The sequence below is a fragment of the Bacillus sp. CD3-5 genome (assembly GCF_006349665.1).
GTDB classification, from domain to species: Bacteria; Bacillota; Bacilli; order Bacillales; family Bacillaceae_G; genus Bacillus_A; species Bacillus_A paranthracis.
Genome location: NZ_VEPX01000001.1, coordinates 1 through 57,671, shown reverse-complemented (window position 1 = coordinate 57,671; position 57,671 = coordinate 1). Strand labels below are relative to the sequence as shown.

49 protein-coding genes, 5 pseudogenes and 1 riboswitch (1 of these 55 running past the window's edge) are annotated in these 57,671 nt (G+C 33.1%); of the genes and pseudogenes, 19 read left to right on the top strand and 35 right to left on the bottom strand.

Annotated features, from left to right (window positions below; translation table 11 throughout):
- On the bottom strand, positions 1-316 hold the start of the coding sequence (locus FH036_RS00270; protein ID WP_139895133.1) for an endonuclease MutS2. Its footprint begins 1,586 nt before the window's first position; the window shows 316 of its 1,902 coding nt (coding positions 1-316); its start codon is at positions 314-316; the stop codon falls past the left edge of the window.
- A gap of 536 nt (positions 317-852) precedes the next feature.
- On the opposite strand from FH036_RS00270, the gene FH036_RS00265 reads away from it, so the two are divergent.
- Together FH036_RS00265 and pepF are read left to right on the top strand one after the other, a co-directional pair.
- Entirely contained in the window at positions 853-1,644 is a 792-nt protein-coding gene (locus tag FH036_RS00265; protein ID WP_000129179.1) for an arylamine N-acetyltransferase family protein, read from the top strand.
- A gap of 116 nt (positions 1,645-1,760) precedes the next feature.
- The gene (pepF, locus tag FH036_RS00260; protein ID WP_139895132.1) at positions 1,761-3,548 is read left to right on the top strand and encodes an oligoendopeptidase F; all 1,788 of its coding nucleotides are present in this window, start codon (positions 1,761-1,763) and stop codon (positions 3,546-3,548) included.
- 48 nt (positions 3,549-3,596) lie between these two features.
- Here the strand turns inward: pepF and FH036_RS00255 are convergent, their stop codons facing one another.
- From FH036_RS00255 to FH036_RS00220, 8 genes are all read right to left on the bottom strand, one after another.
- On the bottom strand, positions 3,597-4,634 hold the full coding sequence (locus FH036_RS00255) for an agmatine deiminase family protein (RefSeq protein WP_139895131.1): 1,038 nt from the start codon (positions 4,632-4,634) through the stop codon (positions 3,597-3,599).
- A gap of 107 nt (positions 4,635-4,741) precedes the next feature.
- Positions 4,742-6,484 carry an amidohydrolase gene (locus FH036_RS00250; protein WP_097851418.1) on the bottom strand — a complete coding sequence of 581 codons (1,743 nt, stop codon included), beginning with the start codon at positions 6,482-6,484 and terminating at the stop codon, positions 4,742-4,744.
- A gap of 81 nt (positions 6,485-6,565) precedes the next feature.
- Positions 6,566-7,387, bottom strand: a complete 822-nt coding sequence (locus FH036_RS00245; protein ID WP_139895130.1) for a MerR family transcriptional regulator — start codon at positions 7,385-7,387, stop codon at positions 6,566-6,568.
- A gap of 38 nt (positions 7,388-7,425) precedes the next feature.
- Complete coding sequence (locus tag FH036_RS00240; protein ID WP_098298626.1) at positions 7,426-8,403, bottom strand: agmatine deiminase family protein; 978 nt, start codon at positions 8,401-8,403, stop codon at positions 7,426-7,428.
- A 239-nt stretch (positions 8,404-8,642) separates the two neighbouring features.
- Positions 8,643-9,575: a bestrophin family protein gene (locus FH036_RS00235; RefSeq protein WP_098298604.1), complete on the bottom strand. Its 933-nt coding sequence runs from the start codon at positions 9,573-9,575 to the stop codon at positions 8,643-8,645.
- 177 nt (positions 9,576-9,752) lie between these two features.
- Positions 9,753-10,172, bottom strand: coding sequence for a phosphate-starvation-inducible protein PsiE (gene psiE / locus FH036_RS00230; RefSeq protein WP_139895129.1), 420 nt, complete (start codon positions 10,170-10,172; stop codon positions 9,753-9,755).
- 163 nt (positions 10,173-10,335) lie between these two features.
- A complete protein-coding gene (locus tag FH036_RS00225) occupies positions 10,336-11,496 on the bottom strand; it encodes an agmatine deiminase family protein (RefSeq protein WP_139895128.1) in 1,161 nt (386 codons plus the stop codon).
- A 287-nt stretch (positions 11,497-11,783) separates the two neighbouring features.
- Entirely contained in the window at positions 11,784-12,911 is a 1,128-nt protein-coding gene (locus FH036_RS00220) for a serine hydrolase domain-containing protein (RefSeq protein WP_139895127.1), read from the bottom strand.
- Between the two features lie 258 nt (positions 12,912-13,169).
- Between FH036_RS00220 and FH036_RS27305 the strand changes: the two are divergent.
- A pseudogene (locus FH036_RS27305) lies at positions 13,170-13,379 on the top strand (hypothetical protein).
- A 99-nt stretch (positions 13,380-13,478) separates the two neighbouring features.
- On the opposite strand, the gene FH036_RS00210 reads toward FH036_RS27305, so the two are convergent.
- Positions 13,479-14,699 (bottom strand): MFS transporter, encoded by a 1,221-nt coding sequence (locus FH036_RS00210; protein ID WP_139895126.1) that lies wholly within the window; start codon positions 14,697-14,699, stop codon positions 13,479-13,481.
- Positions 14,700-14,806: 107 nt separating this feature from the next.
- On the opposite strand from FH036_RS00210, the gene FH036_RS00205 reads away from it, so the two are divergent.
- The 3 genes from FH036_RS00205 to FH036_RS00195 all read left to right on the top strand — a co-directional run bounded on the left by FH036_RS00205 (position 14,807) and on the right by FH036_RS00195 (position 16,931).
- Positions 14,807-15,658, top strand: coding sequence for a LysR family transcriptional regulator (locus tag FH036_RS00205; RefSeq protein ID WP_139895125.1), 852 nt, complete (start codon positions 14,807-14,809; stop codon positions 15,656-15,658).
- On the top strand, positions 15,651-16,160 hold the full coding sequence (locus FH036_RS00200; RefSeq protein WP_048550291.1) for a DUF3916 domain-containing protein: 510 nt from the start codon (positions 15,651-15,653) through the stop codon (positions 16,158-16,160). Before FH036_RS00205 ends, FH036_RS00200 begins: the two co-directional genes overlap by 8 nt.
- Before the next feature lie 93 nt (positions 16,161-16,253).
- On the top strand, positions 16,254-16,931 hold the full coding sequence (locus tag FH036_RS00195) for a YdcF family protein (protein WP_048550290.1): 678 nt from the start codon (positions 16,254-16,256) through the stop codon (positions 16,929-16,931).
- Between the two features lie 43 nt (positions 16,932-16,974).
- On the opposite strand, the gene FH036_RS00190 is transcribed toward FH036_RS00195, so the two are convergent.
- The 5 genes and pseudogenes from FH036_RS00190 to FH036_RS00170 all read right to left on the bottom strand — a co-directional run bounded on the left by FH036_RS00190 (position 16,975) and on the right by FH036_RS00170 (position 22,074).
- Entirely contained in the window at positions 16,975-17,919 is a 945-nt protein-coding gene (locus FH036_RS00190) for a glycerophosphodiester phosphodiesterase (RefSeq protein ID WP_048550288.1), read from the bottom strand.
- A 509-nt stretch (positions 17,920-18,428) separates the two neighbouring features.
- Positions 18,429-19,220, bottom strand: coding sequence for a hypothetical protein (locus FH036_RS00185; protein ID WP_139895124.1), 792 nt, complete (start codon positions 19,218-19,220; stop codon positions 18,429-18,431).
- Complete coding sequence (locus FH036_RS00180) at positions 19,195-19,848, bottom strand: hypothetical protein (RefSeq protein ID WP_070806621.1); 654 nt, start codon at positions 19,846-19,848, stop codon at positions 19,195-19,197. Before FH036_RS00180 ends, FH036_RS00185 begins: the two co-directional genes overlap by 26 nt.
- Positions 19,849-19,864: 16 nt before the next feature.
- A pseudogene (locus FH036_RS00175) lies at positions 19,865-20,239 on the bottom strand (WXG100 family type VII secretion target); the annotation flags it as partial.
- 215 nt (positions 20,240-20,454) lie between these two features.
- On the bottom strand, positions 20,455-22,074 hold the full coding sequence (locus tag FH036_RS00170; protein ID WP_139895122.1) for an FAD-dependent oxidoreductase: 1,620 nt from the start codon (positions 22,072-22,074) through the stop codon (positions 20,455-20,457).
- Between the two features lie 462 nt (positions 22,075-22,536).
- On the opposite strand from FH036_RS00170, the pseudogene FH036_RS00165 reads away from it, so the two are divergent.
- From FH036_RS00165 to FH036_RS00145, 5 genes and pseudogenes are all read left to right on the top strand, one after another.
- Positions 22,537-22,844, top strand: a pseudogene (locus FH036_RS00165) (ArsR/SmtB family transcription factor).
- Positions 22,787-23,005, top strand: a pseudogene (locus FH036_RS00160) (zinc-binding dehydrogenase); the annotation flags it as partial. The pseudogenes FH036_RS00165 and FH036_RS00160, both read left to right, overlap by 58 nt.
- Positions 23,006-23,183: 178 nt before the next feature.
- Positions 23,184-24,650, top strand: a complete 1,467-nt coding sequence (locus FH036_RS00155) for a protein adenylyltransferase SelO (protein ID WP_139895121.1) — start codon at positions 23,184-23,186, stop codon at positions 24,648-24,650.
- 255 nt (positions 24,651-24,905) lie between these two features.
- The gene (locus FH036_RS00150) at positions 24,906-26,000 is read left to right on the top strand and encodes a Rap family tetratricopeptide repeat protein (RefSeq protein WP_001102714.1); all 1,095 of its coding nucleotides are present in this window, start codon (positions 24,906-24,908) and stop codon (positions 25,998-26,000) included.
- Positions 25,997-26,185 (top strand): Phr family secreted Rap phosphatase inhibitor, encoded by a 189-nt coding sequence (locus FH036_RS00145; protein ID WP_000591731.1) that lies wholly within the window; start codon positions 25,997-25,999, stop codon positions 26,183-26,185. The genes FH036_RS00150 and FH036_RS00145 overlap by 4 nt, the downstream gene beginning before the upstream one ends.
- Before the next feature lie 50 nt (positions 26,186-26,235).
- Here the strand turns inward: FH036_RS00145 and FH036_RS00140 are convergent, their stop codons facing one another.
- The 7 genes from FH036_RS00140 to FH036_RS00110 all read right to left on the bottom strand — a co-directional run bounded on the left by FH036_RS00140 (position 26,236) and on the right by FH036_RS00110 (position 31,388).
- The gene (locus FH036_RS00140; protein WP_044793322.1) at positions 26,236-26,445 is read right to left on the bottom strand and encodes a hypothetical protein; all 210 of its coding nucleotides are present in this window, start codon (positions 26,443-26,445) and stop codon (positions 26,236-26,238) included.
- Between the two features lie 350 nt (positions 26,446-26,795).
- Entirely contained in the window at positions 26,796-27,401 is a 606-nt protein-coding gene (locus tag FH036_RS00135; RefSeq protein ID WP_044793323.1) for an FMN-binding negative transcriptional regulator, read from the bottom strand.
- A gap of 141 nt (positions 27,402-27,542) precedes the next feature.
- Complete coding sequence (locus tag FH036_RS00130) at positions 27,543-28,070, bottom strand: GrpB family protein (RefSeq protein ID WP_139895120.1); 528 nt, start codon at positions 28,068-28,070, stop codon at positions 27,543-27,545.
- A gap of 23 nt (positions 28,071-28,093) precedes the next feature.
- The gene (locus FH036_RS00125) at positions 28,094-28,441 is read right to left on the bottom strand and encodes a DUF4260 domain-containing protein (protein WP_138321404.1); all 348 of its coding nucleotides are present in this window, start codon (positions 28,439-28,441) and stop codon (positions 28,094-28,096) included.
- A gap of 12 nt (positions 28,442-28,453) precedes the next feature.
- Complete coding sequence (locus FH036_RS00120) at positions 28,454-29,422, bottom strand: bile acid:sodium symporter family protein (RefSeq protein WP_138321402.1); 969 nt, start codon at positions 29,420-29,422, stop codon at positions 28,454-28,456.
- A 4-nt stretch (positions 29,423-29,426) separates the two neighbouring features.
- A complete protein-coding gene (locus FH036_RS00115) occupies positions 29,427-30,818 on the bottom strand; it encodes an FAD-binding oxidoreductase (RefSeq protein ID WP_139895119.1) in 1,392 nt (463 codons plus the stop codon).
- A 171-nt stretch (positions 30,819-30,989) separates the two neighbouring features.
- Positions 30,990-31,388 carry a DUF2871 family protein gene (locus FH036_RS00110; RefSeq protein ID WP_044793331.1) on the bottom strand — a complete coding sequence of 133 codons (399 nt, stop codon included), beginning with the start codon at positions 31,386-31,388 and terminating at the stop codon, positions 30,990-30,992.
- Positions 31,389-31,645: 257 nt separating this feature from the next.
- Here FH036_RS00110 and FH036_RS00105 point away from each other — a divergent pair, with 257 nt between their 5' ends.
- Complete coding sequence (locus FH036_RS00105) at positions 31,646-32,149, top strand: GNAT family N-acetyltransferase (protein WP_000636235.1); 504 nt, start codon at positions 31,646-31,648, stop codon at positions 32,147-32,149.
- Positions 32,150-32,746: 597 nt separating this feature from the next.
- Here FH036_RS00105 and FH036_RS00100 read toward each other — a convergent pair.
- Entirely contained in the window at positions 32,747-35,476 is a 2,730-nt protein-coding gene (locus FH036_RS00100; protein ID WP_139895452.1) for a sensor domain-containing protein, read from the bottom strand.
- A 945-nt stretch (positions 35,477-36,421) separates the two neighbouring features.
- On the opposite strand from FH036_RS00100, the pseudogene FH036_RS00095 reads away from it, so the two are divergent.
- Positions 36,422-36,682 (top strand): annotated as a pseudogene (locus tag FH036_RS00095) (ATP-binding cassette domain-containing protein); the annotation flags it as partial.
- Between the two features lie 142 nt (positions 36,683-36,824).
- Here FH036_RS00095 and hlyIIR read toward each other — a convergent pair.
- The 4 genes from hlyIIR to FH036_RS00075 form a co-directional block, all read right to left on the bottom strand.
- Positions 36,825-37,430 (bottom strand): hemolysin II regulator HlyIIR, encoded by a 606-nt coding sequence (hlyIIR, locus tag FH036_RS00090; RefSeq protein WP_000520489.1) that lies wholly within the window; start codon positions 37,428-37,430, stop codon positions 36,825-36,827.
- A gap of 399 nt (positions 37,431-37,829) precedes the next feature.
- Positions 37,830-39,068, bottom strand: a complete 1,239-nt coding sequence (hlyII, locus tag FH036_RS00085; protein ID WP_139895118.1) for a hemolysin II HlyII — start codon at positions 39,066-39,068, stop codon at positions 37,830-37,832.
- 300 nt (positions 39,069-39,368) lie between these two features.
- A complete protein-coding gene (locus FH036_RS00080) occupies positions 39,369-40,604 on the bottom strand; it encodes an N-acetylmuramoyl-L-alanine amidase (RefSeq protein ID WP_000791592.1) in 1,236 nt (411 codons plus the stop codon).
- A 471-nt stretch (positions 40,605-41,075) separates the two neighbouring features.
- Positions 41,076-41,369 (bottom strand): ArsR/SmtB family transcription factor, encoded by a 294-nt coding sequence (locus FH036_RS00075; protein WP_000209269.1) that lies wholly within the window; start codon positions 41,367-41,369, stop codon positions 41,076-41,078.
- A 705-nt stretch (positions 41,370-42,074) separates the two neighbouring features.
- Here FH036_RS00075 and FH036_RS00070 point away from each other — a divergent pair.
- Complete coding sequence (locus tag FH036_RS00070; protein WP_000473487.1) at positions 42,075-42,428, top strand: hypothetical protein; 354 nt, start codon at positions 42,075-42,077, stop codon at positions 42,426-42,428.
- Positions 42,429-42,679: 251 nt separating this feature from the next.
- Here FH036_RS00070 and FH036_RS00065 read toward each other — a convergent pair whose 3' ends face one another.
- Entirely contained in the window at positions 42,680-43,120 is a 441-nt protein-coding gene (locus FH036_RS00065) for a hypothetical protein (RefSeq protein ID WP_000671235.1), read from the bottom strand.
- A 633-nt stretch (positions 43,121-43,753) separates the two neighbouring features.
- Here FH036_RS00065 and FH036_RS00060 point away from each other — a divergent pair.
- Positions 43,754-45,007 (top strand): ATP-binding protein, encoded by a 1,254-nt coding sequence (locus FH036_RS00060; RefSeq protein WP_061402630.1) that lies wholly within the window; start codon positions 43,754-43,756, stop codon positions 45,005-45,007.
- Positions 45,008-45,467: 460 nt separating this feature from the next.
- Here the strand turns inward: FH036_RS00060 and colA are convergent, their stop codons facing one another.
- Positions 45,468-48,383, bottom strand: coding sequence for a collagenase ColA (gene colA, locus FH036_RS00055; protein WP_139895117.1), 2,916 nt, complete (start codon positions 48,381-48,383; stop codon positions 45,468-45,470).
- A gap of 203 nt (positions 48,384-48,586) precedes the next feature.
- Entirely contained in the window at positions 48,587-49,264 is a 678-nt protein-coding gene (locus FH036_RS00050) for an MgtC/SapB family protein (RefSeq protein ID WP_139895116.1), read from the bottom strand.
- A gap of 287 nt (positions 49,265-49,551) precedes the next feature.
- Between FH036_RS00050 and FH036_RS00045 the strand changes: the two genes are divergently transcribed.
- Together FH036_RS00045 and FH036_RS00040 are read left to right on the top strand one after the other, a co-directional pair.
- Entirely contained in the window at positions 49,552-50,070 is a 519-nt protein-coding gene (locus FH036_RS00045) for a GNAT family N-acetyltransferase (RefSeq protein WP_139895115.1), read from the top strand.
- The gene (locus FH036_RS00040) at positions 50,067-50,984 is read left to right on the top strand and encodes a GNAT family acetyltransferase (RefSeq protein WP_139895114.1); all 918 of its coding nucleotides are present in this window, start codon (positions 50,067-50,069) and stop codon (positions 50,982-50,984) included. Before FH036_RS00045 ends, FH036_RS00040 begins: the two co-directional genes overlap by 4 nt.
- Before the next feature lie 21 nt (positions 50,985-51,005).
- Here the strand turns inward: FH036_RS00040 and FH036_RS00035 are convergent, their stop codons facing one another.
- The 5 genes from FH036_RS00035 to FH036_RS00015 form a co-directional block, all read right to left on the bottom strand.
- Positions 51,006-51,914 carry a VOC family protein gene (locus tag FH036_RS00035; RefSeq protein WP_139895113.1) on the bottom strand — a complete coding sequence of 303 codons (909 nt, stop codon included), beginning with the start codon at positions 51,912-51,914 and terminating at the stop codon, positions 51,006-51,008.
- 74 nt (positions 51,915-51,988) lie between these two features.
- Positions 51,989-52,780, bottom strand: coding sequence for an amino acid ABC transporter substrate-binding protein (locus FH036_RS00030; protein WP_139895112.1), 792 nt, complete (start codon positions 52,778-52,780; stop codon positions 51,989-51,991).
- 11 nt (positions 52,781-52,791) lie between these two features.
- Positions 52,792-53,553 (bottom strand): amino acid ABC transporter ATP-binding protein, encoded by a 762-nt coding sequence (locus tag FH036_RS00025; protein ID WP_180358366.1) that lies wholly within the window; start codon positions 53,551-53,553, stop codon positions 52,792-52,794.
- 19 nt (positions 53,554-53,572) lie between these two features.
- Positions 53,573-54,241 (bottom strand): amino acid ABC transporter permease, encoded by a 669-nt coding sequence (locus tag FH036_RS00020; RefSeq protein ID WP_139895110.1) that lies wholly within the window; start codon positions 54,239-54,241, stop codon positions 53,573-53,575.
- A gap of 69 nt (positions 54,242-54,310) precedes the next feature.
- Positions 54,311-54,417: riboswitch (SAM riboswitch) on the bottom strand.
- Positions 54,418-54,643: 226 nt separating this feature from the next.
- Positions 54,644-55,555 (bottom strand): VanW family protein, encoded by a 912-nt coding sequence (locus tag FH036_RS00015; protein ID WP_000488987.1) that lies wholly within the window; start codon positions 55,553-55,555, stop codon positions 54,644-54,646.
- A 363-nt stretch (positions 55,556-55,918) separates the two neighbouring features.
- Between FH036_RS00015 and FH036_RS00010 the strand changes: the two genes are divergently transcribed.
- Together FH036_RS00010 and FH036_RS00005 are read left to right on the top strand one after the other, a co-directional pair.
- On the top strand, positions 55,919-56,260 hold the full coding sequence (locus tag FH036_RS00010; RefSeq protein ID WP_139895109.1) for a hypothetical protein: 342 nt from the start codon (positions 55,919-55,921) through the stop codon (positions 56,258-56,260).
- 117 nt (positions 56,261-56,377) lie between these two features.
- The gene (locus FH036_RS00005; RefSeq protein ID WP_139895108.1) at positions 56,378-57,469 is read left to right on the top strand and encodes a DUF3900 domain-containing protein; all 1,092 of its coding nucleotides are present in this window, start codon (positions 56,378-56,380) and stop codon (positions 57,467-57,469) included.
- Positions 57,470-57,671: the final 202 nt, after the last annotated feature.

Here is a 57,671-nt window from a genome sequence, read left to right as displayed (position 1 = left end):
TAAACTTTTTAATCTTTCTACATCCGCGTAAAAAGTCTGAAACACTTACTAATTCTTCTGGATCTAAAATCATCCCTTTTTCTAATTTTTGAATTGTACTAGCAATATTTGAAATACCGAAAAAAGGCACATGCCCTTCTGCATCTAATATAGCTCGCGCTTCGGTTGTTTCATTCAATCGATTCCTTACTACTTTTATACTTGCACTCGGCTCTAATTTATTTATTAATTCTTTTCCTAATCCACTTACACAATAAGATTTCACTATATCCTTTAATTCGTTATATTGTAACTTTTCAAAAGTCATCGTATTCATTTTGTTTCTCCTCACTATGATTGATTTCTATCATAAATGAAGATACCTACTCATTAGATTCCAATGAGTTCTACATTATTCAATTACCATTTTTAAACATTAAAAATATACACAAAAAAGCTGCGGGGATACCGCAGCTTTTACATTTACAAGGCATGAGTAATAACATATGGGGAAATAAACCATAAAAAACGGATGGCAATCCCCTTATTACACGCTTTATAAAGTATTGTAGGTATCTTCATAGGTATCGAAATAAATCCATGACAAAATTAGGGGTATGGTATACATAAAAATCCCCTGTTCTTATCCGATTTATTTCATTCAATTTTTCCTATTTAGTACCTACCGCACTCACAAAAAGCACCTCTCATTATTTTATATTATGGTCATTGAAATCTAATTTACTGAAATCATCATACTATATGTATAGCAAGAAGTAAAGGTGTCATACTTTAGTCGTACGCACATATGCAGATGTTTCCTCTTGCGATATTAGATACAATATATATAAATCGTTTAACGGAGGGGTTTCTATGACAGACTTTCAAAAACAATTTTTCGCACGATTACATATAGAAGAAAAAGACAAAGTTTCATTTGAAGATTTACCTAACATTATGTACGCAATGGCACAAACTGTCCCATTTGAAAACTTAAATGTTCTCGAAAAGAATTTTAAGGAAATATCAAAAGAAAATCTAAAAGAAAAAATTTTAGTAAACAATCGTGGTGGTCTTTGTTATGAACTCAATCCTACTATGTATTACTTCCTTAAAGACGCTGGATTTGATGTTCATCTCGTTTCAGGAACAGTGTATAACGCTGCAAATTCCATATGGGCCGTTGATTCCGGACATATCGCAACCGTTTTAACACATCATAATGAGCTTTATTTAATTGAAGTTGGATTCGGATCATACTTACCGCTTGCACCTGTTCCTTTCTCAGGTGAAGTCGTTCAATCCGTTACAGGAGATTATCGTATTCGTAAAGAAATGACCGAAAAAGGAAACTACATATTAGAGATGCGTAAAAATAATGAGTTTTTGGATCAATCTTCTACTGATGATTGGACGTTAGGCTATGCATTTTATATAGAAGAAGTGGATGAAAAAAAAGCAAATGCAGCACAAAAAATTATTGTTGAACACGATGGGTCACCGTTTAACAAAGTACCTCTTATTGTAAAACTAACTGAAGATGGGCATGCATCTTTAACGAAGGATAGTCTGACCATAGCGAAAAACGGTAAAAAAACGAAAGAAAAAGTTACAGATATGCAATATAAAAATCTTTTACATTCAAAATTCGGAATTACATTATAATTTTTTTAGCCTTGCCTTTTAGCAAGGCTTTTTAATTTTCAGCAGGGATTTTTTGCAATTTGTTGTATTTCATAGTTATATAGGAATATAACTACATATTTAGAAAGGAAATGATTATGACAGAACTTAAAGATCGACTACAAGTAGATGATAAAGAAAAATGGGATTTAACGGATATTTACGATACCATTGAAGATTGGGAAAGTGATTTTCATAAAATTGAAGTATTAACGAAAGAACTACACGAGTTTAATGGAAATATTCACGATGGCAATAGTTTATTAGCCTATTTAACAAAGAGTGAAGAAATTTCTAGCATAATATCTTTAATGTTCGCTTATGCACGATTACAATCTGATCTTGATACACGCGATACTGACGCCCAATCTCTTGTCGATAAAGTATCACAATTACACGTGAAAGTAAGTGCGGCTAAATCTTTCTTTTCCCCATTCTTACTTAGCGTAGATGAAAAAACATTACACACTTACATAGAAGAAGCAGAAGGCTTACAATATTATAAAGAAGACTTATTTGAATTATATCGTTATAAAAAACACGTATTGAATAAGGACCAAGAAGAAATTTTATCACAAATGGGCGAAGCTCTCTCCTCCCCACAGCATACATATGGCATGCTAAATAATGCAGATATATTATTTGGTGAAGTGACTACTGATAATGGAGAAAAAGTTACTTTAACACGAGGAATGTATGCAAAGTTAATAGAAGATGAAAACCGCGAAAAACGTAAAGAGGCCTATAAAGCTTATTACAAACCATACGTTCAATTAAAAAATTCTATCGCTTCTACTTTATCTGCTGCTATTAAAAATAATGTTACTGTTTCTAAGCTAAGAAAATATCCATCAGCGTTAGAGAAATCATTATTTGGCGACATGGTTCCGAAAGAAGTATATGACAATTTAATTGAAACGACGAAAAAAAACATTCAATCTTTACATACATATAATGAACTTCGAAAAGAGAAATTACATGTCGATGAACTAAGACAATATGACTTAAGTGTCGATTTAGTAAAAGGTGTAAAACAAGACATTCCATATGATAACGCGTTTGATATCATGATTGAATCACTAGCTCCTTTAGGTGAAGACTATATTGAAACATTAAAAAGCTTTAAAGATAAACGTTATATTGACGTAAGAGAAACGCCAGGAAAACGTTCCGGTGCTTATAACTTTGGTGTATACGGCGTTCATCCTTTCATTCTTTTAAATCATCATGATGATTTAAATAGCCTTTTCACTCTTACTCATGAATGTGGACACGGTATGCATACGCACTACTCACACGGATACCAACCAAGAATTTCTGCACACTATACTATCTTTGTCGCAGAAGTCGCTTCTACAGTAAATGAAGTGCTATTAATTCATCATTTATTAAAAGAAGCAAAAGATGCTAACGTACGTAACCATTTAGTAAACCATTTCATTGAGAAATTTAAAGGCACTTTCTTTACACAAATCATGTTCGCTGAATTTGAAAAAATCACGCATGAAATGGCACAGCAAGGTAAACCATTAAATGCCCAAGTCTTTAGCGAGGTTTATGAAAACTTATTTAGAGAGTATAATGGCGACTCCCTCGTATTTGACGAAGAAGTAAAATACGGATGGGCTAGAATACCGCATTTCTACCGTCCATTTTACGTATACAAATACGCAACTGGATTCGCTTCTGCAATCCAAATTGCTGATAAGTTATTGAGCGGCGATCCAAATGCTCAAAAACATTATATTGAATTCCTTAAAGGCGGAAGTTCAGACTACCCATTAAACTTATTGAAAAAAGCTGGTGTTGATTTAATTACGCCAGAACCGATTGAAAGTGCATTAAATCGTTTTAGTGAACTTGTTGAAGAATTTTCAGCATTATAAAAAGCATGCAGAGTATATACTCTGCATGCTTTTTTCATTTCGGTTACTTTATACTAAATGTTGCTGCGTTACGCAATGAATCATGCCACCATACGCAAACAGTTCATTTACATAAATACCGACAATTCTTCTTCCCGGAAACTGTCCTTCAATAATTTGAAGCCCTAACTTATCATGGTCATCGCCGTATATAGGAACCAATACAACTTCATTTCCAATATAGAAATTCAAATATGAGCCCTTACAGTCTGCTTCTTTTACCATTTTTCTTGTCACCGGTACTGGTATGAGCTGAAATGGTTTTCCATCTATATTTCTTGCTTGTCTCAATTCTTGATAATGCTTTTCGTACGCCTCCAAAAGGTAAGATTCACTCTCCCCGAAAGGATCATATTCATAAAGAATTGTATTTCCATTTACAAAACGTGCTGCGCCATCAATATGGTAATCCGTATCTTCATCATAATTATCCTCACCGCGAATACCCGTTATCCATATAAAATTCGTTACTCCCAAATACTTCGTTAACTCTATTTCAATCTCTTCCTGACTTAATGTAGGATTTCGGTTTTCATTTATAATAGAAGTTTTTGCCGCCATTAAGGTGCCATTTCCGTTTATCTCTATTCCCCCGCCCTCTAAACAGACACTAGCTTTAACTTTTGGGATGCTATACATTTCACTTATTTTCGCCGGAATCAAAGCATCCTTTTTATACGGATATTTCTCCCCCCAGCCATTAAATATCCAGTGTGTTAAGCAGAGATTACCTTCCTTTTCCTTTACAAAGATCGGTCCATTATCTCGTATCCAAACATCATCCGTTTCTTCAATTAAAAATTCAATTTTATCCATATCCACTTTCGCTTCCATTAACTTCGATTGCACATGTACTTTTTCTTCTTCATCAAATACCACAATATGAACAGTTTCTCCGTAATGAAGCTCCTTTGCCATCGTTACCCAAATATCATCTAGCTTAGCTCTGTACCCTTCACCTCTATGAGCTTTATCATGAGGCCATTGGAGCCATGTCCCCTCATGTTTCTCCCACTCAGCAGGCATATAAAATAAACTTTTTTTCATACGTGTTCACCCCTTCTTCCAATGTAAGTTCAGTCTAAACTTTGACATCGTGTTAAGGTCAACAGGAATATATTCATTTACTTTTAAAAACTTTATAAGGTGATTCTTCACTTCTCCTTGTGATACACTATTTCTCCTTGTAAAACCGTCACCAAAACTTTCGCATTCGGAATCTTATCGACACTCATTTTAGTAATATCGTCATCTAGTAATACCATATCAGCCGATTTCCCTACTTCAATCGAACCCGTGATGTTATCAAGGCCTAATGCTTTAGCTGGCTTAATTGTATAGGCATCAATAGCTGCGTATACATCAGACAAGCCCTTGTCATCAATGCTTAATGCATTCGAAATCGTCACAAGTGGATTCAGTTCGTTTACATCCCAATCACTACTAAGTGATACATTCGCACCAGTTTTCCAAATTCGTCCTAACGGCATAATTCGTTTCATTTGCTGATCTGTAAAATACGTACTTGCCCAGCTTTGTTTAGGATCTTCCGCAAAATCATGCCCTACTTGGAAATCAGCGCTAATACCTAATTTAGCAAAACGATTTATATCACTATCTTCTACCATTTCCACGTGCGTAAGCGTATATGGCTGTTTTGCACCTTCTTTTTTCGCCGCTTCAATCGCATTTAAACTCTCTCTTACTCCGCCATCTCCAATTGTGTGAATGAGTGCACCGTAACCAATTTTGTTAAGCTCAGTTAACCACCATTTCATCTTTTCTTCTGGAATATAGTTCAAGCCATACGGGGTTCCTTTAAACCACTCAAATTTATATTTTTCTAGTGTTTTAGCTGTACTGTTAATGCTAATTCCATCACTATACATTTTCACTTGATTAATAAGCATTCGAGATGATACATCATCACGCTTAATTTTTTTGAAATACTCCATTTGTTCTGCTTCATTTAAATTCGGATATACCCATGGACGAAGTACTACTCGCGTTGTTAACCTTTTTTCATCATTTACTTTATTCCAAACATCTAACCAGCCTCGTTTCCAATACAGACGACCATCACCAACTGTAGTTATACCATTCTTCGCAACTTCATCTAAACCGTCTAACAAACCGTCGTAATTCTTTTCAAAAAGTTTTGGTTGAGAATTCCATGCTTTTTCCATCACAATATCTCCAGCTGTATCATAAAGAATACCAAAAGCTTCTCTTGTCTCTGGATCCCGAATGATTCTTCCACCCTGCGGATCTTTCGTATCTTTATTTATCCCAGCTAACTCGAGTGCTTTTGAGTTAACCCATACAGAATGAGAGGTTCTTTCCATAATTAATACTGGATTATTAGGAAATAACTCATCAAGAACTTGTAATGGCGTTTGTTGTTCTGCTTTTTCGTCCATATCTTTTAATAGCTCTTCCAAACTAAATCCTGTTCCACTTACCCATTCGCCATCTTTCACATCTTTTTTACAATCCTTTAAATACGAGCGTTGTTTTTGCAGCGAAGCATCTGGTGAGACACTACAATTCCCTGCTGCTGGTGATTTCGCTTCAAAAATATGATTATGGTTGTCCACAAAACCAGGAAGAATAAAACGTCCTTGTAAATCCACCACTGTCGTATCTTCATTTATAAATCTTTCTACATCTTTGTTTGAACCAACAAATGTAATTTTTCCTTCTTTAACGGCTACAGCCTCTACAATGTCTTGTTTGCCATTTGAAGTATAGATTGTCCCATTTTTAAACACTACATTTTTAGGTAACTCCTTAGGTAAAACAAAACTACCATTCTCACCTTTTCCTGCTCCAGGAGTACACGCTGATACCCATGTCATACTTAGAATCAGACAAATCATCATGATTGTTCTTTTCATATTCTTTCTCCTTTTTATTATGATGAATTACTTACATAAATAGAATAAGGATTGACATAATGTTAATGTCAATCCTTATCTTCAGTCTATTTTCATCACTAAAAAACAAATTTGCGTTACATACTCCTCTACTAAACAATCACATTCAGGTCCCTTTACGTAGACCTCATATGGCGAATCCTCTATTACATAACCATTTCTTTCAATCCATTTTTCTAATGCTATATAAGCGTAACCTATATAGTCATAACTTCCATAATGCATAGTAGTAACGATTTGATGCGGATTTAGTTTTTTTATTTCATATTCTTGTACTACATCTTTATTGTTCCCTTGCATTACCGGAATTCTTAATTCAATATCACTCTTATTTGGAATATACTCTTCATCATAAAAGACTGTAGAGGGCGAACCGACTATTTGAAATTTATTCTTTTGTACGTTTTCATATAAATCATAAAAATAATCATCCATATCATCTATATCTATTTGTAACCTTTGAGCAATTACTGTTATTTCGTTTCTCATTCCAATTAATATATCGTAATTTCTATGGCAAGCAGTATTTAAAGCATGATTCATATTTACCATTTCATTCATTTCTGAAATAACCTGTAAATTTTGTTTTACTTCATGAGATAACTCTATAATTTGCGCTTGCATATGTTTAATAAATGAATCTTGATCTGACGACTGAAGAATGATTTTAATTTTCGGTAGAGGGAATTTATACTCCCTTAACTTTTTTATTTTCAACGCTATTTCTAACTGCCCTTGCTCATAATATCTATACCCATTTTCTGGGTTCACATATGCTGGTTTTAATATATTCTCTTTGTCATAATGCCTTAGCATCCGTGTACTCATTTTACAAATCCGCGAAAACTCAGTAATTGTATACATATACTTACCCCTTGAATACATTTTCTTATATGCTTATTTTAAAACCAATCAAAAATCTTCCTAACTGAAAAATCTTCATTCTGATTGTTCAATCTTTTCATTTTTGAAGGTAACAAATGATGAGGACAATACCACGTTAAACAATTTATTGCGCCTCCCATTGTTGATATTTCTCCTACCTGAATTTGAATAGCTTGTTTCTCCGTATGCTGTTGAATATATCGTAACACTTCCCGATCTTTAGCTAATCCAAACTTAGGCACGTAAATCGTATCACATGTTTCTAACATATTTATATACAAACCTTTTGCCGATGCTATTTCTTGATCATATTGTCCCTTTTCTGTATATGACGATGGAACAACTATAAATTTAGCTTCTGGCATTTGCTCTTGAATAATCTCTTGAACATTATATCTAAATTCATGATCCCCTAAAAAATCACTAATAAACATCGTATGTTCATCAATAAATTTAACCATTCCGTCTGCATGTGCAAGTACGTCCCCTTCTTCAGCAGGAATAATAATAACGCGGCTCACATCCAAATCCCATTCCAGTTGCTCTATAATTTCTTCTTCCGTCCAATCATAATTATCATCAAATATGCGTTCCGTTAATATAACAGTATCTTTTTTATTCCAAATAAGATTTCCACCGTCTAATATCAATGGAGATTTCACATATTCAAAGTCGTTCTTTTTCAACCATTTATTAAATTGTTGATCTAAATATCGCGCTTGATCTTTCGGTAAGTAATTTGGTTGATATTTAAATTTAACTAAATGATTTGTGACAACTGGCGCAACATCCCTTAGCCAAATATCATCATACTCAAAAAAGCTTGTATGAAAGTCTTGCTCTTCAACAGATAAAGATATAAGTTGATCAGTAAATGCTTTATTTTCATTTAAATATTCATTAAAATAAATCAGGTCTTCATAAAAAGGACGATAATATTCATTTGATTTATCAGGTATTGCAGTAAAAATAATTCCATTATGTTTTTGTTCCATAATATTTACCTCGCTTTTTAATAATGGTTGAATAACTAATTTCACTGTGCCCACTACTTCCCTTTTCATAACAATTTTCGAGACGTGCACATTTCATGAATGGATTATAGCATGGAGAAATATTATATATATAAAAAATATATACCCGTGGTTGAGCGGAAAATTGACTCTTGACAGGGTTTTAAACTATAGCATTTCATGACAACATTAAATATTTCATCCTTATACACAATTAATGATTAGATAATTTTTTTATCACGATTCAAATCAGTTACTTCTAATAATTTGTTTTGATTATATAAATTCACTAAATGTGTTTCTACTCCTATGCAAATTCCTTCTAACGGAAGGTCATTTGGATCTTGACCAAAAGGATCTTCAATTTCAACGCCTATCGCTTCAATACCAATAAACGCAAAACTAATAAACATAGTTGCAAGTACTGTAACCCAGCCAAGACTATCAACAAGACCAATCGGTAAAGTCCCGCAAAATATGAGCAATAAAATTTTTATATGCGCAAAATAGGCAAAAGGAATAGGTGTCGTTTTGATACGATCACATCCCCCCACAGCCGTAAGCATATTATTCAAATCCGTTTCCATATTAATTATTGCATTTGGATGAATTTGACCCATTTTCAAACCTTTTGATAATATAGCTTTTAACATAAGAACGATACTAATCGGTAAATGCATAGATTGCTCCAACATTTCCTTCTCCTTCTCAGAACAAACATTTAATAATTCTTTTATTTCAGATAAATCTTTTTCGTCTCTCAAATGTCCTTTCGCTATCTTCGGAAAAGCAATTAATAAATGTAAAAATTTCAGTTGTTCCTGATCCGTCTTTTCCCCCTCAGAATCCCAATAACATAAAAAACTAACTGCTAAATTTCTACTACAAGCACCAATTGTGCCAAACAACTTTCTACCTTCCCAATATCTATCATAGGCAGTGTTAGTACGAAAAACTAATAGTAAACCTAAGGAGCCTCCAACAATGACCCAAGGGGTTTGATTCATTTTTATTGTTGCATAATAATAATGAATTACAGTTACTACCGTTGAAACACATATATATAATAAAATTTGTGGGAAAATATCTCTTATTACCGTTCCCTTTAATGTAAATATTTGATGTAAACTATTTTGATTATTGTAATGCACCATATTTACAAAAACCTCTTCTCTTATTAACTTTTTATTTTTTTAATCACGAGAGTATACAATTAAATAGTAGAATCATAAACCCTATCATGACGAAACTCGTTAAAATTATTTCTTTCAATACCGTTACTCCTTTTTGCTCAAAAGATATAACTCTTTTTAAATATAAACAACAAACATTCACTCTTCTAAATCACGACGCATTATTTTAGAATTTGCAATGAATAAAGCACTAATTAGTACAAGAATCGCGCAGGCATATAACAATGAATCTATCGGACTATCGTGATCTATAATAATGAGACGAACGATAGCTGTTATACCTATATAAATGAAATATCGTAATGGGAAATGAAAATTCATTTGAAAATACTTTATAATCATTACAATAAATTCAAAATATAAAAAGAATACGACGATACTATCAATTAAATGATAACTAGTTTCTTCACCATTTAATTTCAGTTCTTGTATAAATTGAATGACCTCTTTCATAAGAAACACACTTAATACAACCCCTAAACAAATCAAAGCTACATTTAAAATGTACTGTAGAACGATAGGGAAAAACGAAAATACTATTTTTAAGTTCTTTAACACAAACATCTTTCTCCTTTTTTACATAAAACGAAAAGCGAATACACACTACAATTCTTTTATCATTATATTTAATTTTATTGTTCCGAATAATTAGGAATGACAAAATAGGTAAAGTTAGGATTTCACCTATTTTGTCTCAAAAGCAACATAACGAAATTCCAATCTATTGCTTCAATGCAATCGGTTGTTGTTGTGTCACACAATGAATCATACCGCCATTTTTATAAAGCTCTCTCACATCAATACCGACTACTTTACGATCTGGATATAATTTCTGAATCGTATCGTTTGCGATTTTATCATTCGGATCATTATAATTAGGCACCAATACTACTGTATTCCCAATATAATAATTAATATATGACCCCTTATAATCGAGAGCTTTTCCATTTTCTAAAATAACTTTATTTTTACTAAGAGGTAAGTATTCATACTTATATTTCTGTCCTGATGCATTTTTTGCATCTAACAATTTATCCATATCTTTATTAGATAACCCCCATTCGGCTAGGTCATCTTCTTTCATCGTTACAATGGTAGATTTATTATGGAATTTAGCAAACCCATCAATATGAAAGTCCGTAATATCTAAATTGGGCACTCCGTCTAACCAAATAAAGTTTGTCACACCCAGGTCACTTATATATTTTTCAATTTCCTTTTCTGATAAATCCGGATTTCTATTTTTATTTGTTACCGCACTTCGAGTTAATAAAGCCGTCCCATTGCTGTCTAATTCAATTGCACCGCCTTCAAGGACAAATTTCCCCCAATCAATTCTTTCAATTCCTGCTTGTTTACTCACATTTTCACGTATACGAGCATCATTTTTGTACGGCGTTTTCTTTCCCCACCCATTAAATGCCGGGTCTAATATTTTCAAATTTTTATTATTGTCATAAACAAAGATTGGTCCACTATCTCGTGCCCATACATCATCAGTAGGAGCGATAAAGAAATCAATTTTATCCATATTCAGTCCTTTATCTATTAAAAGTTTATTGATTCGCTCTTTCTCCTCCTCGTCGTATGCAACAATATGGACTTTTTCCCCCTCAGTTAAAGCACTTGCCATCTTAACCCAAATCGGTTCAACTTCCTGCTTATACTCTTCACCATATGTGTATTCATGAGGCCATTGCAGCCATGTACCTTCATGTTTATCTTTTTCATCTGACATCGTATATTTCCCGACGGTTTTCTGTACCTCTACTTTTTCATTCCCTTTCCCTTTAGCATTTTCATTGTTCCCCTCAAAAGAGCATCCACTAATAATCGTTGTAGATAATGTAGCCATTAAGCAAAACTTTACTATTTTTTTCATTTTGTAAACCTCCTGTTCTTGTCTCCAATAATGTAAAGCTTCACATAGTGTTAAGCTCAAGCTTTTTTATCGATGTAAAATTTACCAATTAATCTTCCGCATAAATTCATTACGAATAGATAAAATTCACACAGTAACTTTCCTATATTTAACATCCATATCATTTAACTTCCTATACAAAATTATTCTAATATCACCCTTTCATCATTACTTCTTCAGTAAGCTGAACATCCCCAAACAAAAAAATCGGTATTGATAATTACATATCAATACCGATTTTTAAATTATTATTTTCCTTCTATTAAATCATTCGCCATTTTCCTAAACTCTTGATTAAATGTATCATTCATACCATTTTGGACATTAGAGAATAATATGACAAACGTTTTTTTATCCCAATTAAAATTATTAAAAGTATTCCAACCTGCCAATACGCCGTGGTTATGATAATAATCTGGATACGTATAGAAACTAAATCCATATTTTCTTGCAGTTGATGCCGTAAACATATCTAATACACTTTGTTTAGATAACAGTTTTCCATCCATTATTGCCTCATCTAATCTTTTCATATCTTCAACAGTTGTATACATTTCACCACACCCATACAACCAGTTCATTTTTAAGCGGGGTGCAGCTATTAATTCATTATCTTTTCTCGTATAACCTTCTGCTAAAAAAATATCTTCTGGGAGAGTCGCCCCCATTCCAGATTCATGCATGCCAGCAGAAGTAAAAATATTTTCTTTGACGTATTCAGCAAGCGGTTTATTCGTAATTTTTTCTACAATATATGCAAGCACCATATAATTATAGTCTGTATATTTCCAGCTTGTCCCTGCAGGAAATTGCAATTTTTGCGCTCCAATCCATGTTACTAACTTTAAACGTGACCCTGCATCCACCCTACCTTGTCCTTGATCTGGCAAGCCAGATGTGTGTGTTAATAGATTTCGTAACGTAATGTTTTTATCTGCTGGAAACGATGGAATATACTTATTTACATTGTCTTCAATATTTAATTTCCCTTTTTCTTTTAGCTGCATAATAGATATTGCAACGACCGTTTTCGTAATAGAACCAATACGATATTTCGTTCTTGGCGTTGTTACTACTTTATCTTTCACATTCGCATATCCATAACCTTTTCGTAAAATCACATGATCTTTACTAGCTACAAGAACGCTCCCATTAAATCCTTTATCTTTTAAATATTGATCTAGTTTTCCAGCTACAGCTTCATAGCGTTTTTTCTCAGTTGCATCAACTTCTTGCATATCGTCCTTTTGCTTACTATTTAAATTAGAAAATGCCTTTATATCATATTTCTTACCTTTATTTGCATGTATTAGTGCAACGACACTCCCACAAAAAATAGCAAAAACAAAGAAAACGATTAACCATTTCTTTAGCATAATAGGAACCCTCTTTTATATAGTTTCACTTAACGTACATCCATTCTGTTCTATATCTTTTAATTTTCAAATATTTTATAATACTACCTATTATTCACCTAAATGAACTAGATTCCTTTTTCTCATATTCAGTTTTTGACTACTCTCTATTGTATTTCTTTCTTGCAAAATTTCCACCTTACAATCGGATGCACCCTACTATAATTTCAACATATTATGTAACATTTGTTACACAAGATAAGAAACGGAGTTGTTACGATGAAAAACACAGATAGAAACAATCGTTTAGATGATATGACGTTTCATTATCCTACAATAAAATATAGTTACAATTTAATATTAAGTAAAATAGATTATAACTTTAAAAGGAAATGATACTAAAAATTTTCAAACAAAATAAATCATGTAAATAACGATAAAGAAAAACAAATCATTATAGCTAAAATTACAGGCAATGAACTTCATTGAAAATGAATCTCATTTATACTTTGATTATACAACAAATAAAAAAAGAAATGTCGCTCACTCGGCATTTCTTTATGTTTTCTTCATAAAAAATTTACATTGCTAACTTTCTTTTATTTTTTTGTTTTTTCTATATAAACTGACTGCCGAGATACTTAACAATACTACTATACATAACCACGCATACGCATACCCTTTCTCATCCACAATATAACCAAATAAAACAGGTGCAATAATAATCGCAATTTGATTTAATGTAAGCGCTAAACTCACTGTTATTCCTACAGATTCTTCACTTGCCAATTCAGCAACTTCGGCTATAAAAAGACTAAACCATCCAATTGAAAAGAATCCTAACAATGCACTTACACCATACAATACTCCACTCGTTATTGTATGTATACTTATTACTAACAATAGAACCAAACCGATAGAAGCACAGACAGTTATAAATAAAGGTATGCGCCGATTCCCCTTATAAAACACATCACTAATAGCTGCTAATACAACACGACCAATCATTCCAGAAAAGAACATAACTGAAAATACTGTTCCGGCTACAATAGATGTAATTGATTGTTCCCTTACTAAAAATTTCATGAAGTGTCCAACTAACACCATTTGTAATGAAATCATGCAAATACCCGCCATATAAATTGGATACAACTCTTTTTTGCATATCACTACTTTTAGCTGTGTCCAAAAAGAAACTTTAGTATGTTCTTTCCTTACTTCTGCCTGAACATATGGCTCTTTATAAAACACAAAAAATAATAGCCCTCCAATAATACAAATGCATGCAATACTATTTATCGCGTAAGTCATATTATATTGTATTGTTAGAAACGGGATTAGCACTCCCGCTAACGCGCCACCAATCGGTATACCAGCTTGCCTTATTCCCATCGCTAACCCACGATTTTCTTTTGGGAACCATTTTAAAATCACTTTACTTCCTCCTGGCTGGGAAACACTATAAAACATGCCCATTAATAAAAGTACAAATAATAATCCATTAAATCCATTTACTATATTAGTCAGTAAAAGCGAACTCCCTAGCAAAAATGAACTGATAGAAATTAATCTTTTTTCATTATATTGATCAAGTAGCCGACCGACAAAAAGCATACAAAATAACGGTCCAATATTTACAACACTTACTAATAATCCACTCTCCGTATTCGTAAGTGCATATTCTTCTTTCCAAAATAAAGCGAAAACCCCGACACCATACGTTATAAGTGTCGCTGTTGTTTGAGCAATCGTCGCAACAATTAACATAACCCATTTATTAGTACTATTCACCCTTTCTTCAATCAACATAATAATCCCTCCCCCCTTCCATTGTATGAAAGTTCTGATATCATATAAAATAAAGATTCATCATATAATCCATCAAAAAAATTGATACCTTTTCGGAGGGATGATACGTGGACATAAAAGATTTAACTGTATTTTACGAGGTCGCGAAGGAAAATAATATTTCTCACGCAGCGAAAAATTTGAACTACGTGCAATCAGGCGTAACAATGCGTATGAAACAACTAGAAAATGAATTAGGCGTGCCTTTATTTTACCGTAACGGAAAAGGTGTAACTTTAACTTCTAACGGCGAGATTTTATTAACATACGCCAAACAAATTATCCACTTAATGGATCAATCTATAAAAGCGGTTCAAAGTAATGGAACTGATCCTAAAGGTACTTTAAAAATCGGGTGTACAGAATCTACAACCGCGGTAAGGCTGCCATCTATATTAACGGCCTATTATGAGAAGTACCCAGAAGTCGAATTGATTTTAGAAACAAATACGACTGAACAACTAATTAAGCTTGTATTAGAGCGAAAACTAGACGGAGCGTTTATAGCTGGCTCTACTCAGTATGCTGAACTTCATACAAATGTATTTCGTGAAGAAGAATTGGTTCTTATTAGTAGAAAATCTTTATCTTCTCTTAAAGACATAGAAGATATGAATTTACTCGCTTTTAGTCACGGGTGCTATTATAGAAGTTTATTAGAAGACTGGCTTCAAGAAGAAGACATCTCGCCTAAACGAGTATTAGAATTCGGAACAATCGAAGCCATACTTGCATGTGTAAAATCAAATATGGGCGTAGCGATTATGATGAAATCAATTTTGAAGGGGCATGAACATGACGTATCATTCAACCCTTTACCAAATAGCTTCAAAAAAGTTCCTACTACTTTCATTACTAGAAAAGACATATTTCGCTCAGCTGCATTACAAAAATTTATGGAGATGACTCACAATGCATGAAAAGAAAATACGTGGGATGAAACGAAAAACAAACGCTATGATAAAACAAATTGAGGAACATACAAAAACGTTCCCTTCTACTTTCTATAACGATGAATATTGGTATATGCCTTTACCAGTTTCTCAAGCTTTTATCGATTCGTGTAAAACGCCTAGAAAAGTAAAACGATTATGTATACAAACCTTATTAAATCAAGCAAACCATTTAATAAAAATAAAACCGAGCGATACACATACATATCGAGTTGTTGTTTTCATTTCTATAGAAAGTTTGTGGAATTCGCAAATTATTATATTTAAAAATGAAAGGTACTTTCATAATTTCTTTAATAGAAATAGTGAATTTCAAAAGTGGATCCCTCTTTCAAATGAGTCTGAGTTTTGGGAGACATGGGGAATTTCAATTTGCCCTACTGCCCAACTGTTGCACTTTCAAGAAGTCATTTATGATGAAGATGCAATCGATAAAAAAGAGATTTGGTTTATTGGAGAGTTATCTTAAAAGGGGTACTTTCAAATGAAAAGCTTCCCTTTTTTCACCTGACAAAATCGCCATATAATGAATTTATCATCTTACTATATAGGAGGTTTTCAAATGGTAATACCTAAATATCCTGATGTCCCTACTCTTACGAAAAAACAAATCGATCAAATTACAGAAATCGCTTTTCTAAAAGAAATAACACCACAAAAATGTGATGCAATATTCGTTTTCGGCGGTTCACACCCTGGCAATTGGCAAGCTCCTCTAGAAGCTTATCGACAAGGTTTAGGAAATAAAATTATCGTTACAGGTGGTACTAGTTTGCATGGCATGAAACATCCGAGCTGGAATTACGGGGATTTGTCAGATGCAGAAGTAATTGTAAATAAATTACTTGAACATGGCGTACCAAAAGACGCTATCATGTTCGAGAAAAACTCCCTCCATTCTATCGCTAATGTAATAGAAGCGAAAAAGATTTTTGATTTTACAAAGATTAATCGGCTACTATTTGTTTGCAAAAGCTTAGGCGCTGGTCGGCAATATCGAGTATTAAAAAAACATTTACCTAAAACTATTACTTGTATCCCATATACATTTGATACAAGTTTCGATGGTGAGTTTACAATTAATAGATATAATTGGATGGAAAATGAGAAAAGCCGCTCTATGATTTTTGGAGAATACTTGAGAAATGTTTGTTACGGTAGAAAAGGTGGTATTGAGCCACCTGAAAATGAGGTTGAAGGTTTAGAAGAATATGTATCCTACTACTATAATCTAGCATAATAGAAAAAGGTATACCAAAACCTCGGTATACCTTTTCTCCTATTTATTTTTCTTTTAACACACTATGTAATCGATCAGGATAATTTGTAAACATTCCTGTAGCACCCCATTTCATTAACAATCTCATATCTGGTTTCTCATTAATTGTATAAGGATGAATTAACAGTCCATTTTGCCTAGCCATTTTCATATATGACTCATCAATAATTAGTTCCCCGTTATCATTACGTAAGTTTGGTCCAATACCGACTGCATACTTTTTAATTTCTTGAAAATCATCATTCGTTACACTTTTCGGCTCATGTGTAATCCCAGACCATTCAACAATCTCATTGTTTTCATTTGGATAATACCAAAGCAACTGAACTAACGGAATATTTTCATTCATACTATGAATCTTTGTTAAACTATCTTTACTAAATGATTGAATCATAACACGGCTAGAAGACATGTTTTGACCTACTAAATTATATTTTTTTAATAAAGCTAATAATTTCTCTTCCATTCCTGGATACACATCTGGTGATTTTGTTTCAATGTAATACTTCATGCTTCTTCCGTACTTTTGGAAGATTTCTTCAAGAGTCGGAACCTTTTGACCAACGTACTCTTGCTTAGCCTTTTCTGGATAAGCTTTATTGAACCAAGATCCTGCATCTAAGCTTTTTATTTCACTTAATGTTTTATCTCGTACTTCACCTGTTCCATTTGTAGTGCGATCAACTGCTGTATCATGCATTGCAATTAATTGGCCATCCTTAGTTAATTGAATATCTAACTCCAAATAATCCGCTTTCATTTTTTTCACAAGATCATAAGAAGCAAAAGTATGCTCAGGTGCATGTCCACTTGCTCCGCGATGTGCAATATTTAAAAACTTATTCGTATTCCATTCATGCTTCCCTTCTACTTTCGCATGAACAGCTCCCCCAGCAAAGATACTTCCCGTCATAAAGAAAATAACTAAAACGCTAATAATTTTTCTCATCCTTCTAACCCTTCCTACGTTGTAAATTTCAACAAGTTAATAAGATTTACACGAAATAGAAGATACACTTTCATTATTTTTATAAGCCTATATTAAAATTCCAATCTTACAAATATAATTCTCCTATGTTATTACTATACTATTTATTTTCCACATCCTTCCTGTTGATTACATTTCATCAATAAAAAAAGCCATAAATTATTTAGAGGACACTTCTGTACCCCTAAATAAATTTATGGCTTATCTCAAATATCTCCGGCCTCGATTAACTTGTCGAAATTAATCATACCAAACCTATTAAAATTTGTGAATATTATTTTTTCAGTACGGTAAAGCTTTAATCAGTATAAGTTATATATCTATCTTATACTAATTAGTATTTGAACACATCGAATTTTCTGTACAGCCTTCCTATCTAACTTCTTTAATTTCCATTCATACAAGATAAAATTCTATTGTCATTTGACGTGATATTTACGTAAATCTAGGTTTTACTTAATTACAAATTCTTAATTTCGTATATCCTTTCTTGCAAGTTTAGGTTTCTTTTGAGAATGTGGTATATTTACATGTCCCGAAGCAGCCACGGATTGTCTCCTTTCCTTCCTTGACAATTTAGGTTTCTTTTGAGAATGTAATTCTTTTAAATGTCCCGAAGTAATACCTTGTTTTCTAAAATCAAAGTAAAAATATACATGTGTACTTAGAGCTAAGAACACAACGGAAAAAAATGAGAAGAGAATGATTAATAAAATAGCCATAGCCTTTTGGCTCAAAATTCCAATACTAATTTGACCAATCATATAACCTAAACTTGAAAAAAATACAATTTTAGGGATTTTTACATTTTGATCCGTTGTCCCTCTTAAGCGGGCTGTAAAATATTTAATCCAGAATAATTCAGATTTATAAACAATTAAACTATATGCAATAAGCGATAAAATAAAAAATAAAGGCGACTCTATTTTTACGAATTCGTAAGCTAACTTTTGCACAGCTATAAAACTACAAAATGAAATACTAAATGAAACAAATCCAGAATATAGTAAATGTTGCAACTGAGGCTGCCGAGGTTTATAAATGGAAACCCAAATTCCCCATAGATTACATATCACATAAAATGGAAAAGCTGCGTAAAAGTATATATTGTACGGTGGAAATATGAATAAAATGATAAGTAGCATAAAATTCATGATAACCCACATAAAGGCCCCTACTACATTCCTTATATCAAATGGTATTAATATTCGTATACAATTCACTATGTTGTTGCCATTATATTTGTCCATTATGCATCCCATCCATTTCCTTCCTCTTCAAATCAACATATACCCATATATATACTCCAGATATACTAAGCACAACAGCAAATAAAGAAAAGACTAAAATTAAGACCGTCGCTAAACCGTTTTGTGATAATGTACCTATACATATTTGTCCAATTACATATCCCAATCCTGATAAATAAACAATTGGAGAAATTTTTATATTGTCATTTTCTTCATTGTTTAATCGCCTTAAAAAACTTTTCATTCCAATTGAAATCAATTTATAGATTGTAAGAATGTAAAGCAGAAAAGTAACAATAAAAAACAGAGGTGTTTCAATTTTAATAAAAGTATATGCAATCTTTTGAATCACTATAAAGCTTCCAAAAGAAAAAGTTATTCCCATAAATCCATTATATAAAATGTGTACCAACCTTGGCTCATTTGGTTTATAAAAAAATACCCATCCCCCCCATATATTAGCAGTCAAAAGAAAAGGTAAAATTATATATAAGTATATAGTAAAGGTTGGAGGAAATAAAAATGGGGTTAAAATCATAAAATTAATAACTACCCACACCATAACAACACTCGATCTTACACTGTCAGGCATCAATTTCTGAATAATTTGTTCCGTGCTCTTTCCGTGGTATTTTTCCATATTAATCTCCCAAAAACTAAAAAATTTTATCTAAAGCTACTCCGATTCCAGTTTTAACTTTATCTTTTATCGAATCCTGTTTACCATCATGATTCCAATCACCTTTATTAAACTTAATTCCATCTGTTACTATACTAGCTCCTATAGAAACACCAAAGCCAATACAAGCTCCAGCAACAGTTCCGATTGGACCTCCCAAAAAAGTTCCAACCAATGCACCTGCTTTGGCTCTCGCAAAAGCACTTACAGTAGTTGTACCAACCCCCATTGCTGCATAGCCTAAAGCACTTGTTTTTAATTTTAATCAATCTTTAAGAAATTCTTTTGGTGATAAAACATGTCTTTTTACATCATTTATTTGCTTTACTTCGGCTAAAGGTAATGTAGTCTGTAACCTCTAGGAAATATAATACAATAAAAAATGATTCAATCTAGTAATTGCCAACACTTATAACTAAAAACTAGAAAAATTCTAACAACAAAAACAAAGGGAATTAATTTACATATATTTTTATAATAGTAATGTCTCTTCACTACACAATCTTTATTTTGTAAGCTAAAAAAATAGAAGTATCGTCCTATATAAGACAATACTTCCGTAGTTACTTAAAAATCACATAATAAATTACCCATTACCTCTTCCAGCATTACATCTGGATTTACCACTGCTTTTGCCAAACGCCATCCTATAAAGCCATCTGGTCTAATTAATACAGCCCCTCCATTCTCTATCCTATATAATTCACGAAAAACATTTTCTTGAGCAATAAAGTCTCCACTTCCACCTACTCGATACAGTTTAATATTTATTCCTAATTTAGATGAAACATCATATACAGCTTCAGCCCAAGAACTATTGTCTACTCCAGTAAGTAATACAAAATTGTTACCAAATAAGTCTAATATAGAAGCTTCTTTCCCTTTATACATCCCCCAAAAGTGAGGTGCTCGTGTTCCAGGTCTTCCATTCAAATCTACGATATCCATTCTATGTGGAGTGACTGAGTCATCTATTATTGCATCTGAACTATAATGATACCCCGCAGTTACAGCTAAACCATCCATCTTATTCAAACTGCCTTCCTCTCTATTCGCAGCACGAAACAGTAAACTACTTGCATAAGCTGTCGTTAATTTTGCAACATGGTATCTCTCTTTATGATATGTTTCTAACAATTTTGGTTTTGCCTTTCCTTTTATAACAGCCCCTAATTTCCAAGCTAGATTGTGCGCATCTTGTATTCCTGTATTTGAACCAAACCCTCCAGTTGGCGGCATAATATGTGCAGAATCGCCAACTAAAAAAACGCGATTATCTTGAAATTTTGTAGCAGTACTTTCAGTTGCTTCCCACGGTAAAACACTTACTATTTCTGACTCAACATTTGTACTTCCTATTGCGGTTTGAATAATTTGTTTACAACGTTCTATAGTAAAATCCGCTGGTCGCTCTCCTTTTAATGGATCGTAGGATACATGATAAATCCATCTTCTTGCATTATCGACTGGAATGAGTGCACCGAGAACTTCCGGATGAAGTACCATAGAAAAACCAAATGCGTCTCCTTGTATAAACTCGCTTAAATCCGCTTCAAAATAAATATTCATATAATAGCCACCGATTGTACCTCGTCCCTCCGTACTTATCCCTAGCTGCTCACGTAATTTACTTTTCGCTCCATCTGCTGCAATTACATAGTCACAATGTATGACACTTTCTTTTTCTGTTTCACGATTTCGAATCGTTGCGATTACTCCTTGCTCATTTTGTTCATAAGAAACTAATTCATGATAAAAAGATAATTCTCCGCCTAATGTTCTCGCTTCTTGTAACATGATCTCTTCTAAAGTAATTTGATAACAAGCAGTTTGTTTTGATGGACTAATCTCTTCTATTTTCTGAAGTAACTTTTCATCATTTTCATACTGATTCGCCCGCATTTGTGCCAATTCTTCCTTATTCGCCTCAGCTATTGTATGAACAGCTATTCTTCCTCGGCAATTTTCTAACGCTTTACCCGCCGATCTAATTCTTGGTTCTAAACCTAATTCTCGAAATAACTCCATCGTACGGAAAGTAATCCCACCTGCTTTTGGATGAATTGCAGTAGACGGATGCCTCTCAATAAGCAAGTACTCAATATTATGTTTTGCAAGGAATAACGCAGAAGCTAATCCTGATAATCCCCCTCCAACAATTAAAACTGGTACATCATTCGATTCCATATATTTATCCTCCACATCATTGTTCTGAGCTCAGTGACATAAATATAATCAAAAAAACAACAAAGATATAGACTTATATTTCATTTTAAATTATCATATAGATAGATTACGCCCCAAATTACTTTTACTTTTTCATACATCTATAATCTGCTTGAATTATGCATGTATGAAAGAGTAAAACGAAACAACTCACTTTAAAATAATAAAAACATGATAAGCGGTCATACCCTATAAGTTATTCAGGGTACGACCGCTTATTTTTTTAAAATCCTTATCTTTTCTCATCTGTAAATAACATATCATTAAAGTCTTTTCTATCCTCTACCATTTTCAACTCATAAAATTTCATTCGTCTCGATTTTCTTTCCCAATATTGCAGCTCATACAACAATCATGTAGCATTACCGTATCGATGTAATGGTTCATCATCTTAAACCTTTCGACTAATTCATTGGAGGTAAAGTGATTGAAATGAATAAACAAGAACAATTAAACGTTATAAAAAAAATTTTATTGATTCTCAAAAAGTATTATTAGCAATTGGCGATGAAACACGTCAAGCTATTTTGTTAGTTCTCATGGAAACAGAATGTCAAACCGGATTACGTGTAGGTGAAATTACGAAACAAACACACCTTTCTCGACCAGCGGTATCACATCACCTTAGAATTTTACGAGAAGCCGGTATTATTTTAATGCGAAAAGAAGGTACAAAAAACTTACTGCACTTGAAAAGAAGCATAATGCTCAATATTCATTTTTATTTATGAAGCCAAGCGGAGATCAGCTACGCACTATTGCAAACTATATTGAAGCCGGCAAAATCAAACCGGTAATCGATCGCGTTTTCCTTTTTGAAGATGCGCAAAAAGCAATGGAATATTCAGAGGCTCGCAGAGCAAAAGGAAAAATAATTGTAAAAATGAAATAATAATAAAGACTCCATTTTCTTCAAATGGGGTCTTTATATTTACTGTTAAATAGACATAGTGCAGTGAAGTCCTTACAATAGATTGCAAGGGGAAATATCATATTATACTTTTAGCTAATTTTGCAAAGAATACATACGTACAAATACATAATAAAAAAATAAACAAGGAGGAGATAAAATGACTAAAAATAATGAAGCTGGTTGGAATTTAGATCATAGTTATACGACTTTACCACAATCATTTTATACAGAAATCCCCCCTACTCCCGTAAGTTCACCGGAGCTAGTTAAACTAAATCATTCACTAGCAATATCTCTTGGCTTTAATCCTGAAGAATTGAAAAAAGAAGTTGAAATTGCTGTTTTTGCTGGTAATGCACTCCCAGAAGGAGCTCGTCCATTAGCTCAAGCATATGCCGGTCATCAATTCGGACATTTTAATATGTTAGGCGACGGTCGTGCGCTTTTAATAGGTGAACAAATTACTCCTTCAGGTAAACGTTTTGACATTCAGCTGAAAGGTTCTGGCCCTACTCCGTACTCACGACGCGGTGACGGTCGTGCTGCACTCGGTCCGATGCTACGCGAGTATATTATTAGTGAAGCAATGTATGCACTTGATATTCCAACTACTCGCAGTTTAGCAGTTGTCACAACAGGCGAGCCAACATATCGGGAAACAAAGTTACCTGGAGCTATTTTGACTAGAGTAGCAAGTAGCCATATACGCGTCGGCACATTTCAATATGCTGCAGCTCGCGGTTCTATCGAGGATCTTCAATCGCTAGCTGACTATACAATAAAAAGGCATTATCCAGAAATTGAAGCTCATGAAAATCGATATACTGCATTGCTACAAGAAGTCATTAAAAGACAAGCAAGTCTTATCGCAAAATGGCAACTTGTTGGATTTATTCACGGCGTAATGAACACTGACAATATAACGATTAGCGGTGAAACGATTGATTACGGTCCTTGTGCATTTATGGATAATTATGATCAAGGAACCGTATTTAGCTCGATTGATACACAAGGTCGCTACGCATATGGAAATCAGCCATATATGGCCGCATGGGATCTCGCGCGACTAGCTGAATCTTTAATACCAATCCTACACGAAGATGAAGAAGAAGCATTAAAGATTGCTCAAGACGAAATTTCAAAATTTAGCGTACAGTATGAAAAACAGTGGTTCATTGGAATGAAAAAGAAATTAGGACTATTTAGCAACGAAGAACAAGATCAATCACTTATTGAGCAACTTTTAAAAATGATGGAGAAATATAAAGCGGATTACACAAATACATTCCGTTCATTAACTCTTGATACGTTAGAAAATACGCCTCTATTCGATAGCCCTGAATTTAAAGAATGGTACAAACTGTGGCAATCTCGATTAGAAAAACAAGAAGAATCGAAAGAGAATGCCTACGAAATGATGAAAAATAATAACCCATCCATCATCCCAAGAAACCATCGCGTAGAAGAAGCACTAGAAGCTGCTGTTACAAATGGCGACTATAGCGTAATGGAGAAACTTCTTGAAGCTCTAGCAAATCCTTATGCGTATTCTACAGATCAAGAAGAATACTGCGTTCCACCTGCGCCTACGAATCGTCCTTATCGTACTTTTTGTGGGACTTGATTGTTTAATATGTAAAAAGGTGTGTTTATACAAATTGTGTGAACACACCTTTTTTATATTTTCCCCTCTCAACTAGAACTTTAAAATGCACTTCCCCCGATTCCTTTTCTTTACTCCAAAACAAAAACCTAACTATTCCAATAGACTTACTCATGAGCTTATTAAACAAATATTGAGAAATAAAAATTACATTTCTAAATATTGTTATTTTTGATAATATATTTTATAAGAATATTCAAAAAGCGAGGGGATTTCATGAACGTTCAACTACAAGGTAATGAACAAATTACGAAATTATTTAATGATTGGTATTTAGCTATGCTTAAACAAGATGTGTCTCAGGCGACAAACTTAAAGCATGAAATTGAGGAAAAGGAACTAAACTTTGAAGAAGATGAAAACTTAGCATTATACTATTCTCTACTAGATTTTCGTTTCAAAGTTTTAACTGATGGTTTAAGCATCACAAAAGACAGTTTCAATAAAATAGATTCTTACGCGATTTCACCTAATCACCAACTTTCTTACTACTATCATTTATTTAAAGCAATTCATGCTACTTTAACAACAAATTATAATTTAGCAAGTGAACATTATGAAAAAGCTGAAAAGCTATTAGTTAATGTTTCAGATAAACTAGAGGAAGCAGAATATAATTACCGATTCGCTATCTTTAATCAACATTTTTATAAACCTATTGATGCAATTCAGCAAGCAACAAAAGCTAGAAATATTTTCATGACTGAAAATGGGTTTGAGATTAAGTTAGCACTTTGCGACAATATAATAGGTTCCTCATGTGTATTTCTAAAACAATATGAACAAGCAGAGGAAAAATTCAATTCTGCTCTTTCAATTTTACAAAAACTAAACGAAAAGGATTTAGTTTTAAGCGTTCGCAATAATCTAGGTTGGCTCTATGCAAGTCAAAACCTGTCTTCTCTAGCGATTCGACATTTATCAGAGGTAACAACCAAAGTGCCTACACACTTTAAAGCACTCTTTTTACAAGCCAGAGAGCATTATAAACTTGGTGAAATAAACATTGCTGAAGAACTTATTAAAAAAGGATTGGAAGTTTGTACAGAACTAAACAATGTTGAATATATACTTCATTTTAAAATTTTAAATTCCCTTAACAACAATGAGACAACTGAAGATCTAGAAAAGATTATTCTTGAAGGAATTACGTATTTCGACAAAGAATCTTTATATAACTACACTCAAGAATATTCAGAGAAATTAGCAACTAAATTTTATGATGAAAATAATCATGTGAAAGCGAGTGAGTATTTTCATAAAGCGTTACAAGCAAAAGAAAAAACGTTTGAGAAAGGAGCTCTAAAATGATTAAAAAAATTTGTTCTGTTGTTCTAGGACTGTCTGTTATCGGTATTATTTCTATTGGGATAAATAGTTCTTTTACATATCAAGCAAGTCACGCCGATCTCCCTGCACCACAAAGACCTGACCTTGTTCAATCCGTTGACACAAGTAAAGACTACAATCCAACAACAACTGAAAAGACACTTTAAAAACAAAAGACCTTCAATTTAGAAGGTCTTTCGTTTTTTAAAGCACTTATTTAGTTAATGTATTCGCATATTTTTTCATATCCAAATGGTAGTACCAATGACACTAAGCAACCCATCACAATGGAAGCACTGGATAAAAGGATAAATTTCCGAAATGATATATCATTCCTCTTGTACCCAGTAAAACAAGCTTTTATTATAACAAAAACACCCATCATTATGATAATAGCTGAAAAAGTAGCTACTAAAAACACTTCCATTTTGTTTCCTCCTATAAAACACCCTAACTTTAATTTTACCATTAAATGAGAATAACATAAATAATCTCTTTCTTCATACAGGGGTTCACTATATGCCTCCGACGGGATTCAAACCCGCACTCCTTTCGTTTAGCATAGGCTAAGGGGAATACGCTTCCCTACGGAATTTCACCGACAGGAATTCCACCTGTCTCAGCTTATTTGCTTTTCGGTGCTTCTGAAACCTTCGCCTTGCGATCCGGTGCGACATGTTTTCCGGCGCTCTTCCCTTCTAGAGCTACGGAGGCATTTTCATTTTAGTAAAAATATATTTTCTACAAAATTAGCAAATTACCTTTATTTCACTGAACTCATTTTATTTCTTTCATCAACTCCGCAATCCCCCTACTCCCCTCACTCCCAACTTTCTCAAGTTCCCCCACAACTAATTTCCGTCTTTCCACAGAATGATTTTGACTTAACTTCGCTTTTCCTTCTATTTTATTTATCTTTACTTTGAACCCAACTATTCCCTTACTTAATCCTCCCATATAATTCGGGTCTACATCATTAAGTGAGTAGGCGCTCTCTGGATCTTCATACTTATGTACTAACTCTTGAAGAGAATCTATTAATTCCTGTTCATCTTCAACAATTTCTAATTCCCCATATACATGCACTGCAACGTAATTCCATGTTGGTACTGCATTGTTTGTTTCATACCACGATGGAGATATGTAGCTATGTGGTCCTTGGAATATAGCTAACACTTCTTGATTCTCACTATCTTTCCACTGTTCATTCGGACGTGCGAAATGACCATGTAAAGTTAGAGTCTCCCTATTTAATAACAACGGTAAATGCGTTGCATATGGTTCCCCGTTATGTTGAGAAAATAATGTTGCAAAGCTATTTTGTTCCATTATCTCATACTTCATCTTTTCATCTTCTATTGCGAAATATTTTGGTACGTACATAAGCTCCCTCTTTTCCGGTCTTTTCTATTTTATTTCCTATTATATTTAGTAATCGCATCAATCAACAGGGACAGTTTGCCATTATTTTATAGTGGCAGCTTTCAATTTAAAAAGAATAGGCCGCATATACTCAATGCGACCTTAGTTTATTTTTTCCAATATATTTGTAATAAATGCCGTCTTACCTTCACTATAGCCCGCTCTATTTTTCGACTCTCTTGCTAACTCTTTCTTTAAACTCCCATATTCAACAGCAACGTCTTCATGTTCACGAAGGTAATCCCGAAACGCTAAATGTTTTCTTAACTCTTCACTATTCTTATCACACACATATAAATGATGTTCCATCCAAACTGTATTTTCTTCACTCCACGGAACGAAAGCATCCTTTCTACCAAACGCCTCTCTTCCTTTGAAGCTCCAGTCTGCTTGATGGTAATACCCTATCGTTTCAAGTCTTTTTACTACTTCAGGAAAAATTTCATAATCTTCTATTACTATATCAATATCTAATATTGGTTTTGATACAAGTCCTTTAACAGCTGTACTTCCCACATGTTCAACAGACAAAACAAGTCTTTCCATTGCATTGGTAATAATAGTTTGTAATTTATTAAATTCATTTTCCCATTTGATGTTATATTCTTCGATAGTAATTCTTTGTTTCAATGTATCCCTCTCCTCAAAAACCATTATAACCTTTGAATATGAGTATCCTTAAAATCAGTCTCATATTTCAATCCATATCCAAACATTCGATCCATTCCAATATGCGCTGTCCATATTAGTCCAATCATTATAACGGTATCTACCTTAAAGTAGACACCTATGATAGCTATTACTATCGATATAATATATGTGTGAAAAATATTATAAATTTTAGCACCGATTTGATTATTTATCCCGTACGCTAACATTGATAAATCCGGGGCTAAAAGGAATACAAAAAATATAATCCAACTAAATTCATATATCGAATATGCATAAATCGCGGCTACGAAAATAACCAGTCCTTCAAAATGTAAAATACGCTTTTGTATTCTTTATCATTCCTATTTTTCTATATTTACCGATAAAGTTTCATCACTGAAAGTATCCTTTGCATTTTTTGACCAGATGGTTGCTAAAATCGGCCCTGCAATATTATGCCATACTGCCGCTAATACACTTGGAAGTGCAGCCGCTGGTCCAAAATGTGCTGTTGCTAGCGCAACACCTAATCCTGAGTTTTGCATTCCTACTTCTATTGAAATAGCTCTTCTTGTCCCTTCGTCTAGTCTCAGTACGAACGCTGTTATATATCCGAGTAAAAAGCCAAATGCATTATGGAGCATCACTGCAATAAAGATAAGAAGGCCTGAAGAAGTAATACTACTTACATTTGCTGAAACTACCGCTGAAACAATAATGATAATTGCTAAAACTGATATGAAAGGAATAACAGTCATTCCTTTCGTAACAGTTTTCGGGAAAAACTTCTTCACTACTAATCCTAAAATAATAGGTATGATAATAACTTGTACGATAGAAAGAAACATAGACATAGGATTAACCGGCATCCATTGTCCTGCAAGCAATAGTAAAATAAGAGGTGTAGCAATTGGTGCTAGTAACGTTGATAATGATGTCATTGCAATAGACAGCGCTAAGTTCCCTTTTGCTAAATAAACCATAACATTTGATGCGGTGCCACCCGGTACTGAACCGAGCAACACTAATCCAGCTGCTAATTCGGCTGGCAGATTCATAACGTAGGCTAGTACGTATGCGACAAGTGGCATAATAATAAACTGAGCACATACACCGATAATAACTGGCAATGGTTTTGTAGCAATGATTTTAAAATCAACAGCCTTTAACGTTAATCCCATCCCAAACATAACAACCCCAAGTAAAATCGTTATGTAACTAGTTAACCCCAGAAATGGAGCAGGAATAAAATACGCAATAGCTGCAATACAAATAACCCAAAATGCAAAATATTTTCCAGCTATATTACTTATCGCTTCTAGTACTTTCACCCCATCATCCCCTATCCTTTAACTGAAAAACTTTATTCGGATTCAAAATATTTTGCGGGTCAAGAGCTTTCTTTATTTTTTCCATTACGAGTAATGCCGTCCCATGTTCTTCTTCCTGATACTTCCGTTTTCCAATACCAACGCCATGTTCCCCTGTACATGTTCCTCCTCGTTTAAGAGCATATAGAACGATACTTTCATTTATTTCATCTGCTTTTTCCACTTCTTCTTTATCGTTTGGATCAACCATCAAGAGCACGTGGAAATTCCCGTCTCCTACATGACCGAGAATACCACCAACAAGACCATTCTTTTCTAATGTCTCTTTCGCTTGTTGGATAGCTCCAGCTAATTCTGAAATAGGTACACATACGTCTGTACTCATAAGCTTTTTACCAGGATAGCTATGAACGTAAGCATATGCTAGATTATGCCGTGCATCCCATAATTTATTTCTCGCTGCAGTTTCCGTTTCAAAAGCAACTTCTTTACATTTATGATCAAAAACAATTTCCTTCGTAAATTCAACATCTTGCTTTAACCCTGCTTCATTACCGTGAAACTCTAAAAACAATGTAGGTTCTTCTCTGTAACTTGTTTCACTATAATGATTGACTTGTTTCATAGATAGTTCATCAACGAGTTCAATTCTCGCAATCGGAATACCCGCTTGCAATATGTTAATAACAGCTTCTACTGCATCATTTATAGTTGGAAACGATGCTCTCGCGGCCATAACATGTTCTGGTATACCGTATACTTTTAATGTTAACTCCGTAAAACATCCAAGTGTCCCTTCTGACCCTACGAAAATACCATTTAAATGATAACCTGATGATGACTTCGCTGCTAAATTCCCAGTATGTATTACTTCTCCATTAGCAAGAACGACTTCTAAATCACGAACTTGATCACGCATAACACCATACTTCACGGCTGTCGTTCCACTCGCATTTGTAGCAGCCATTCCCCCTAACGTTGCATCTGCCCCTGGATCTACACTAAAAAACAAACCGTATTTCTTCAATTCTTTATTGAGTTGAGAACGAGTCACTCCTGGCTGTACTTTCACCAGAAAATCTTTCTCTCTTATTTCAAGAATTTTGTTCATTAATGAAAAATCAACCGTAATTCCTTTTTCATAAGGAATTACATGTCCTTCTAAACTAGAACCTACCCCAAACGGAACGACGGGTGTCCCGTGCTCACTCGCTATTTTCATTATCGTGCTAACCTCTTCTGTCGTTTTCGGAAAAACTACTACATCAGGTAAACTACTAGCATGATAAGATTCATCTTTACTATGTAACTCTCTTACTGTCGTATTCACAACTACTCGATCGCCGGGAAGTACACCCTTTAATTCATTTACTAAACGCTCTACTGTTATCTCCATCGTACATTCTCCTACTTTCTATAAATTAGAATTACAAAATATGTTAAGTGTTTTATACATAATAATCCGAAAAATTAAATAATTCAAGTTTTATACATATGCAATTCGTTTCATACTGTCGAATAAACAAAAAGAACTTGCAATACCTATCGCAAGTTCTTTTCTATAAAACTACATTTTAAACGACTTCTTTATTAACAACATAAACCAAATTAAAGTAAATGCCATCAGCGAATGAGAAAAACCAACAATATAAGTTAATCCTTTAAAGTCCGCTCCATTTAACTGAAGAAGCCCTCTTGCTGCTAGCGAACCTAACATTAAAATTAATGCGATATTATGTACAACAAACCACTTATTAAAACTTTTCGCTTCATGAAACGCGAATACTTTTGCTAATCCTAAAGCAATTAAAAAGAAGAAAAAGCCGAGTACAAGTGTATGTGTATGTAAAAGGTTTAACAAAGTAGATCCTACAATTCCTTTATACTTTCCATACTCCCTAGCGAAAATCCCTGATAATAAACCGATAATCAAATACGTAAACGATGCATTATATAATTTCTTCATTATGTACCTCCTTGAGTAGAATGTGTAGTGTGTCATATTTAGTAATAATGATAGTTATATAGTAAAAACTCCTAGTCACCTAGGAGTCATTGTATAAGCATCTCACTCTTTACAATCAATTCTAATTATAAAATATCCCTTTATACAAAACAAACGAACTTTATGTGAACAATCCGGGCTCTTGTAAAATATGTTGCGATTTTGTATTACACAATCCATACTAATGATTATAAATGTTAAAGGTGGTGCAGTAGATTGTGATAGTTCTTGAAACGGAACGACTCGTTCTTCGCTGGTTTCATCTAAAAGATGCTCCATTTATTCTCGAGTTAGTAAACGACCCTGCATGGATTCAGTATATCGGTGATAAAAGGATTAAAAACTTAGAAGATGCAAAAAAATACATCTTAAACGGACCCGTTGATATGTATAATAAAATGGGCTTCGGTCTTTACTTAGTAGAACGAAAAGAAGATCTCACTCCGCTCGGTATGTGTGGCCTTATTAAAAGAGATTCATTAGAAGATGTTGATATCGGCTTTGCTTTTTTAGAGAAATTTCGTTCAAATGGGTATGGCTTTGAATCAGCTTCTGCTGTAATCGAATACGGAGTACAAAAACTAGGACTAAAACGAATTGTAGCAATTACTACTATAGATAACATCAATTCAGGAAAGCTTTTAGAAAAAATAGGATTTCAGTTCGAAGAGATAATTTCAGACTCCGGAGAAAATTTAAAGTTATTTGGTTATAACATATAATAAATTATCAGAATTCTCTTTTAATCTAATCAAAAAATATTTCTTACATATACATTCCTAACAGTTATTATGATTAAAATACTCATCTGTTTTTTAACATTATAACCAGACTAATTTAAATCACAATTCTGATTTTCAGTACTGTATTTATTCTTAAAAACACTCTATTTTATTCTTAAATTTGTCAAAACTCTTATGTAGCTACATGAAAATTTTATGCTAATATGTTACTAAGAAACTATGCGTTCCCTTAACCCTGTATCCGGCCCTGTATTTTTACAGGGCCTTTTGTTTATTTAATTTACTTATCACTTGCTTATATACACATTAAAAATCATTTCAAATGTAATAAACGATAAATAATAAAATAACTTTAGATAGTATGACCTACAACTGTAATACGATTCCTTCAAATTTCTTGACGAGAAGACAAGTCATGAAAAAGGAATCACTAAAGAACAAGATCACAGCTTGAGTAATGATACATCTTAATGCAAAATATTTTGGAAACCTAACTGCTAGTTAACTCAAAAAGAAGTTCTACTTAATATAGGTAGAACTTCTTTTCCCTTTACTTCACATGTACATAGTTCTCACTTATTCCTTGCTTAAAAACTTGAGAAACTCATCTTCATTTACAGGTTTACTGTAATAATAGCCTTGAATTAAATAGCATGCATTTTGTTGTAATACTGTTAATTGTTTCTTCGTTTCTACTCCTTCCGCAATCACTTTCATATTTAAAGTATGGGCTAGCGAAATAATAGTTTGTATAATTTCATCTCCATCATTTGAAGTTCCAATCCTATTCACAAATTCTCTTGGGATTTTCAAAGTATCAATTGGATATAAAGGTAGATACGCTAATGAAGAATATCCTGTACCAAAATCATCAATTGATAAATGTACACCATATGATTTTAATGCTTTTAACTTCAATAAAGTTTCTTTTTCATCTACCATGGCAATTCGCTCTGTTAATTCCAAATCAATCAAATTAGCTGGTACTCTTATTTCTTCTATGGTAGATATAATCGTTTGAACAAAATCTTTCTGTTCAAACTCTATAGCTGATAAATTTATCCCCATTTTTAGATTTGTATAACCTGCAGAATGCCATTCTTTCAGTTGTGAACACGCTTGCTGTAGCGTCCATTTTCCAATTGAAATAATCTGTGATGTTTCTTCCGCGATAGGTATAAACTCAAAAGGTGAAATTAGCCCCAGCTCTGGATGTTGCCAACGTATTAATGCCTCTGCACCAATAACCTTTCCTGCCTTACTATCAACTTGTGGTTGGTACAATAAAAACAACTCATTATTTTCAATTGCATTCGGTAAATCTTGCTCTAATTGTAATCGTCTTGTTATTTTTTGAGATAATGTCTCGTCGTATATACAAACAGCATTGCTACCTTCTTCCTTTGCGCTATACATAGCAATATCAGCATGTTGTAAAAGTGTTGTGGCATTTGTTCCTCCAAATGGATACAACGCTATTCCTATACTAAGGGATAAATAAAAGCTGTGTTGATTTATTACAAATGGTTCTTCAGTTATACGAAATAGTCTTTCGCACAAATCTAATAGCTGTTGCTCTGTTTTGTTATGGACAATGATTGCAAACTCATCTCCCCCTATTCTTGCTATATGAATAGTTGGTGGCAGACATGTCCTAAAACGGTTGGCAACTTCTTTTAAAACCTTGTCACCAATTGCATGACCCAGTGTATCATTAATGTTCTTAAAGCGGTTTAAATCTATATACAGGAGTCCAAACTTATCCTGTGTTTTTTGTACTCGCTCAATAGATCTGTCTAATTCTTGTTGGAAGAATATTCGATTTCCAATCCCCGTCACCGTATCATGAAATGCTAGATAGTTTATCTCATCCTGTTGTTGCTTCATCCTCGTTATGTCTTTTACCATTATATAACTCCCAAAAGTTTGTCCTTCTATCATAATAGGAACAATCGTAACGTACCAAAAATGTATATCCTTCTCATTATTATTTTTCACACGTAACTGTAACGAAGACGAACTACATCGTTTCCCCATCTTTAGAGCTGCTTCCAATTCAGGTTTATCTTCATCTAAAAAAATAGAAAAGCACTCTTTTCCTATTAATGCTGCACTGTCTTTTCCTAATAACATACTTCCAGACTGGTTTATATTTAATACGGTACCATTTGAATCAATTGTTAATATAGGATCTGGATGGTACTCATATAAAGACTTAAACCTCTCTTGATTTTTCACCAAATCATTAGATTTTTTTATTAAATCTGCTGTTCTTTTAGATACTTTTTGCTCTAATTGATTATTAAACATTTTTAATGTTTCGGTTAAATCTTTGTTTTGCATTCGTACAATTGTATGACGAATCAGTACAAATACAAAGGCAATACAATTTCCCGTAATCAGTGTAGAGGAAGCAGTTTGCTCTTTTAAAGTAAAACCAATTAAAATTGCAACTGCAAGATAAGGGAATATGACAAGAAGTTTCTTTCCAAATGTCGGATTAATAATAAAATAATTTCTTCTAGAAGTTGCACTCCTTGGGATAGTAGCTGAAATAGCAATAAATAACAGAAAAACTCTATACAAACACCTTAATAATATGAGTGAACGATATGATAAACCATCTTGTAAATAGAAATATAAGTAGTCTGTAATGGACAATCCTGTTAATACTAAAATAAAAATAAATAATTTACTTTTCGCATTAAAAATTGCTGGTCGGAAGATAAGGCTAACTCCTAGTAAAAGCAGCAATAGATCTATAATTGGGAAAATAAATGAAAGCAAAACATCTCCAATTGATAAGAATAAGATATTTGCAGAAGGTTTATTAAATAGGTACCACTCTAAGGTAAAAATAGCAGTAACAACAATACATAAATCACAAATCAAATATGCTTTTTCCCATTTATTACATTCCATCATGATTTTATAAAAGAAAGCAAAAAGAAAGAAGAATAAAAAAAACAATAAAAATACATCAGAGATATTAAAATTTTCTATTGGTAATTCTACATTAAGTACTTGAAAAGCAGATATAAAATTCCCTATCAAGAAACACCCTATTGCAATAGTAATACAAACCCAAAAGACTCCTAATTTAATTTTTCTTGATACCATAGAGTAAAGTAATGAGATAAATACAGTAGTTTCAACAACTAAAGATGATAGTCGTATATTAAAATCTGATACAAAATAATGATTCGGAAAAACAAATAAAAATATAAAACAAAAGCTTAAATAAGCTAGTAGAGCTAATATCAATACATAAAATTGCACATGTGAATGTTTACGCGACGGACTCACCTTCTTAATTTTTTCTAGATCTTTATTAAAAATGACCTGATGCTGCACTGCTCGTATTCATCAAAACTAACTTACTTATTATTCCATATTATGAACTTTTTATAAGATTTCTTTCTACATACCACAGCCTGATTTGCTTTCTGCAGATATTTCCTCTTTTTAACTAAGCATTCCAAAAAGAATACGATGGAAAATGTTATTTTTTTAGTATTTGCTCATCGTAAATTTGAATAATACAACTTAACTGTTCTTTGAATACGAGATAGAATCTAACCTTCCATTACAACATAGTTAGTCGCTTATTGTCACACTTAGAAAGAAGGAAAATATACTATCATTAACTTAGAAATTCGAATTAAATTACTAAACCAACTGTAACTATTATAGTTACAACTAGAGGTGATGTCAATTTCAAATACCTCCCCTTTTAATGGACAAAAGACGTGACATCTTGAACAAAAATACGATGTTTATAAAAAAGATGTAATGTTATTTCGACCTAACCAAAGAAATATAAATGATCTAGCATTAAGTGAAGATGATATTGCATCTCCCAAAAAAGAATGTTACTCTAAAAATAGAATGATGAAAGGAATGATGGATGAATAATGATTAACTAATTTATATTTTAAGTTGAATTTTATAACTTCAAACTACAAAATATAGGGTTAGTCTATCCATTTTTATAATTCATTTCATACTTTATTTGTCATGATTCAAATGATTAATAAGTACTTACTTAAGTATAAGCGACAGACTAATCCTTCCGATTAAAAATTGGGGGATTTTTTTATTCCCTTTTATGTAAGTTAAAATTTATTAATCGCTAAATTTACCTAACAAATAAAGGAGCGAAAAAAAATGGCTAATTCAGACACTATTGTGACACATGTAATGCTCTATATAAGTCGCTAATATCCATCAAACTTATATAGAGAAATTAAAAAATGGATGGATTTTGACCGAATTCAATTTGAGAAAGATATATTTCATTATTCTGGTGGACAAAAGAAAAAACTGCTTATCGCTAAAAGTTTATGTGAAAAAGCCCATATGTATATATGGGATGAACCATTAAACTTTATAGATATTTATTCACGTATGCAAATTGAAGAGCTGATTCAACAATTTAATCCCACAATGATTATTGTTGAGCATGATAAGGCATTTCAACAAACCGTTGCAACGAAAACTATATCTATGTAACTCCACTCGAATCATCAATAAATCAAGCCATTAGTCTATAAAGTATTTGAATGAAGTGTCGAAAAAAGCCTAATTTCTCTACAATACATTGAGAATTTAGGCTTTTTAATAAGACAATTAGGATTCATAAACAATGAGTAATTTATATATTAGACTTATCTGTTAAAGCAGAAATAATCCTGTTTACTAAGTCTTCTGGCATCCATTCATGGTTCGTATCATTCGTTTCATTTGGTCCTAAAGAATCAATGAACTTTTTAAACTTTGGAAATAAAACAATAGAAGTGATCCAATGTATTGTATGATTTATAGAGAAGAAATGAAATACTCCTTGTTTTTCGCCCTCCTGCAATATTTCTTTTAACTGTTCAAAACTACCTATAAAATACGGTTTAATCTTTTCTAATCTTGCACTTTCCTTAATAATCTCCTCATATGCCAATGTGCCAATTTCAGGATTTTCTTTTATATGTGTAGTAAAGACTGCTAAATATTCTCTTAGAGCATTAATAGGATTAAATTGATTCTTCTCAAGAAAATTAGGTAACTCATTAGCAAGGCCATATTTCTTAAACACTTCATAATACAGGTTTTCTTTCCCATTAAAATAGTATGAAGCCATAGCGACATTTACTTTCGCTTCTTTTGCAATTTCTTGTATGCTCGTACCTTCGTAACCACGCTCTCCAAATTTTTTCTTAGCAGCCTTCAAAATATTTTCCATCGTCTGCTCTCGAGATTTCCCCATTTCACACACCTCAAATAATATATATTTCACTTCAAAAATCCCATAAGGACTTTGAATAGAGTATCTTTTTAATGAAATTTAATTATATATTTAAAGTAGTAACTTAACAACCGATGAAATCTTAATTACTTTAAACAATTCGCCACACAACGTACGCCTCAAAAAGAAACATCTCCTGAGTCTCTCCTGCCCTATATCACCATACAAAGAATTCTTTTAAAAGTGAAATAAAAATAAACACCCTACTTAAAACAATATCTCCCTGCGTGGCATGAATAGCTTTTAAATACCTCACGCTCTTTTCTAATTGCGTATCAGAATAAAATAAATAATAAGGGCCAGAGTTTATCTATCTTTACAGATAAACTCTGGCCCTTTCATTTGCAATTCATTTACTGATTAGATTTGTTTAATCTCAATATAAGGGCCTTTGATGTTTAATTTGTTAATGTCATTCGAAATATTACCTACAGTTGTTTTTTCATTAAACGTATGGATCTTTTCACCATTCACAAAGATACCCCAATTTTTATCCTCGTAACTAATACCATAACCAGCATTGCTAGATGTCGCTTTAAGTTGGTTTCCATTCATTGAAAAAGATAATTTCCCTTTTCCTTTGTTAAGTTGGTTATTCACATTTTTGATACTACTTATTTGTTCTTCAAGGGCTTTTTGGTTATCAAGAGTAACTTGATGGTTTTTCCAGTCTAATTTATAGTTGTTTGTAAAGAACTCATTATATGTATCTTTATTATTTGTTCCCCACCATTTCGAACTTACCCATTCGATATTGTACTGATCTGATATTCTACAATTTGTTATTTTTAAATCAGATGTAGATTCCGTTTTATCTGCAGTAATAACTGCTACTACATTAGGAGAAAAACCATATCCTGTTAAAGCTGGTACTGTATCTTTTGAAACAAAATTATTCGTTCCTTCATTATAACTACGTGATTTCATAAATAGTTGATTACCATAGAAAGTATTAAATGAATCACGATTATAAATTCCCCACTCCGGATAATTAAATGATTGGAATCCTACTTTCCAATTTAATTTTTTATCTGTGTGAGTCTCTAATACCGTTTTATAGTCTACTTGATCGTAAGATACACTTTCTTTCCAAGCAAAGCTACCTGTAATACTCGCATCGGCATTTGGCCCTTTATCATTTACCCCAACTTTCACACTTCCGCCAAGTGTATACCCTACTTCAGAAGTAACCTTTGCTGAAGTCATTGTATTCACTGGGGCAGCTTTATGAAATTGGGCACTATCACCACTTGTTATTTCTGCTTCCGTATGATACGCCGATGGCCATTTTAAACCTGCGTTATAGTATCCGCCATTAATTGTATATTTCGCATCTATATTACTACCATCAGTGGTAACAATTGCAATCTTTTTATCTGCGTAAGGATCCTCAATAAAAGAAACCTTTATTGAATTTTTAATATTCTGCTTCATGTCATAAGTAGTTTTAAAACTATTATAGACTTTTCCACCATTTTGAAGATTTTCTACAGTTCCTTTAGAATCTGCAAATGCAGACGTTGCTTGTAAACCAAGTGATCCAGACATAATAACGGACGCTACCGCAACACTTTTAGCTATTCCATTTGCTTTTTTCATACAGACAGCCACTCCTTTTTAAACATTTAAAAGATATAAACGTATTATTTTTAGCTCTCAATACTAGAGATAGATTCATAACGTTACAATGTAGAAATGTATTAATCTTTATGACAATAACTATCAACACTTATTTTGCTAATTTCTATCTCTTTTTACTGATAACTATTATCAATATTATTAAAACACAGAATAACGATTTAAACAATGATTTTAAATATGCATTTAAAATCCTTGTTTAAAAAAGTGCAAAAAAATTATAGAATTCTTTATTTCGAGAATTACTATATATTCATTTACCTATTGCAACCTATATTCAGATACATTATTCCCCTTCCATTCATAATAATCTAAAATCCCCTCGTAAATGGCTTCTGCTGCAATCTGTCTTCCATTTTCTGTAGATAACTTACTGTAATCAATACCATTATCTATAAAAGCAAGTTCCGTTAACACAGCTGGCATGTCATTTTCTCTTATAACATGAAGATCTCCATGTTTAACACCTCTATCACGTGTTTGAAGTGCGTCTACTAATCGTTCTTGAATTTTTTCAGCTAAAACACGACTTTCTTCCACATGAGGATTTGTTTTTTCAGATTTAGAAGATTTATAGTAATATGTTTCTGTCCCTTTTGCATTACCGTTAAAAGCATTTGCATGAATGCTTATAAAGATATCACCCTGATTTTGCTTAGCAAACTTAACACGTTCCTGTAAAGAGCTTTTTTGATCATGTCCAGGTCTAGTATCAGATTCACGAGTTAGTAAAACTGTAAATGGAGTATGTTTTTCAAGCAATTGTTGAAGACGTAAAGAAGTATCTAGTACAATCTTACTTTCAGGTAACCCCTTTGTGTTTTTTCCAGGATCTTCGCCGCCATGTCCGGGGTCAATAATAATTGCTTTATTTTCTAAAGGATTACTTTGACTATATTGAAGCATATCTGTTTTTGCGGTTAGTTGTGCAGCTTCAGCACGTGTTATAAATCTATTTGGTTGCCAACCATTATCTGTACCAACTGAAATTTTTAAATCAATTAAGATATTTGCGAACTTTTCACCCCAATGTCCCTTTAAATCTTCAAATTTACTTTGTCCATTGTTAGTGCTTTTATTTTGTAGTTTATATGCATTCACTAGCATAGTAGCCATAGCAGCACGAGTAACTTTTCCAGAAGGGTTAAATATTCCATTTCCTTCACCTTTAATTATTCCTGCCTTTTCAGCTGCGGCAATATAGGGAGTTCCCCAGTGGTTTTGTGAATCTTTAAAAGATGGTTTTGCATTTAAATCAATGTGTATACCAAGAGCCTTTGTCATAATGGTTGCCGCAGAAGCTCTATCTAATGTGTCATTTGAACCAAAAGTTCCATCTGGATAACCATTCAATACTTGCTTATCAACTAAATAAGTAACGGATTTGTCAGCCCATGCAGGAACATCTGGGAATTTATGAGTATCTGCAAAAATACTAGAAGAATAAGATAGTAGACTTCCAGCAAGAATTCCTGTAGCAATTAATTTGTTCTTCAAAATTTAGCACCTCTAAAAATTTATTACAAGTTAGTAAATATATCATTGATAGTTAATCTTTACATAATACTCCTTAGAATAAAGCATAGATTAAGTTGGTATTAACACTATATTACAAATGAATAATTTAAAATCGAACTATTATTCCGAAAAGAATCTTCAGACATACACTTATAGATTGAAACTATTCAATATATTCACCAACATTGTGTAACTAGTATAGTTACTTATATATATGAGTGTCAATTGAAATAACCTTACAGTTTTGTAAGGTAACAAACTTAATAATTTATTAAGTAATTATTAAACAATGTAAATAATTATCTTTTATTTTAAGCACACTCCTTCTAAATTATTATTGATGCCTATTTCCAGCCTTAATGCACATCTTAAAAAGAGCACTTTTGAAAAGTACTCTTTTTACTTTGCACGCCACTGATTCTATTAGAAAACTTTTTACGAATTATGAACCTACAAACCTAGAATTCCTACAATCTGACGAGCCTTAGCATTATCAATATAATAATGCATCTCTAATCCACGTCTTTCTGCACGGAGCACGGTTCCCCTTAATTTTGATAGATGCTGTGAAACAGTGGATTGCGGGAGCCTTAATATTTCTGTCAACTGTGTAACATTACACAGTTTATGATGCATTAATTCATTTACAATTTTTAATCGAACGGGATGTGCCATTCTCTTTAATACATCTACATCTTCCTCTCGGATTTTAGCTAGATCTCTATTAGATATTAATGTTGTCATTTCGCATTCCCCTTTATTATTAATTTCTATTTTCCAATTATCCTTATAAGTAGTACTTATAGCTATTTATCATTTGTCCTGTTGAGAAAATATATTCTCGTTCTTAAACAAAAAAAGACATCAATCCTATAAACAGTTTTTACTGTTCCAATGAATTGATGCCCTCTAATTTTTAGCCAAACTATATTTTGTTTTAAAAGGATTATTTTATAACTTTGAATGAGACTTAACATTCTTCGTTGCATAAAAAGTAATACTCTTCTCCCTTACTTAAAGTACAAATTAAAATCTTGATTCCCCTTACACATATTGTAAAATCCAAAAGAAATGTTTCTTCATTTTATCTTATACAGACAGATATATTATGTATTTCTTAACAGCAATAAACGTAGCTAAATCCCCTATAATAGTATCTCTAGCTGGTAACTGTCATACCTTTTTAAAATATCACTATCTTTAATAATAGATCCTTTTAACTTTCCTCAATTAAAATATGCTTTTTATTTCATTTTCTGTTTAACCTCAATGATATGTAAACCTCTTTTAATCTATTAATCTCCTACTAAACTTCCCCATGTAGAGATAAAGGAGACTTCTCGTTCAAATAATAAATTATGCAATATTGCATTTGATAATCATTTTCAATGTAACCATAATGATTACAGGATCGCTTTTAATCCAAATATTCTATGTGGAGGTTTTATTATGTTTAAAAAAATCATTGTATCTTCTATGGCGCTTACTATGTTTGGTGGGGCTGCAACTATGCTAGAAACACCTACCGCTCAAGCGGCTTCTTATAACTCAACATCCTCTTCTTACTTTGATGTCACTCCTGAAGAAGCGGCTATTTTTTATCAATCTCAGGACTATAAAAAATTAAAAGCCTTTATGGATGACTTTGAAGCTAGAAATCCTTATGTTCCTGGTGGAGGCTACGCTCAAGGTAGTGTTCGTATGCAAAAATTCAATGACGCTCTTAGAGATGCTAAATTAACAAATGTATACCAAGAATTTATTAGAATTTCGTACTACAATCATTATCCAGAACCAAAATAATCTAAACAAATAAAATGCTTATTACTTTAACTTAGCCTAATTTTAAATGTATAGCCTAAAACTAGAAAAACCACTTATATAAGTGGTTTTTCTAGTTTCTTATGTAATTTAACTGAATTTCAAGTCACCTTCACTTTAAGATTCTCAAAATCGACATCCTCGTTTTTACTTTTATGTGTAATTCTCATTTCAATATAGTTTCTTTCCAGTAAGTAAAGACTAAATTAACTTATAAAAAAGGCGTTTTAAATTTAATTCATAGATCTTACTGCAACTTGGAATTGTCCCTTAGAACCATCATCATTTGAAACGTAAATACTATACGTTCCAATTGGTAATGGAGATAGAGCATTCCGTACATTTGTAACATTAATTTGTTGTTCTCCAGGTTTTATATAACCACCAACAATTAGCTCCATATTTGGACCTTTTACACTATATCCCATTGTATTTTGACCATTATTTTTCATAAAGAAGCTTAAATTTTCACTCCCACTATATACAAAAGAAGTTATAGCCTCTCCACTATAATCCATTGTTTGAGTTAATAATATGTCTGTAGGAATATGTTCAACAAAATGAATTGTATCATTCATTTTGTTTACTTCTTCAGCATAAGTATTATTTCCTAACACACCAAGTGTTAATGCTGAAATGACTCCACAACCAAGCACTAGTTTATTAAACTTCATTTTAAGTTCCCCCTTGATGTTTGTATTCTATTACCATCATACATTCTTTTGTAAGTGCGTTTTTATGTAATAATTCATATCTTTAAACCTATATATCTTAAATTTATACCTTAATGGTTATTAAGAAACTGACATAGATAAGTCTACAGTATTATGCTTCATAAAAAAGAACATGTAAATTTCAAAGTCTTTTTCCCACAAGAATTCATACAATTAAATACCAAGACACTCAAATAAATAGTGTTTCCTTTTCAGATAAAATATACTAATAAAAAATTTTGAAATTTTCACTTTGTAATTTGATATATTCCATGTTAATATAACGAAGGCTACAAAACAGAAGTCACCACATATATCATCTTCACAGAATATTCACAATTTAAAAAATATTTTTATCAGTAACCCAATCCAAATTTCACCTATACAAAAATCAAGTTCTAGTTTTATATATAAATATCTAAGTAGATTTTTTATCTATTATTTCTTCTAACTTCCTTATCAATTTTAATACGAGTAATATAATAGTGCTTTTTCAAGTGCTCTTCCTATTTTAGATAGAAAGTCTACTGATACTAAACCTCTAGGTTTAACTCATACATAATCCTATATACAAACTATCGGAGATGCAAAACTATGGGAATTTCTACTCTTTTATTAAATACCTTTATAATAATAATTTGTATCCTTAGCTACCATGTATTTTGGTTAGAATTTAAAGAAAAAATAACATGTAATCATATATTGATTTCTATCCTTTCCTCCGTTGCTATTATTTTTTGCATGACGTTTCCTTTTCATTTACATGCTGGATTTATTTATGATTTACGTTTTATTCCTATCATATTAGTTTTTCTATACGGAAATACAAAAAACATTGTTTTTATAGGAATTTTATATCTTTCTTATCGATTTTACTTAGGCGGAAATGGCGTTCTTCCATCATTTATTATCTTTACTATTATTTCTGTTATAACAATGTTCTTTCGTTACGTATTACCTAAGTATGTTAAAGAAAAAAAACTATTATTAAGCTTGCTTCTTATTTTAGTATGTACAACTTCACTTTCTATCTGCGGTTTTGTAACTCAAATAAATACAGGTGGTAAAATAGACTCTACTCTCATAGAATTTTTATTAAATTATATAATCATTAATATTTTCACAGTATTATTATCAGTTTATTTAATAGAGGGAATGATTGAGAAATATAAAATGAAAGAAAAGCTGCAACGGGCTGAAAAATTTTATATAGCTAGCGAACTAGCCGCGTCCATTGCACACGAAATTCATAATCCACTAACCACAGTACATGGATTCACTCAATTGTTAAATGAAAAACATGCCTCTAAGCTACCTCAGAATCAGTACTTAGAAATCATGTTAATTGAAATGCAGCAAATACAATCCACTATTAATAACTATTTATCCTTAACAAAACCACAGAACACCCTAAATGAGAAAATAGATATTAATCATATTTTAAATCAAGTGAAAGACACTATTTCACCACTCGCTCTATCATATAAAGTTGAAATAAAACAAAATAGTACAGATTCCTTTTATATAAATGGAGACCCCGAAAAATTCAGAATCTGTCTAAACAACATCATACAAAACGGAATTGAAGCCATGATAAATGGTGGCGTATTACAAATAAATATACAGAAAATAAAAGGGAATATTATAATCGATATTATTGATTCAGGGATTGGAATGTCCTCTCAACAAATAAAACGAATTGCCTTGCCATTCTATTCAACAACAGAAAAAGGGACTGGACTTGGCACTATGATTGCTTATAGCATTATTAAAGAATTAAACGGAGATATAGAGATAGAGAGTGAATTAGGTAAAGGGACACGTTTTTCTATTAGTATCCCCTGCTAATATGACGGAATGATTTAAATGATAAAATTTTCACTACTTAACTTATTAAATAAATTTAAAAAATCCCGCTACTCGACTCATTAGTCATCTTGATTTCGCGAATGAATTAAAAGTAATAAGGATCAAAGTTTATCTATTTTTACGGATAAACTTTGGTCCTTTAATTAAATCAAACATACTTGAATTTTATTACTTTGCTCACATCTCTATGAAATAATAATTTATAGATTGTACCTCATTTACTGATTAGATCTGCTTAACTTCAAGATAAGCTCTCTTACTACTTGATTTCTTCATATCATTAGATACTTCCTTACAGTTATTTTTTCATTTAAAGTATAATTTTTTTGATATTCATAACGATACTCCAGTATTTATTTTTGTAACTGATATCGTTACCTGCATTACTAAATATAAGCTTAAATTGATTTCCATTCATTGAAAGACTATTTCTCTTTTACTATTTCACTTCTACTGTATAATTCCCTGTTCCCCCGCCATACTGATACACATGTAAATAATACTTTCCTGGATACGTGTAATAACTTCCTACTAACTTATTCCCCTCTTGCTGTGCATACGTAACATAATTATTTAAATCTGCTTCCGAATAAAGAACCCAATTTACTCCGATATTATTTTCCTTCGTTACATTAATTTGCAGGTTTTTCGCTGTTTCCACATTTATTTCAAAGAAATCACTCGTATCACCATTTCCTAAACTAGCACGTAAAACTTGATTGAATTGCAGTTTATTTGCTGTCTGGAATGAATTATTCGGTTCTTTTTCTATTCTATTATCTTCTTTCGTTTGAACCGTTACATTCGTTGTAACAGTATTCGTTAACCCTTTGTCATCTGTTACTGTTAATTTCGCTGTATACGTTCCTTCTTTTGTATACACGTGAGTCGGATTTTGTTCATTACTTACCGTACCATCGCCAAACTCCCATTTATAAGAAAGAATTTTCCCATCTTCATCTTTTGAGCCATCGCTTTTAAACGCAATTGCTTCATTTACATTTCCACTATAGGGACCATTTATAACTGCAACTGGCGCTTTATTCACAGCGCCTTCTTCTGTATTAATACCATGGAATACAACATCATACTCAAATTGTCCTGATGCATTCACACGATAATTCACGAAGTACGCTGTTACTGTTTTATAGCCTGTCCATTCTTTTGCACTTAAACGTTTTAACGTATCATTTACGTTTTGTGTAATTGATTTCCAGTCTTCATATTCTCCTTTTGCAGTCGTACCTGTATATGTTCCTTGTAGTGTAAATGTATGAAAGAACTGTGATTTGTTTTTCTTAACCGATACATTACTTAATTTTGCTTCTGCTGTAATTTCTGCTGCAATATCTGAAACTGGTTTCGGTGCGTGCGTCGCTAAATAATCATCTGATACTAATGGAACATTATATTTCTCACGGTTATCTACTAACATTTGCATATAGTCTTGATACTCTTTATTTAAATTCGCATCTTTACTTAAAGCAGAGCGGTATGCATCATATGCTGTTACATCATTTTTTCTAATAAGATCATGAATTTTGTCAAACATATCATATCTCTTATTGTACATGTACGATTGTAAAGCGAAGGAATAATTATAGAAATCCCACGTCCCATACTTTGCATTTAACGTTCTCTCTGCCGTATAACGGTCTGCTGGATTTGAAGATATTCCTCCTATAATGCTCTTTCTCGGTACAACATTATCTGTTCTCGTTGCACCTGCAAAAAACTCCGCATTCCCTTCTTCAAACCAAGATAATCTCTCATTCTCATACATCTTCCCTTGTCCCCAAAGTCCTGGTACTTCATATCTACCTTGTAAATAATGCGTGAACTCATGTCGGAACAATTCTTCCAAACTATAAATGCTTTCTTCTGGCGTACGTTCATAAGTAAAGAACGTACCTGTTCCTTCTATATAAAGACCGCCGTTATTCGTTTCATACCCGTATAATTGACGGTTAAATTGATATTCAGCTGGGCTATTATAAATAACCATCGTTAATACATCATCAGGATTGCCTTTTTCTAACGGCTGGTCACTTTCAACCGTACGATGGAATTGTGCCTTCACTTCTTTTGCCGCCCAATATAGACGTTTTACTTTTTCCTCAGTCACCTTATCTCCAGCTTTTAACACAATTGCTCCATCATCGAACGTATACGTTTTCGGTAAATATTTTTTCTTACCATCTTCTCTTATTTGATCTAGATCAACCACTTTACCATTCGCATCTTTCCCGCCATAATTCGTCGCAATTTGCTCAGCAGCTACGAAATATTGCTCACCTAAATACGGATAGATTTTCATGGCATCTGTTACAACTTGCAACCCTTTCGTCCCTGTACTATGGAACGTACCAAGTCTACCTGTATAATAAATACCATTATTAATAAGCCAACCATTCTTCTCTGTCACCGTTCCAATTAAAGCAAAACGACTTAATTCATTAATATAGCTATCAATTTTTTGATACCATACTGTATCTTTCGGTGCTTTTCTCGTATCGTACAAATATGATTGAATATCGTAATCAACACCTTGCATAATATCGTAAATCGCATTTCCAGCTGAAAGATTATCTACCAATGTAGAAAAATTATCATTATATTGTTTAAAAATCTTCGCAGCTGATGTGATCGTTTCCACATCACTTGAAGCATTTCCAATTAATTTTCCATATGATGAGACAACTCTATTTTGTTCTAACGTACCGAGTTTAAAATTCGGGTTATTCGCAATCGTTTTTAGTGCAGGTAAGCATTTATCATGATAGCTTCGCTCATTTAGTTTACTTAGTTCTGTATGATAAAATCCTAAATAAAAACCAGATCGTAACACCTCTACTAAAGTCTCAATCCCTTTTGAATCATCTTTCGTATAAGCTTGTCCTTGCTGGTTCAATTTATCAATAATTACCTGCATTCTACTATCATTTTGATAGAATGCAAGACTATCCTTATTAAACTGAAATAGCCCAGTAATTTGCTCCCAATCAATTGTTACAAGTAAGTCCACTAACTGCTGATTGCTCAATTGATTTAATTCAGCAATTGTATACGTTTTCGCTACAGCTAATTGCTTACTTTCCTTTTTCACTTCAGGCGGTCTTTGTGACAAATCAGCAAATTGTAGCCTTTTCTCAAAAGACTTATTTTCCAACACTTTTGATGAATGAGCTAATTCTTGCACTGGTAATTGTAAACCAATCGGCTCCATTTTGAGCACATTCCGATATGAAACTTGCTCTCCCTTTGTACCTTCTGCCAATGCGTCCCCTTGAAAACTCCCTAATATTAAACTAGCAAAACTTACCCCTACTAACACTTTTTTTGAATAGCCTTTCATGCTCTCCCCTACCTTACATTTTTTAGTGTACCGCACCATTATTTTACTATTTTTACTTTTTATACTGTATTGAGAAAAAATAAGGTAACGTTCACACATGTATCCATACCATGCAAAATTAACACTTGACTTTATGTGCGTTTTATATCAAAAAAAGATAGATAATAGCGAAATTCCCGCTACATCTATCCTCGTTTTCAAAACTATGATTTTAACTTTATGAATGTAACTTCTGGTAATGTTTGCATATGCTGAATAAACTCATTCTTTTCTTCTGACGATATGTTTTTCAGTTGAATCCCTACCTTATAAACAGTTTCTATCCCTTGCTGTGAAGCTTCCACTTCATATGAAAGTATTGGAATGCCTTTCATATGAAGTGTTTCTAATATTTGTTGTACTGCTTCACGTTTATTTATACACATTTGCACCATTATATTTTGCGGAAATAAAAATTGCACCTTAAAAATACGACTTACAATCTCTAAACCAATTAAAACGAGAATCGTCGCTCCAATTCCTACTACATACATACCAGCACCAATTGCTAATCCAATTCCTGCTGTAGCCCATAAACCAGCTGCTGTCGTTAATCCTTTCACCGCCTGCTTTTGAATAATAATTGTACCTGCACCTAAAAAACCTACTCCACTAACAACTTGCGCTGCAATACGACTCGGATCTAGTGCCATATGATCTTCATTCATAATATCTGAAAAAGCATATTTCGAAACGACCATTATTAAAGCACTTCCTACCGCTACCAGGAAATGTGTTTTTAAGCCCGCTTCTTTTGATCGAATTTCCCTTTCAATACCGATTATTGCTCCTAACAAACCAGCAACACCGATTCGTATAATGAAATCAATATTTACACTCACGAGCCCTTCCCCCTTTCATTCATTATAGATAGATAAAATAAAAATTATCACACACATCCATTTATCGATATGAAGGAATTTTACTAAAATACACTTAATACCTAGGCCGTTTTATGTTAATATTTTAAATATTAACATAAAATAAACAATCAATAGATTTAAACCTCCACTCATTTTCTTTAAAAACTAAAGTCGAATGAAATGATGTTGAGAAAATCAAGAAAACGTTTTCATTTTGTGTCGTAATTTTTTTATGCATACTACATAAATAAAGGAGCTTATTAACAATGAACGTCTCTTTACTTACACCTACTACCGATTTACAAGAAGAATACTTAGATTTTTATAACGAATGGAAAGATAGCGGTGAAACGATGATTCCGTGGGTTATTACAAAGGATCCTTCTAACTTCCCCGCTATGGTACAAGAATTACTCGATGCACATAATAGAATAAATCTTCCTGACTCTTGGGTACCAGATTCTACGTATTGGCTCGTTACAGATCATAATAGGATCGTAGGAGCTGTTAATATACGTCATAGTTTAACCGAACATTTATTTAACGCTGGCGGTCATATCGGTTATGGCATTCGCCCTTCTGAAAGAAGAAAAGGTTACGCTACGAAATTACTAGCATTATCACTGGAAAAAGCGAAGCAATTAAACATCACAAAAGCACTGATCGTTTGCGATGAAGTAAATACTGCTTCAGAAAAAACAATTTTACATAACGGCGGGCTTCGTGATGAGGATTTCATTGAGGAAGATGGGAATGTAGTAAGACGTTTTTGGATTGAGCTATGATGAAGTCCTCCAATGAAAATAATCTTGTTATAGAGAAGTATAGTAAAAATAATGAGCTACAAGTAAAACAACTTATTGATTTATACAATGAAGAATCGTACGTATTTCACTTATTACGAGATAATAAAACAAAATGTGCGTATGTTGCCTACTATAAAAAAGATGTAGTAGGCATCTTTTTCACCTGGGGCAGTAACTTCCATCCATACTGCACATACTTTCGAATATATACGAATCCTTTCTATGCAGAGCTACACATTGAAGAATTTTTATTAAACGAGATTCAAAAGCGAGAAAACTTTAAACTCCCATTACAAACCTCTATATGGGAAACATCAGCTCATTTAAAAACATTTTTTAAAGAACACAATTTTACGGAAATCCGAAGAACATATATGCCGATATTAGACTTACAAAAAATAGTTTCTATCGATATAGTCCCTAATTCAAATTATCATGTACAAACTTTATCGAACATCGTATCAAATAATAATTTATTAGAAAAACTAGCCTACTTAGTAAAAGAAAATTATGAGCAAACCCACCTAGCAAATCCCGTTGCCTCATTCCCACTACAAACTTGGCAAGAGATGATTTTAGCTGATGACGTACTACTAGATGGGAGCTTTCTCATTATAGATGAAGAGCATCAAATTATGGCATACTCTTTCCTCCATACATCAGAAAAGGATAATACGGTAGAACTAGGATGGTGCGGAACTCACACGAAAGACGATTTATCCTTACTGAAACTGCTCGTTTTCGAACAATTTATGTATGCAAATAAACACGTCTATTCTTTCATTCAAGGTGAATTCGATTCAACAAGTATATATGCAATGGAGATATTAAAATCCGTTCCTTTCAATCCTTGTGCTACCTGGATTACGTATCAAAAAGAAATCGGAAGGTAATTATATATCTTCCGACTTCTTTTATGCTGTTTCTATTTCAAACTGTACTGTAATACCACTCGGGTCTACTACAGTAAATCCAGTTAAAATCTCATTTATTCCATGTTGTTTTTCTATTAATCTTTCTTTCACTTCATCTAACGCTTCTTCATGCGGCAGTACTATCGTATACACCTTTAATCCAGTTGCATATGCCGGTGGGTGCGGATTATTTACTCCGTTCCACGTATTTGCACCTATATGGTGATGATATCCTCCTGCAGAAATGAATAAGCAGTCATCTTCGCGTTGTTGCACTTCAAACCCTACTGTCTCTACATAAAACTCGTGTGACTTCTCTACATCAGCTATTCGTAAATGTACGTGTCCAACGACAGTATTAGCAGGTAATCCATCAAATTCATAATCAACAAGCGTTGCTAGTTCTTTTAAATCAAGCGGGGTACTTCCTCCTGGCCCTTCTCCCCATTGATCGCGCGGACGATCCGCATATATTTCAATACCATTTCCCTCTAAGTCTTGTAAATAAAACGCTTCGCTATACGTATGATCACTCGCACTATTAAACCTTGAAATTGGTAAAATTTCATTTGAATATGTATAACGCCCCTCTTGCTCAGCTGGACTATCAATTACATTCTTATTACGAATCACACCAAATAATGCCGACGCAAAAGCCTCACGAGTCGGAACCAAAAAGGATACATGATATATACCAGTCGTACGCGGCTCTTGCAGTACCCCGTCCTCTAACTTTTCAAGAACAAGTAATGTATTCTTTCCACCTTTTCCAGATAAATATGCTTTATTCCCCTCTTGCTTAATTACTTCTAAGCCTACAACATTCTCATAAAAGGCAATTTGACGTTCTAAATCTATCACCTTAAATTCAACATGACCAATACGTGTTTTCGGATGAATTTGTACCATGAATAACTTCCTCTCCAACTCTCTTTTATTTTTATATAAATTGATGGACAATAGCCACATTCAACGAACATAACTTAATTTTGTTTTTTCGTAGCATCAACTTTCAGCCATTTTTTTGATATTTCGCTTAATGTGCCATCTTGTTCTAATTCTTTTAACGATTTATTTATATCTTCTAACTTTTCGCTCTTTTTTGCAAATGGAAATGCAATCTCTCCCCATTTAAGTGGACCAAATCCTACTTTCACATTATCTAAGTCCGCTTTTTTAATTGTTGTTTCTACTTGCACTTTATCATTATAGTAAGCATCTACACGGCCAAGTCCTACTTCGTTCAATTCTGCTGTTGGATCCTCTGAGAACGTTTTAATTGTAAAAGCATTATTTTTATTTAAAGCTTTTAATTCTTGTTCCCCAGCTGTACCAAGCCCCACACCTACAGTCTTTCCTTTTAGATCTTCTAACGATTTAATTGTATTATTATCTTTCTTCACCGCGAAAACAGATCCTGAATATACATATGGAATTGAAAAGTCATATTTCTTTTTTCTTTCCGGAGAAACCGATAATTCATTTGCAATCGTATCAATACGACCTGAATCTAATAAACCGAATAATCCTTCAAAATCAGAAACGTTCCATTCAACTTTATATCCAGCTTTTTTAGCAGCCGCTTCAATAATTTCAGCATCAAAACCTTTTACTTGCTCACCCTCTTTAAAAATAAATGGACTACGACCTGCAGACGTCCCAACTTTCACTACTTTTTCATCTGTTTTTTTGCTCGCTGTATCTGAACCACAAGCAGATAATAGCCCAACCGATACTGTTAATGCCAATGTTAGTAATAATGATGATTTCCTCATAATTTTCCCTCCTAAATAACGAAATGATTGCCTTCTTCTGAAGCATTCAATTGTCGCAAAAACTTTTTCGTACGCTCATTTTGTGGATTCCGAAAAATTTCTTCTGTCGTTCCCTGCTCTACAATAATGCCATCAGCCATAAATATAATACGATCCGCTACTTCTTTTGCAAAATTCATTTCATGTGTAACAATAACCATCGTTATATGCTGCCTTGCCAAATCCTTAATGACTTGCAATACCTCGTTCACTAATTCTGGATCAAGTGCAGAAGTCGGTTCATCAAACAATAATACAGCGGGATTTAAAGCCATTGCCCTAGCAATACCTATTCTTTGTTGTTGCCCACCTGATAACATCGTTGGGTAGAAATTTTCTTTTTCAGCTAAATCTACTTGTTTTAATATTTCTCTTCCTATTCTTTTTGCTTCTTCTTCACTTTTTTTCTGTACAACTGTTAATGGCGTTGTAATATTTTGCAATGCTGTTTTATTTTTAAATAAATTATAGTTTTGAAAAACCATTGCTGTTTTTTGGCGTAATTTTATTATTTCCTTTTTATAAAGCTTCTTCGCATGAATCTCTAAATCTTCAATTCTAATACTTCCATCCCCTGGTTGTTCTAATAAATTTAAACATCTTAATAGTGTCGATTTACCTGAACCAGAAGGTCCAATAATGACTACTACCTCCCCTTTACCGACAGTAAGTGAGATTCCTTTTAGTACTTCATTTTGTTTGTAAGACTTATACAAATCTCTTGCCTCAATCACACATATCACCTCATTTCTGTTACAAGTATGGTGCATCCAGTTTCTTTTCTAACTTTTTCTGTCCCCAGCTAATTACAATTGTAATAATCCAATATACAATCGCTACCGCTAAGTAACTTTCCATATAACGATACGATTGTGCCGCTAACATTTTCGCTTGCGCTAAAATTTCAGCCACCCCAAGTGCAAAAGATAACGAAGATTCTTTTAACAATCCAACAAAATTATTTCCAAGTGACGGTACTGCAACACGAATAGCTTGTGGAAAGATAATCTGTCGCATAGCTTGCGCCTTTGTCATTCCAACTGATAAACAAGCATCCATTTGTCCTGATTCCACAGCATTTAATGAACCCCGAATAATTTCTGACAAATACGCTGCATTATTTAAACTGAGACCAATTAAAGTCGCTTGCATCGCTGTAAGTACTGTAAAGGTTGGGAATATTTGTGGCAATCCGAAATACAATACGAACAATTGAACTAATAAAGGTGTTCCTCTAAAGAAAGATATATATACTCTTGCAATAGAATATAGAAATTTCGTTTTGTTTTTCATTATGATCGCCAAGCCTATCCCTATAACAAAAGAAATAATCATTGAAACTACAGTAATTCCTAAAGTTATGTATACATACTTAAATAATTGCGGAAAACTTTCTAAAAAATACGTTACATCAAACTTCACTCTATCCCCCCTCTCTAAATAAAAAACTCTTCTTACACATATAAGAAGAGTTGAATGTTAATCCATTTCCCCTCATCTTCCAAACGCTTCATACGTTTGCTGGAATTAGCACAGTACTTGTTTAGCCTGTTGCTGAGATTTCATCGGGCCAGTCCCTCCATCTCTCTTGATAAGAAAACTAATAAATTTTTCCATTTATTTAGTTGTTATTATGAAGAATACAGTTAATCACATATAATGTCAATAGGAAAACCAAGAATTAAATTCGATAAATTCCCAACCATCTTGTTCCTCACATTCACCTAGTCTTGAAATGTATCACTAATACTGGATAAACTGCACAGAAAAATCCATTATTTCTATTGCTAATAGAAATAATGGATTTTTTATAGATTATTATTCTTATCGCATTTTATGTACTTCAGCAACTAACTTTCCGCCCTGAATGCCCATATAAAGTTTCACAGGTGCATCATTCGTGTTTTCAAACACTAAATCTAAGTATGGATATGCAATTGTAGCATCTCTTCCTTGTGGAACGTAACCTACCGTTTTAGAATGTGTTGTTCTCTCTACCATTTTCAAACCAGCTTGATCTGCTGCATTGTATAATGTTGATGATGTTTGACAAACGCCACCGCCATATCCATCTACTAACTTACCATCTACAATTTCTTTTCCTAATTGATATCCTTTATCCGGTGTTGTATCACCAATTAATGCATTGAAAGAGAAACTGTCCCCTTTCGCTAATACAACTCCATTTATACTCGCTGCTGACAAACGAATATTTTCAATACGTCCACCTGTTGAGCCACCTAAATTCGTTTCATATCTACCAATTACCGTACCACTTCCTTGCGCATCACTTAATGTAGCGGTAGGTTTTTTCTCAACAATAGGTAATTGATAGGAAGAATCCCACATACCTACGTTTAATAATTTATTTACTAATTCTTTTTCCATTAATTCATAAGAAGGTTTTCCTTCTTGCCAACTTCCATCAGGTCCTAGACGTGAAGGGACCATCTTTTTGTCAACATTTTTTCCAACTTCCCTAGCAACCTTCTCAACTGATTTTTTAAATTTCGCTTCATCTTCAAAATAACCTAGACTCGACAAATCTAGCTTTTTCACTTCCGTACCTGTACGACCATCTACTAAACTAATAGAATCCTGTACTTCTGCTTTAGCCTCTACCGTGTGGCCACCAATATCACTTACTAATGCAACATCACTTACTTTTGTACCACAGCCACTCACTACAGCTACACATAAAACCCCAACTAATATACCCTTTACTTTACGGAACAATATACTCTCCCCTTTTCCCCAATACTACTCTTATGTATTATTTCATTTTTATGTATGTTTTGTTACAATCATTTTACAATATATTTATAAATTGTTACAAGTTATTTTTTACTCTATATAAATTACTCTTTTCTTTTCCAAATGTCTATATATATTTACATAAAAGTTTGAGTTTGATAGAATTGTAACCTTTACGTAACCCCTACCTATTATCCAGTATATACCATAAAACGAACGAAATACAAATGTAAAACTCCATATTCGTATTTATAAAAAAAACATCCTGTGAACATAAATAGGTATTTGCCGTGCCACACTCCGCTTTTACACATACATTATGGTGAATTAACCTATTTTAAAGAAATGGAGGATGTTTTTATGTACCCCTACAATCCATACGATCCATATAACCAAACTGGTTATCAACCTCAATATGATTTACAAGCACAATACCAACAATATATAGATCCAGTAGAACAAGTTAATCCATATGATCAAAATCGACAATTCCAACTTCCAATCTCTTTTCCTGGTGCTGGAAACCGTCAATTAGAAAGACGAGTAAATGAGCTTGAACAAAGAGTACGTCAATTAGAAAACACGGTTGAACGTCATACACGTAGATTAAACCGCTTAAACCAACGTTTACGTACAGTAGAAAACAGACTGAACATTCCATTTTCAGCATTAGAAGACGGATTTTAATTTCGGAAATAAAAAATATATGAAGGAAGGGGGCTTCCCCTTCCTTATATAAATTGACGAAAGTTTTTTCCATCTCTATACTGATAAGAGTGAATGAAATGAAACAAGGTGATAAATATGGATTTTGAAATAAATTATCTTTCCTTTTATGTTGTACAAGTAGAAGGAAAAGGTGACGCTGTTGATAAACGCTACAAACATTTTCAAACATTAGACGCTGAAGAGTATGAAGATAGCTCCTTAAAAGAATTTTTGAATGGAGAATTATTAAAGATTTCAAAGCGAAAAGTAGAACGTCATGCGAAAACAGAACAAGCTCCGACAAAGATCGGTCGCTTTATTGTAGAAGAAGGGCACGAACTTGATTCAAATCCTCATTACAACTTATTTAATCGCATCCGCTTTGCAGAAACGAAGGAAAACTTCAAAGATATGAGCGAACCTCTCGTTTATACATATCTTGACACAAGTGCTGTGCGCGGTGGTGTATTTTTAATTGCGCAAGCAAAACTACGCAAATACTTTGATGATCCATTCGTCTTCGTTATGAAATGTGACTTCGAGCCAAAAGTCGCTTCTATTTCCGATGAATCCACACTAATTCGTAACGTTGAGATGGCCATCACAACAAAAAATATGAAATCTATCCAATATCCGTACATGCCCGAAGAAGGTATGGTCGAAGTGGGCGAGCTAAAAATTCACCAAGCATCACACGCCCGTTACTTTGAAGACTTCTTAAAATTCGTCGAATACGAACGCTCTATGCCTGAAATTATGAAAACACAAGTAATGGACATGGTATACGACCAAATTGAAGATGTATTTGAAGAAGGTACGGAAGAACGCGAACAATTCGACCAAGCAATGGAAGTATGGGCTGCCAGTCCGAAACGTGAAATTATGGAACAATTTTCAACCGAAGAAGTAATGGAGGCTACCGCTCAAATCGTCGAGCATGCGCCTGAAGTGGAATTAAAGCTAAAAGCAGACCATATCTCTGTAAAGGCCCTACTTGCTGATTTCGGGGATCAAATACATATCGCAAAGGTAAATGACCGATACGTATTAATGATTGAGGCTGATACACTTACATTTGAGAAAGGCTTCTCTCCAATTGAGTTTCTGAAGCCAGACGAGTTGCAAGACGTAATTGAACGGATTGAAAATAAGCAGCAGTATTCTTATGATTCAAACGGGATTGAATAAACCATTCTATATCCCTATTTTTACGGAGCACTACTAACAAACGATCTTTTATTTGGGACATATTTGAAAGTTATGTAAAAGAGGTTGTCCCAAAAGTAGCTGAATAGCTACTTTTGGGCAACCTATTTCTTTACAGAAAATATAAAAAAGAATCGTCCATCTTTGATATAATTAAGTCACCACAACCAAATCATCAAAAGAA

Coding starts and splice junctions, on each gene's coding strand:
- FH036_RS00265 (WP_000129179.1), top strand. CDS start 853: ATGACAGACTTTCAAAAACAATTTTTCGCACGATTACATATAGAAGAA.
- pepF (WP_139895132.1), top strand. CDS start 1,761: ATGACAGAACTTAAAGATCGACTACAAGTAGATGATAAAGAAAAATGG.
- FH036_RS00255 (WP_139895131.1), bottom strand. CDS start 4,634: ATGAAAAAAAGTTTATTTTATATGCCTGCTGAGTGGGAGAAACATGAG.
- FH036_RS00250 (WP_097851418.1), bottom strand. CDS start 6,484: ATGAAAAGAACAATCATGATGATTTGTCTGATTCTAAGTATGACATGG.
- FH036_RS00245 (WP_139895130.1), bottom strand. CDS start 7,387: ATGTATACAATTACTGAGTTTTCGCGGATTTGTAAAATGAGTACACGG.
- FH036_RS00240 (WP_098298626.1), bottom strand. CDS start 8,403: ATGGAACAAAAACATAATGGAATTATTTTTACTGCAATACCTGATAAA.
- FH036_RS00235 (WP_098298604.1), bottom strand. CDS start 9,575: ATGGTGCATTACAATAATCAAAATAGTTTACATCAAATATTTACATTA.
- FH036_RS00225 (WP_139895128.1), bottom strand. CDS start 11,496: ATGAAAAAAATAGTAAAGTTTTGCTTAATGGCTACATTATCTACAACG.
- FH036_RS00220 (WP_139895127.1), bottom strand. CDS start 12,911: ATGCTAAAGAAATGGTTAATCGTTTTCTTTGTTTTTGCTATTTTTTGT.
- FH036_RS00210 (WP_139895126.1), bottom strand. CDS start 14,699: ATGTTGATTGAAGAAAGGGTGAATAGTACTAATAAATGGGTTATGTTA.
- FH036_RS00200 (WP_048550291.1), top strand. CDS start 15,651: ATGCATGAAAAGAAAATACGTGGGATGAAACGAAAAACAAACGCTATG.
- FH036_RS00195 (WP_048550290.1), top strand. CDS start 16,254: ATGGTAATACCTAAATATCCTGATGTCCCTACTCTTACGAAAAAACAA.
- FH036_RS00190 (WP_048550288.1), bottom strand. CDS start 17,919: ATGAGAAAAATTATTAGCGTTTTAGTTATTTTCTTTATGACGGGAAGT.
- FH036_RS00185 (WP_139895124.1), bottom strand. CDS start 19,220: ATGGGATGCATAATGGACAAATATAATGGCAACAACATAGTGAATTGT.
- FH036_RS00180 (WP_070806621.1), bottom strand. CDS start 19,848: ATGGAAAAATACCACGGAAAGAGCACGGAACAAATTATTCAGAAATTG.
- FH036_RS00170 (WP_139895122.1), bottom strand. CDS start 22,074: ATGGAATCGAATGATGTACCAGTTTTAATTGTTGGAGGGGGATTATCA.
- FH036_RS00155 (WP_139895121.1), top strand. CDS start 23,184: ATGACTAAAAATAATGAAGCTGGTTGGAATTTAGATCATAGTTATACG.
- FH036_RS00150 (WP_001102714.1), top strand. CDS start 24,906: ATGAACGTTCAACTACAAGGTAATGAACAAATTACGAAATTATTTAAT.
- FH036_RS00145 (WP_000591731.1), top strand. CDS start 25,997: ATGATTAAAAAAATTTGTTCTGTTGTTCTAGGACTGTCTGTTATCGGT.
- FH036_RS00140 (WP_044793322.1), bottom strand. CDS start 26,445: ATGGAAGTGTTTTTAGTAGCTACTTTTTCAGCTATTATCATAATGATG.
- FH036_RS00135 (WP_044793323.1), bottom strand. CDS start 27,401: ATGTACGTACCAAAATATTTCGCAATAGAAGATGAAAAGATGAAGTAT.
- FH036_RS00115 (WP_139895119.1), bottom strand. CDS start 30,818: ATGGAGATAACAGTAGAGCGTTTAGTAAATGAATTAAAGGGTGTACTT.
- FH036_RS00110 (WP_044793331.1), bottom strand. CDS start 31,388: ATGAAGAAATTATATAATGCATCGTTTACGTATTTGATTATCGGTTTA.
- hlyIIR (WP_000520489.1), bottom strand. CDS start 37,430: ATGGGGAAATCTCGAGAGCAGACGATGGAAAATATTTTGAAGGCTGCT.
- hlyII (WP_139895118.1), bottom strand. CDS start 39,068: ATGAAAAAAGCAAATGGAATAGCTAAAAGTGTTGCGGTAGCGTCCGTT.
- FH036_RS00075 (WP_000209269.1), bottom strand. CDS start 41,369: ATGACAACATTAATATCTAATAGAGATCTAGCTAAAATCCGAGAGGAA.
- FH036_RS00070 (WP_000473487.1), top strand. CDS start 42,075: ATGTTTAAAAAAATCATTGTATCTTCTATGGCGCTTACTATGTTTGGT.
- FH036_RS00065 (WP_000671235.1), bottom strand. CDS start 43,120: ATGAAGTTTAATAAACTAGTGCTTGGTTGTGGAGTCATTTCAGCATTA.
- FH036_RS00060 (WP_061402630.1), top strand. CDS start 43,754: ATGGGAATTTCTACTCTTTTATTAAATACCTTTATAATAATAATTTGT.
- colA (WP_139895117.1), bottom strand. CDS start 48,383: ATGAAAGGCTATTCAAAAAAAGTGTTAGTAGGGGTAAGTTTTGCTAGT.
- FH036_RS00045 (WP_139895115.1), top strand. CDS start 49,552: ATGAACGTCTCTTTACTTACACCTACTACCGATTTACAAGAAGAATAC.
- FH036_RS00040 (WP_139895114.1), top strand. CDS start 50,067: ATGATGAAGTCCTCCAATGAAAATAATCTTGTTATAGAGAAGTATAGT.
- FH036_RS00035 (WP_139895113.1), bottom strand. CDS start 51,914: ATGGTACAAATTCATCCGAAAACACGTATTGGTCATGTTGAATTTAAG.
- FH036_RS00030 (WP_139895112.1), bottom strand. CDS start 52,780: ATGAGGAAATCATCATTATTACTAACATTGGCATTAACAGTATCGGTT.
- FH036_RS00010 (WP_139895109.1), top strand. CDS start 55,919: ATGGAGGATGTTTTTATGTACCCCTACAATCCATACGATCCATATAAC.
- FH036_RS00005 (WP_139895108.1), top strand. CDS start 56,378: ATGGATTTTGAAATAAATTATCTTTCCTTTTATGTTGTACAAGTAGAA.